Annotated in this window: 54 protein-coding genes and 1 tRNA gene (2 of these 55 running past the window's edge); 25 read left to right on the top strand and 30 right to left on the bottom strand. The window is 38.0% G+C overall.

Going from position 1 to position 57,671, the window contains the following annotated elements; translation table 11 throughout:
- Positions 1-210 carry the 3' portion of a TfoX/Sxy family protein gene (locus tag J2T03_RS07460; RefSeq protein WP_306844461.1) on the top strand. The gene continues 135 nt to the left of window position 1, outside the view, so only the last 210 of its 345 coding nucleotides appear in the window; the start codon falls outside the window, past its left edge; it ends in the stop codon at positions 208-210.
- 66 nt (positions 211-276) lie between these two features.
- Here the strand turns inward: J2T03_RS07460 and J2T03_RS07455 are convergent, their stop codons facing one another.
- From J2T03_RS07455 to J2T03_RS07435, 5 genes are all read right to left on the bottom strand, one after another.
- A complete protein-coding gene (locus tag J2T03_RS07455) occupies positions 277-1,335 on the bottom strand; it encodes a nucleotidyltransferase domain-containing protein (protein WP_307210364.1) in 1,059 nt (352 codons plus the stop codon).
- A gap of 60 nt (positions 1,336-1,395) precedes the next feature.
- Positions 1,396-2,151, bottom strand: coding sequence for a nucleotidyltransferase domain-containing protein (locus J2T03_RS07450; protein ID WP_307210361.1), 756 nt, complete (start codon positions 2,149-2,151; stop codon positions 1,396-1,398).
- A 162-nt stretch (positions 2,152-2,313) separates the two neighbouring features.
- Positions 2,314-2,451 carry a hypothetical protein gene (locus J2T03_RS07445; RefSeq protein WP_306844468.1) on the bottom strand — a complete coding sequence of 46 codons (138 nt, stop codon included), beginning with the start codon at positions 2,449-2,451 and terminating at the stop codon, positions 2,314-2,316.
- Between the two features lie 247 nt (positions 2,452-2,698).
- Positions 2,699-3,718, bottom strand: coding sequence for a helix-turn-helix transcriptional regulator (locus J2T03_RS07440; protein WP_307210359.1), 1,020 nt, complete (start codon positions 3,716-3,718; stop codon positions 2,699-2,701).
- A gap of 135 nt (positions 3,719-3,853) precedes the next feature.
- On the bottom strand, positions 3,854-4,186 hold the full coding sequence (locus J2T03_RS07435) for a HopJ type III effector protein (RefSeq protein WP_306844472.1): 333 nt from the start codon (positions 4,184-4,186) through the stop codon (positions 3,854-3,856).
- Between the two features lie 726 nt (positions 4,187-4,912).
- Between J2T03_RS07435 and J2T03_RS20490 the strand changes: the two genes are divergently transcribed.
- The 3 genes from J2T03_RS20490 to J2T03_RS07420 all read left to right on the top strand — a co-directional run bounded on the left by J2T03_RS20490 (position 4,913) and on the right by J2T03_RS07420 (position 7,819).
- Entirely contained in the window at positions 4,913-5,713 is an 801-nt protein-coding gene (locus J2T03_RS20490; protein ID WP_373426902.1) for an RtcB family protein, read from the top strand.
- A 71-nt stretch (positions 5,714-5,784) separates the two neighbouring features.
- Positions 5,785-5,882, top strand: a tRNA-OTHER gene (locus tag J2T03_RS07425).
- Between the two features lie 185 nt (positions 5,883-6,067).
- A complete protein-coding gene (locus tag J2T03_RS07420) occupies positions 6,068-7,819 on the top strand; it encodes a hypothetical protein (RefSeq protein WP_307210354.1) in 1,752 nt (583 codons plus the stop codon).
- Positions 7,820-7,911: 92 nt separating this feature from the next.
- Here J2T03_RS07420 and J2T03_RS07415 read toward each other — a convergent pair whose 3' ends face one another.
- Positions 7,912-9,096 (bottom strand): DUF1501 domain-containing protein, encoded by a 1,185-nt coding sequence (locus J2T03_RS07415; protein WP_306844476.1) that lies wholly within the window; start codon positions 9,094-9,096, stop codon positions 7,912-7,914.
- A 128-nt stretch (positions 9,097-9,224) separates the two neighbouring features.
- A complete protein-coding gene (locus J2T03_RS07410; protein WP_307210353.1) occupies positions 9,225-10,604 on the bottom strand; it encodes a DUF1800 domain-containing protein in 1,380 nt (459 codons plus the stop codon).
- A gap of 238 nt (positions 10,605-10,842) precedes the next feature.
- On the opposite strand from J2T03_RS07410, the gene J2T03_RS07405 reads away from it, so the two are divergent.
- The 6 genes from J2T03_RS07405 to J2T03_RS07380 all read left to right on the top strand — a co-directional run bounded on the left by J2T03_RS07405 (position 10,843) and on the right by J2T03_RS07380 (position 16,301).
- The gene (locus tag J2T03_RS07405; protein ID WP_306844480.1) at positions 10,843-11,406 is read left to right on the top strand and encodes a hypothetical protein; all 564 of its coding nucleotides are present in this window, start codon (positions 10,843-10,845) and stop codon (positions 11,404-11,406) included.
- 115 nt (positions 11,407-11,521) lie between these two features.
- Entirely contained in the window at positions 11,522-12,571 is a 1,050-nt protein-coding gene (locus J2T03_RS07400; RefSeq protein WP_306844481.1) for a glucokinase, read from the top strand.
- Positions 12,572-12,715: 144 nt separating this feature from the next.
- Positions 12,716-13,282, top strand: a complete 567-nt coding sequence (locus tag J2T03_RS07395; protein ID WP_306844483.1) for a YceI family protein — start codon at positions 12,716-12,718, stop codon at positions 13,280-13,282.
- A gap of 78 nt (positions 13,283-13,360) precedes the next feature.
- Positions 13,361-13,990 carry a YceI family protein gene (locus J2T03_RS07390; RefSeq protein ID WP_306844485.1) on the top strand — a complete coding sequence of 210 codons (630 nt, stop codon included), beginning with the start codon at positions 13,361-13,363 and terminating at the stop codon, positions 13,988-13,990.
- Between the two features lie 218 nt (positions 13,991-14,208).
- Positions 14,209-14,850, top strand: a complete 642-nt coding sequence (locus J2T03_RS07385; protein WP_306844487.1) for an alpha/beta hydrolase — start codon at positions 14,209-14,211, stop codon at positions 14,848-14,850.
- Between the two features lie 107 nt (positions 14,851-14,957).
- Positions 14,958-16,301, top strand: coding sequence for an ammonium transporter (locus J2T03_RS07380; RefSeq protein WP_307210351.1), 1,344 nt, complete (start codon positions 14,958-14,960; stop codon positions 16,299-16,301).
- A gap of 81 nt (positions 16,302-16,382) precedes the next feature.
- Here J2T03_RS07380 and J2T03_RS07375 read toward each other — a convergent pair whose 3' ends face one another.
- On the bottom strand, positions 16,383-17,006 hold the full coding sequence (locus J2T03_RS07375) for an FMN-dependent NADH-azoreductase (protein ID WP_306844491.1): 624 nt from the start codon (positions 17,004-17,006) through the stop codon (positions 16,383-16,385).
- Between the two features lie 60 nt (positions 17,007-17,066).
- Entirely contained in the window at positions 17,067-17,645 is a 579-nt protein-coding gene (locus J2T03_RS07370; RefSeq protein ID WP_307210349.1) for a Crp/Fnr family transcriptional regulator, read from the bottom strand.
- Positions 17,646-17,825: 180 nt separating this feature from the next.
- On the opposite strand from J2T03_RS07370, the gene J2T03_RS07365 reads away from it, so the two are divergent.
- Positions 17,826-19,244, top strand: a complete 1,419-nt coding sequence (locus tag J2T03_RS07365) for an L-serine ammonia-lyase (RefSeq protein WP_307210346.1) — start codon at positions 17,826-17,828, stop codon at positions 19,242-19,244.
- A 198-nt stretch (positions 19,245-19,442) separates the two neighbouring features.
- Here J2T03_RS07365 and J2T03_RS07360 read toward each other — a convergent pair whose 3' ends face one another.
- The 9 genes from J2T03_RS07360 to J2T03_RS07320 form a co-directional block, all read right to left on the bottom strand.
- Positions 19,443-20,285, bottom strand: a complete 843-nt coding sequence (locus J2T03_RS07360; protein WP_306844497.1) for a prephenate dehydrogenase — start codon at positions 20,283-20,285, stop codon at positions 19,443-19,445.
- A gap of 187 nt (positions 20,286-20,472) precedes the next feature.
- The gene (locus J2T03_RS07355) at positions 20,473-20,883 is read right to left on the bottom strand and encodes a hypothetical protein (RefSeq protein WP_307210342.1); all 411 of its coding nucleotides are present in this window, start codon (positions 20,881-20,883) and stop codon (positions 20,473-20,475) included.
- 96 nt (positions 20,884-20,979) lie between these two features.
- The gene (locus J2T03_RS07350) at positions 20,980-23,259 is read right to left on the bottom strand and encodes a cation:proton antiporter (protein ID WP_307210339.1); all 2,280 of its coding nucleotides are present in this window, start codon (positions 23,257-23,259) and stop codon (positions 20,980-20,982) included.
- 242 nt (positions 23,260-23,501) lie between these two features.
- Positions 23,502-24,212, bottom strand: coding sequence for a LytR/AlgR family response regulator transcription factor (locus tag J2T03_RS07345; RefSeq protein ID WP_306844502.1), 711 nt, complete (start codon positions 24,210-24,212; stop codon positions 23,502-23,504).
- Positions 24,187-24,960, bottom strand: a complete 774-nt coding sequence (locus J2T03_RS07340; RefSeq protein WP_306844503.1) for a histidine kinase — start codon at positions 24,958-24,960, stop codon at positions 24,187-24,189. The genes J2T03_RS07345 and J2T03_RS07340 overlap by 26 nt, the downstream gene beginning before the upstream one ends.
- 62 nt (positions 24,961-25,022) lie before the next feature.
- A complete protein-coding gene (locus J2T03_RS07335; RefSeq protein ID WP_307210337.1) occupies positions 25,023-25,394 on the bottom strand; it encodes a hypothetical protein in 372 nt (123 codons plus the stop codon).
- Positions 25,394-26,587, bottom strand: a complete 1,194-nt coding sequence (locus J2T03_RS07330; RefSeq protein ID WP_306844507.1) for an alanine dehydrogenase — start codon at positions 26,585-26,587, stop codon at positions 25,394-25,396. Before J2T03_RS07330 ends, J2T03_RS07335 begins: the two co-directional genes overlap by 1 nt.
- Positions 26,588-26,655: 68 nt before the next feature.
- A complete protein-coding gene (gene tsaE / locus J2T03_RS07325) occupies positions 26,656-27,063 on the bottom strand; it encodes a tRNA (adenosine(37)-N6)-threonylcarbamoyltransferase complex ATPase subunit type 1 TsaE (protein WP_306844509.1) in 408 nt (135 codons plus the stop codon).
- Positions 27,053-27,631 (bottom strand): hypothetical protein, encoded by a 579-nt coding sequence (locus J2T03_RS07320; protein WP_307210334.1) that lies wholly within the window; start codon positions 27,629-27,631, stop codon positions 27,053-27,055. The genes tsaE and J2T03_RS07320 overlap by 11 nt, the downstream gene beginning before the upstream one ends.
- Before the next feature lie 119 nt (positions 27,632-27,750).
- On the opposite strand from J2T03_RS07320, the gene dnaG reads away from it, so the two are divergent.
- The 3 genes from dnaG (at position 27,751) to J2T03_RS07305 (ending at position 32,144) form a co-directional block, all read left to right on the top strand.
- Positions 27,751-29,733 carry a DNA primase gene (gene dnaG, locus J2T03_RS07315; RefSeq protein WP_306844513.1) on the top strand — a complete coding sequence of 661 codons (1,983 nt, stop codon included), beginning with the start codon at positions 27,751-27,753 and terminating at the stop codon, positions 29,731-29,733.
- Positions 29,734-29,854: 121 nt separating this feature from the next.
- On the top strand, positions 29,855-30,541 hold the full coding sequence (clpP, locus tag J2T03_RS07310; RefSeq protein WP_047487818.1) for an ATP-dependent Clp endopeptidase proteolytic subunit ClpP: 687 nt from the start codon (positions 29,855-29,857) through the stop codon (positions 30,539-30,541).
- Positions 30,542-30,881: 340 nt separating this feature from the next.
- A complete protein-coding gene (locus J2T03_RS07305) occupies positions 30,882-32,144 on the top strand; it encodes an esterase-like activity of phytase family protein (protein ID WP_307210331.1) in 1,263 nt (420 codons plus the stop codon).
- 128 nt (positions 32,145-32,272) lie between these two features.
- Here the strand turns inward: J2T03_RS07305 and tpiA are convergent, their stop codons facing one another.
- From tpiA to J2T03_RS07275, 6 genes are all read right to left on the bottom strand, one after another.
- The gene (gene tpiA, locus J2T03_RS07300) at positions 32,273-33,034 is read right to left on the bottom strand and encodes a triose-phosphate isomerase (protein ID WP_111956156.1); all 762 of its coding nucleotides are present in this window, start codon (positions 33,032-33,034) and stop codon (positions 32,273-32,275) included.
- Positions 33,035-33,100: 66 nt separating this feature from the next.
- A complete protein-coding gene (locus J2T03_RS07295) occupies positions 33,101-35,227 on the bottom strand; it encodes a S9 family peptidase (RefSeq protein ID WP_306844520.1) in 2,127 nt (708 codons plus the stop codon).
- Positions 35,228-35,252: 25 nt separating this feature from the next.
- Positions 35,253-35,603: a TerB family tellurite resistance protein gene (locus J2T03_RS07290; RefSeq protein ID WP_116013407.1), complete on the bottom strand. Its 351-nt coding sequence runs from the start codon at positions 35,601-35,603 to the stop codon at positions 35,253-35,255.
- Positions 35,604-35,606: 3 nt separating this feature from the next.
- Positions 35,607-36,287 carry a DUF6058 family natural product biosynthesis protein gene (locus J2T03_RS07285; protein ID WP_307210324.1) on the bottom strand — a complete coding sequence of 227 codons (681 nt, stop codon included), beginning with the start codon at positions 36,285-36,287 and terminating at the stop codon, positions 35,607-35,609.
- A gap of 14 nt (positions 36,288-36,301) precedes the next feature.
- Complete coding sequence (locus J2T03_RS07280; protein WP_306844524.1) at positions 36,302-37,411, bottom strand: BT_3928 family protein; 1,110 nt, start codon at positions 37,409-37,411, stop codon at positions 36,302-36,304.
- 6 nt (positions 37,412-37,417) lie between these two features.
- Positions 37,418-37,981 (bottom strand): DUF1599 domain-containing protein, encoded by a 564-nt coding sequence (locus J2T03_RS07275; RefSeq protein ID WP_306844526.1) that lies wholly within the window; start codon positions 37,979-37,981, stop codon positions 37,418-37,420.
- 333 nt (positions 37,982-38,314) lie between these two features.
- On the opposite strand from J2T03_RS07275, the gene folP reads away from it, so the two are divergent.
- From folP to ilvA, 7 genes are all read left to right on the top strand, one after another.
- The gene (gene folP / locus J2T03_RS07270) at positions 38,315-39,199 is read left to right on the top strand and encodes a dihydropteroate synthase (RefSeq protein ID WP_444861414.1); all 885 of its coding nucleotides are present in this window, start codon (positions 38,315-38,317) and stop codon (positions 39,197-39,199) included.
- 337 nt (positions 39,200-39,536) lie between these two features.
- Positions 39,537-40,409, top strand: a complete 873-nt coding sequence (gene ilvE, locus J2T03_RS07265) for a branched-chain-amino-acid transaminase (protein WP_307210321.1) — start codon at positions 39,537-39,539, stop codon at positions 40,407-40,409.
- 204 nt (positions 40,410-40,613) lie between these two features.
- Positions 40,614-42,296: a dihydroxy-acid dehydratase gene (gene ilvD / locus J2T03_RS07260; RefSeq protein ID WP_306844530.1), complete on the top strand. Its 1,683-nt coding sequence runs from the start codon at positions 40,614-40,616 to the stop codon at positions 42,294-42,296.
- Positions 42,297-42,302: 6 nt separating this feature from the next.
- On the top strand, positions 42,303-44,030 hold the full coding sequence (ilvB, locus tag J2T03_RS07255) for a biosynthetic-type acetolactate synthase large subunit (RefSeq protein ID WP_307210319.1): 1,728 nt from the start codon (positions 42,303-42,305) through the stop codon (positions 44,028-44,030).
- Positions 44,031-44,048: 18 nt separating this feature from the next.
- Positions 44,049-44,330, top strand: coding sequence for an ACT domain-containing protein (locus tag J2T03_RS07250; protein ID WP_306844533.1), 282 nt, complete (start codon positions 44,049-44,051; stop codon positions 44,328-44,330).
- Positions 44,331-44,380: 50 nt separating this feature from the next.
- Positions 44,381-45,427, top strand: coding sequence for a ketol-acid reductoisomerase (gene ilvC / locus J2T03_RS07245; RefSeq protein ID WP_306844535.1), 1,047 nt, complete (start codon positions 44,381-44,383; stop codon positions 45,425-45,427).
- 12 nt (positions 45,428-45,439) lie between these two features.
- A complete protein-coding gene (ilvA, locus tag J2T03_RS07240; protein ID WP_306844537.1) occupies positions 45,440-46,696 on the top strand; it encodes a threonine ammonia-lyase IlvA in 1,257 nt (418 codons plus the stop codon).
- Between the two features lie 125 nt (positions 46,697-46,821).
- On the opposite strand, the gene J2T03_RS07235 is transcribed toward ilvA, so the two are convergent.
- The 4 genes from J2T03_RS07235 to alaS all read right to left on the bottom strand — a co-directional run bounded on the left by J2T03_RS07235 (position 46,822) and on the right by alaS (position 53,772).
- The gene (locus tag J2T03_RS07235) at positions 46,822-48,291 is read right to left on the bottom strand and encodes a M20/M25/M40 family metallo-hydrolase (RefSeq protein ID WP_307210317.1); all 1,470 of its coding nucleotides are present in this window, start codon (positions 48,289-48,291) and stop codon (positions 46,822-46,824) included.
- 9 nt (positions 48,292-48,300) lie between these two features.
- Complete coding sequence (locus tag J2T03_RS07230; protein ID WP_307210315.1) at positions 48,301-48,537, bottom strand: hypothetical protein; 237 nt, start codon at positions 48,535-48,537, stop codon at positions 48,301-48,303.
- Between the two features lie 64 nt (positions 48,538-48,601).
- Entirely contained in the window at positions 48,602-51,016 is a 2,415-nt protein-coding gene (locus J2T03_RS07225) for a hypothetical protein (protein ID WP_307210313.1), read from the bottom strand.
- A 152-nt stretch (positions 51,017-51,168) separates the two neighbouring features.
- The gene (gene alaS, locus J2T03_RS07220; protein WP_307210312.1) at positions 51,169-53,772 is read right to left on the bottom strand and encodes an alanine--tRNA ligase; all 2,604 of its coding nucleotides are present in this window, start codon (positions 53,770-53,772) and stop codon (positions 51,169-51,171) included.
- A gap of 290 nt (positions 53,773-54,062) precedes the next feature.
- Here alaS and J2T03_RS07215 point away from each other — a divergent pair, with 290 nt between their 5' ends.
- The 4 genes from J2T03_RS07215 to msrB are packed head-to-tail and all read left to right on the top strand — an operon-like array spanning position 54,063 to position 56,537.
- Positions 54,063-54,617, top strand: coding sequence for a sigma-70 family RNA polymerase sigma factor (locus tag J2T03_RS07215; RefSeq protein WP_306844546.1), 555 nt, complete (start codon positions 54,063-54,065; stop codon positions 54,615-54,617).
- 13 nt (positions 54,618-54,630) lie between these two features.
- Positions 54,631-54,903, top strand: coding sequence for a hypothetical protein (locus tag J2T03_RS07210; RefSeq protein WP_306844547.1), 273 nt, complete (start codon positions 54,631-54,633; stop codon positions 54,901-54,903).
- 58 nt (positions 54,904-54,961) lie between these two features.
- On the top strand, positions 54,962-55,435 hold the full coding sequence (locus J2T03_RS07205) for a DUF417 family protein (protein WP_307210310.1): 474 nt from the start codon (positions 54,962-54,964) through the stop codon (positions 55,433-55,435).
- A 10-nt stretch (positions 55,436-55,445) separates the two neighbouring features.
- Positions 55,446-56,537, top strand: a complete 1,092-nt coding sequence (gene msrB, locus J2T03_RS07200; RefSeq protein ID WP_307210309.1) for a peptide-methionine (R)-S-oxide reductase MsrB — start codon at positions 55,446-55,448, stop codon at positions 56,535-56,537.
- A 93-nt stretch (positions 56,538-56,630) separates the two neighbouring features.
- On the opposite strand, the gene J2T03_RS07195 is transcribed toward msrB, so the two are convergent.
- Together J2T03_RS07195 and J2T03_RS07190 are read right to left on the bottom strand one after the other, a co-directional pair.
- On the bottom strand, positions 56,631-57,227 hold the full coding sequence (locus J2T03_RS07195) for a hypothetical protein (protein WP_307210307.1): 597 nt from the start codon (positions 57,225-57,227) through the stop codon (positions 56,631-56,633).
- 48 nt (positions 57,228-57,275) lie between these two features.
- Positions 57,276-57,671, bottom strand: partial view of a hypothetical protein gene (locus J2T03_RS07190; RefSeq protein ID WP_307210306.1) — the 3' portion only. Its footprint extends 231 nt past the window's final position; only the last 396 of its 627 coding nucleotides appear in the window; its start codon lies off the right edge, out of view; its stop codon occupies positions 57,276-57,278.

Genomic DNA, 57,671 nt, shown 5'->3' with positions numbered 1-57,671 from the left:
CATAATAACCTGATGTGCCGTTATAATCCCGATCTGGAAGAAGAGGTCGCAGAAAGAACAGGGTTTCGTCCCATGATCATGAAAGGGAAACAGCTTAAAGGATATTGCTATGTGGAACCTGAGGGTTTTCAAAAGCATGATGATTTTGAGTACTGGGTAAAAATATGCCTGGATTACAATACAATAGCTAAAGCTTCCAGGAAAAAATAATCTTAATATTCCCAACATTTTAAAATTAACGATTAGGCCAAGTTTAATTGTTAAGAATACTAAGATTTAACTGTATAATTTTTCCCGAATATCTATTAAGATTTTCTCTGCTTTTTTTACCTCCGGATAATCGGGAAGAGTGGAAACCGCGTGATAGTGCTCTATAGACTCTATCAGATCTTCTGCCTTTTGCATAACTGCTTCATAGGACCACTTTCCGGCTTTGATATCAAGTAATTCCTCCCGGTTGTCTACGCGGATATTTAACGAATTTGTTTTGAATATATACTCGCAGGACTGTAATAATCGGATGGTATGCATCATGTTTTTACTGTCATAGTTCTGTCCGTGCTCCTGATTGACATTATATCGGTCTTCATTGCGTTCGGAAACCCATTTCCAGTATTCCTTATAGTCTTTGCAATACGTGGAATAGGCATCCAGATTACAGAAAAGATAGGCTGCTGGTTTTTCGTCCTTCGGAACGGATGATACAGAAACCTGGTTGGCTTCTTCATGCTGGATCATTCCTTTATACCCTAAAGTTTCGGATTCATCATAAAATAGGGCATACATTCCTTTAGTATTTCCGATATTAATCAGTCCGCATTTGTTCTGTATTTTTCTGCTTTCTGAAAGCCATTTCTTAAGAGGAACCGATCCCTGATCTTTAAGAATATAACAGAAATCCAAGACAGATTTTCTTTCTTTTTCTATAGGATTAAGGATCTTTTTATTCAGCCCTTTAGCCTTTTTGATCTGTGAAATAGCATATCCGGCAAAGGTATCTTTACATAATTTAGACAAAAAATCTTCTGGACGGAGAAGATCCATCAGCGGATGCTTTTGCAGAATGCAGTCTTCCGGACTTGTCAGCACTTCCAGAATATTTGGGTTGTTTTTCTGTAACAGTTCTACAAATCTTCCGATCTCATAATAGGTAATATCATTCGTTTCATTAGAAATCTGCGGGATATAATTCAGGCCGAAAAAATCTTCTTTCGGCAGATAATAAACGCCACGGATATCTGTATCGGAATTTTCAGTGGCCAGCCCGAAAGCGCGGCTTCCGGAGATGGCTTCAAGGAGGATGAGGTTTTTGGTTTTTAGAAATTCAATAGTCATGATTTTGTTTTTTTCTTTGAAGACATAAGTTTCTTCCTTTTCTTAAAGTTAAATATTGTATTACTTTCTAGGCCCTAATATCTCCCTAAAAACCTTCTCCATCTCACTCTTGTCCACATTTCCTCCTGCAAGACTTTTCGATCTTTCTTCATTTTCCAAAACGGTCTTTTCCAAAAAACCAAAAAGTTCCCAGTCATTCGGGTGATAGTAGGATTCTCCTTTCGTAGCTTTTAAAGCGATAAGATTTTCTATCTTTTTTCGGGTATAATCATCAACCAAAACTAACAACTCACTGAATAAAACGGGTGGAACCGTTCCTTTTTCTATGATCCATTTTCCGGTTAGTGCCGTTCGTAAGCAGTAAAAATAGCTTTTCAGTTTTACTTCATCACTTCTGCAGGCTTCCAGATACTTTTTGCTCATGCTCAGATAATGGTAAGAAACTGCTATCGGTGAAAAACAGGTATCTGCGAGGGGAGTGAACAGTTCCAAAAACTTATCGTTCTTTTTGTAAACGATAGGAGAATAGAACCAGCTCAGCAAAGCTGCATTCGACTTCAATAACAAATGAAATGTTTTCCGAAGGTCCCATCCCGAACCGTCCAGGTCGTCTTCTGTCATAAATTCTATCGTCTCGTCTTTATCCCAGGGAGAAAGATACCAGTCCTTTTCATGCCGGTAGATAAAGCGTATGTCATAATCGCTGTCCGGAGAAGCAAAACCCCATGCCCGGCTTCCGGATTCTACGGCCAAAAGGACTTCTACACTGCGTGTTTCCTCTATTTCTTTTATTTTCTCTAGTATTTTTGGTGTCATTGTATTCAATTTTAAGACAAAGTAAAAGCAGAAGTGCGCAGTGTTTTTGCGTAGATTTTTCGTTAAAGATATTATTTAAAGCTATTAAACGAAAAAAGAGGCTGTACATATTATAATGACAGCCTCTTTTCAATAAAATTAAATTCTAACTACTTCTACATTTTAAGCAGTAATCTGCTTTGTTTCTTTTCCTTTCTCCTCTTGTTTTTTATCCAATTTCTCAGATATTTTTTTTACGATGTATTCTATCGCAATAGGTGCTATAATGGCAATCAATGCTTTAAATATTCTTGATTTCATAGTAAGATTTTTTGATGAATAGATTACTACAATTTCTGAGCCATTTTAAAAATATTACTACTGGTCAGTGTTGTAGAAGATATCTTATAGTGATTTATACCTCTTCAAATCACCTTCCACGGAAAGAAAATTCTGATCTGCGGAATTTTAGTCATTATAAAATCTTGGATTTTAAGAGAAATTATAGGATCTTTTCATACAACAGATTATTTAAATAACAGGAATAAAGACTTTTGTGGAAGAAAAATCAGTTTTCATCCGGAACAATTAAATTCTCATAGTTTTTTAATCCTGCTTTAAACTTATCCTGCAGCCTCAATCTCAGTTTTTTAGGCTTATGAACAATCAGGCATTCTCCAAAACCCAGCAGCAGCCTTTCAAGTTCAAAATTGATTTGTACACAGATCTTAAATAATGCACCTTCTTCCGTTTCGCTTATGATTTCCTGACTCTTATGAAGCGGTTTTGTTTTTACATAAGGAGCATTTGAGGAATTTACAAAGAAAACAACATTTCTGGGAGCCATAGTTTCAGAAACCGTAACCCCTACAATATCTTTAAAATATTCATCGCCGTCCAGATCTTTGTCGATATACACAATATTTTCCTCCACATCAATCTTTTCCATTCGGTCCAGGGCTAAATTATACATTTTGCCTTTGTGCTGGCAGATCAGGAACCATCTGTTATTAAATTCCTTCAGAAGCTGAGGATGAACCACATAATTACTGGATTCCCTGGCGGTAAAACTGCGGTAAAGAATATTCAGGACTTTTTTGTTTGAAATGCTTTCATAAAGAACATCAATATGCTCAAGCCCTTTCAGCTGTTCATTCTTATCCAGATGAATAATGGATTTATGCCCAGTGGAATGGATGGAATCTTCCAGCTTCTGAATCACCCCGTTCATCTCTTTGAACATAGAGAAGTCTTTGAACTGCTTCAGGATCTGGACTGCATTATTCATTGCTTTCAGATCACTTTCATTCACGGAAATATTATGGATGCTGTATTCAGGATCGCTGTAGCGGTAGTATTTTTTTTCGTATACTTCAATCGGTGCTTCATACCCGAACTTCTCGCTCCGCATATTCTGAAGATCAAGCTGGACGGTGCGTCTGCTTACATAAGATTCTTTTCCTTCAAATTCAAACAAGGCATCAGAACACGCATCAATAAGATCTTCCAGGGTATATTTCCGGTATTTGTTCTTAAGGCATTTATCTAATGTTTTGTAGCGGATCAGTGCATTTTTATTGGATGACATGGCTTTCGGTTTTTTGGAGTGAGGAATGAGTGAATGGTGAAAGGTCAGTTTGCTTCGCAAATCAATTGTAATGCATCAATTCTCTTCAAATTAACCATTCACTTGCGAAGCAAAATTCACCATTGACTTATAAAATTATCTCCCTTTCAATGCTTCTCCTTCAAATGAAATGCCCTCCCATCCGTATTTCATAAAATTTCTGATGTTCTGATGATCTGTTCCTTCCGGATTTTTTAAGACATCTTCCCTGTAAAATTCTCCAAAAAGAGGAAGCGTCTGTTCTTTTGACAATCCCTGAAGTTTTGCAAAACTGAAAACCTTGCATGAACCGTTATTCTGTCCGGCTTCATTCACCGTATCTCCGTTCTTAAAAAACGTGGGTGTAAAATCATACTGGTCATCAATGTGTGCGATGACCTCTTTGAACTGAATAGTGTCAGGATTGTTTTTTAATTGTTCTGATAACATATTTTTTATTTTTAATGAGCAATGCGTAAAGTCCGTAAAAAAGCAAATAAACCTTTTTTGACAAAAATAATTAAAATAATTTTATCTACGCAGAATTATTGCGCACTTGTGTTATTACTTTGCACTATCAAAATGAAAAGACAAATGGAATTTAACGGAAATCACTTAATTGAATTAGGATATAGGCCGGCCAGATGGTTTAAAGATGCCATTACCCATATCAACGAAAACAATCTGGATGAAGTGCAGATCAGGGAATATCTGGATCAGTTTAAACAGCCAGATATTATTCCGCTCCACGATAAAGCTCAAGATTTTATCATCAATATCAGAGCTGAGCATGAAAGCGAAACCGATAACGTGGAAAAAGTAATCAATACGATGAAAGTCTTAATGAAAACACCTACGTTAACCGGTGGTGCATTGATGCCGGATGCCTGTCCTACAGGACCTGAAGGATTGATTCCGGTAGGTGGGGTGGTGGTTGCTAAAAATGCAATTCACCCGGGATTTCATAGCGCCGATATCTGCTGTTCTGTAATGCTGACAGATTTTGGAGATGCTGATCCTAAAGAAGTGCTGGATGCAGCCCATTCAGTGACACATTTCGGATACGGAGGAAGGCCGAGAGGTGAACAGATGCCGATGTCTCAGGAACTGATGGATGCGTTCAGAGAAAACTACTTCTTAAATGATGAAAAACTGATCAGCATTGCCCGTTCTCATATGGGAACCCAAGGAGACGGAAACCATTTCCTGTTTGTCGGAAAGTCCAAAAATACCGGAAATACCATGTTGGTTACCCATCACGGTTCAAGAGCGCCGGGTGCTGCTCTTTATGATAAAGGAATGAAGGTTGCCAACCGTTTCAGACAGGATATTTCTCCTGAAACCCTGAAAGAAAATGCTTGGATCCCTTTTGATACGGAAGAAGGAAAAGCATACTGGGAGGCTCTTCAATTAATCAGAACATGGACTAAGGAAAATCATACGAATATTCATGATGCAGTTTTAAATAAATTGGGAGCAGAAAAACAGGATAGATACTGGAACGAGCATAATTTCGTTTTCAAAGATGGTGATCTGTTTTATCATGCCAAAGGAGCCACTCCGTTAGATGATAAATTTATGCCGGATATCACAGGACCAAGACTGATTCCTCTGAATATGTCAGAACCCGTTTTGATTGTTCAGGGAAAAACCAATGAGAGAAATCTGGGTTTTGCCCCTCACGGAGCCGGAAGAAATTTCAGCAGAACACAGCATAAAAGATCACTGGCCCATAAAACGGTTGAAGAGATTTTCGATGAAGAGACCAAAGGGCTGGATATCCGTTTCTTCTCTAACGAAATTGATATTTCCGAACTGCCAAGTGCTTATAAAAGTGCTAGAAACGTAAGAGCACAGATTGAAGAATACGGGCTTTGCGAAGTTCTGGATGAGGTAATGCCTTACGGATGTATCATGGCGGGTGATGTGGGAAAAAATGCACCCTGGAAGAAAAAGAAGAAGTTTAGAAAAGCATAATGCAGAGGATAATCTGTAAAACCTTATAGGTCTTTAAAATCTATAAGGTTTATAAATTAATCAATAGTAATGGGGCAGTAGCTCAGATGGTAGAGCAGTGATCACTTTCCGCTATTGGCAGACAAAGTTCCTATGGTACGTGTCACAGGTTCGATTCCTGTCTGCTCCACAATATTGATGAAAATACTTATATTTGAATACCATTTGACGTGTTTTCATCAGTGAAAAAATAATAAGGCACACAGAGTTCCTATATTGGTAATTACTCTCCGCTTTTCAAAATAATAGGTAAAAGGAGTTCCTATATTGTTTCTTTAAAAACCATACTCCTCACTTATTTTTAATTTTTATAAAATGAAAACACTTCAATTATTTAATGCCGTACTGTCCAAAAAAACGGTAAGCGCACCTTTTATTTCTGAGGCAGGTTTTGTGATCGAAGCAGATGCTGTTTGGGCTAAAGACCAGATCATCAAATTTTATGCAAAGGAAAAATTAAACGGGAGTGACCTGAATAAGACCTTCCATAAATCCTGGCAGAAAATAAAAGAAAGTACGAGAATCGAGCTGCTTATTGAACAGCTTAAACACTATATTTCTACCTATGGAAGTAATTTTCAGGATGAGATCTATATTCCTGATGAAGTATTGAATGTTCCCAATGCAAAATTGGTTTTCAAAGTAGTTAAAGCCTATTCTGAAGAAGAAATGACAGAAAAATGTTTGTCACTGCTGAAATCAGGAATGGCTCTGAAGGATGAAACGATTAACGATCTTCTTGCCATCTTAACAAAAGATTTGAATTATACTTTTACAGGAACCGAAAATATCAGAAACAAAGAAGCTATCGTTAAAATAGCGGATCTGTACCAGGTTTATCCGGCTAATCCTGTAGAATTTTTCAGATATGTAATTTATAAAACTACAGATACCACACTTCTGATCAAAAATGAAGACTTAATTAAAGCTATTAAAGAAAGCAAATTTAATCCGTCTGATTTATTTGAAAAATATGGTCTGGAAAGGCTTGCACAGATTTTCAACAGATTCAAACCGTTGTTTTTAGCATATAAAAAAAGATCATCTAAAACTATCAATAAAATATCAAAACTGTCGAAAATTCATCATCAGCCATTGGTGGCTAACCCATTGAATGAAGCGACTCATACATTGCTGGAAAAAAACGATCTGCACTGGCTGGATAATGCCACTCCGTTTGCTTTGTTCAAAGCTTTGTCGGCCTGCTATTCAAGGATGTACGGACAGGATACGTTTGTGTATAGAATCAGGAACGGAAAATCCTGGGTGAAAACCGGAAAACAGGGAACTGTAAGTGAAAAGAACTATGATTTTATTTTGAATTATTTAAAATCAAGGTTTGATCTTTCCGGAAAGAAATTCTATTTTCCTGACCATGTAGAATTTGGATTGCCAACCTCTGAAAAAATGTTTGTAGGAAATATGCCTGCCGGGACTAGATTTTTAGGAGAAAAATTGGCTGTCGGGATCTACTGGGAAGATAACTGGGGTGCGTATGATCTTGACCTTTCAGCCCTGAATATTGGCGGAAAGACAGGATGGAATGCGGCCTATAACCAAGATAACGGAAATCTGATGTATTCTGGAGATATGACCTCTGCGCCCAACGGTGCTGTAGAATACCTCCATGCTGCCAAAGGCCTGAATGCCCCGACTCTGGTTATGAATAATGTGTATCTTGGAAGCTCCGACTGCGGATATAAAATTGTGATCGGAAAAGGAGATCATATTTCGAGAGCATATATGATGAACCCAGATCATCTTTTTGCAGAGGCAAAATGTAGTTCTGTCCAGAGGCAGACCGTTCTTGGAATGCTTCTTCCAAAAGGAGAAAAGCAGTGTTTTGTGCTTCTGAATTTTGGAGCCGGACATGCCCATGTTTCAGGAAGCTCAGAGATCTCAAAGATGGCTACGGATGCATTATATCAGCAATGGTATAAGCCTCTGTCGTTTAATGATCTTGTAGCAGAACTGGGAGCGGAAGTAGTTTCTGAAAAAGAAGAAGCTGATTTTGATTTCTCACTGGAAAGCCTTGAAAAAGATAGCTTTACAAAGATTTTTAAATAGGGTAGATTATGCATCTGCAAAATCTGTAAGAGACTTGTCCACTGCCATTTTGATGTACACAATCAGAATGGCAGTTTTTATTTTTAATTAAATCAAATAAAGTCATAGACTCCGTTTTTCCAACCCAATACTTTGGAAGAATCTGCTTTAAGCCAGTTTTTTAAAACCGTAGCATAAACTTTTCGGAAATCTTCCGTATAAATAAGATCCCCTTCATTCAGTTTCTGGAGATCAGGAAGTGCATTCAGAAGTCCCTTCTTTTTAAGCCCTCCGCTGATGAAGAACATCTGATTGGCTGTTCCATGATCTGTTCCGTTGCTGGCATTCTGAGCCACCCGGCGCCCGAATTCTGAGAAAGTCATTAATAAGACATCATTGAAAACTCCATTACTTTTCAGATCAGCCACAAAAGATTTCACTGCGTCATTGATGTCGCTGAACAGCTTTTTCTGCCTGTCATTTTGGTTAACATGGGTGTCAAAACTTCCCACCGAAAGATAATAAACCTGCGTGTTGATATCAGATTTGATCAGCGAAGCCACTGTTTTAAAATCCTTGCCCAGCTGTGAATTAGGATAGGTCTGGTCTGTTTTTTTTGATTTACTTTTTTCAAAGATATAATCAGCATTATTAATAGTGGAGCCAAGCGTCTGGTATAAATAGGAAACCGTTTCATCATCATGATGATGGTCATACAGAGATTTGAAATACTTCTCCTGGCTGGTCTGATAAAGTCTTTTGGGGTCTTTAAAGGCAAATGCCTTATTATTTTCGCCTTTCAGTGCCAGGCTCAGCATATCATCAACTTCCAGAGCCTGGGTGGGATGTTCGCAACGGTAGCATTCTTCATCCAGAAAACGACCCAGCCAGCCTGTTTCTAGAAATTCGTCACTACGGCTGGCAGAATGCCATATATCCATACTTCTGAAGTGTGATTTATCAGGGTCCGGGTACCCTACATTATTCATCACCGAAAGTTCACCGTTGTCGAAAAGCTCTTTGAAATAGGAGAGTGCCGGATTGATTCCTGTTTCATCGTTAAGCGGTAAGGAATCTGTGATAGCAATACTGTTTCTTTCTTTAAAATAAATATCGTTTTTTGTAGGAATGATCGTGTTTAGACCATCATTTCCACCTGTAAACTGCAATACTACGAGAATTTTATGATTAGGCACTAAGGCTTCATCCAGTGTCATTGCTTTCAGAAAATTGGGCATCATAAGCGATGCGGTAGCCAACGAACTTATTTTGAGGAATTCTCTTCTTTTGATTAGCATGATTTTTCTTTTTAGGTTAAAGGTTGCAGATGCCAGATAATAGGTTGCAGGTCGCAGGTTTCAGGACTGAATCTTGATTTTACAGAACCAAACGGCGGTTACTATTGTTGCCACCTATTATTCTACTCCTAACACAACTGGTACTCCGGGGTAGACATTAGATTAATGATATTCATTTTTATACTTTTATCCGAGAAATTCTTTACCGAATCCATATCGAGTGTTTTCGTATTCTGGATAAGATAATCTTCACAGTTTTTGTTGGCAAATACTTTTTCCAGCCTGTTCCAGTCTATGGTTATGTTGGGATTCTTAAATGATTTGTTCAAAGGGGTTTCACGGGATTTCATGCCCATATCAATATCATCATCCTGGCGCGGGCTGTATTCCAGAGGGCGTAATCCGGACCATATCTGTGGAATCTGCAGTCTCAGCATCAGGGTAGAGCTGTCTATCCATGATCTGCCGCTGGGCCATCCGGCTACGTTGGGTGGGTAAAGAAGCATTTGTCCTAGCAATTTCTGATAAACAATGAGATTTTCCGGATTCTGAATATTCATAGGAAGCATCCGCATTATTCCAGCCATCAGTTCTATCGGGGATTTTATTCTGTTTCCGATATTCTTTTGAGCGTAGAACCATGAGCTTGAGAAGATTTCGGTCATAAGTTTTTTGATATTATATCCGGAATTGTAAAAGTTATTGCTTAATTGATCTACAATATGACTGTCTACATTTTCATTAACGAAGAACTTATATATTTTTGTGGTAATAAACTTGGCTGTGGCTTTCTGTTCAAGGATAATATTTAAAATGTCAGTTCCTGTGAAATTTCCAGTTTTTCCAAGGAATGTTTTAGTTCCTTCATCGTGCAGGTTTTTTCTCTCCTTAAAGTTGCCTTCCTTATCATAACCCCAGCCTGTAAAAGCTCTTGCTCCTTCCCGGATATCTTTTTCAGTATAATTTCCCCTTCCCATCGTAAATAGTTCCATTACCTCACGGGCGAAATTTTCATTTGGATGGCCCTTTTTGTTCTGCTGATTATTGAGGAAATTCAACATTGCAGGCGATTGGCTCACTTCGAAGAGAAGATCTTTAAAATTGCCCAGTGCATTCTTCCTGATCGTATTGAGGAGCTGTTTGTTGAATTTTGAGTTATTGATTCTGGATGCAAAATGACCATGCCAGAAGAATGACATCTTCTCTTTCATCTGTTCCTTGCTGTTTATCATTTTGTCCAGGAAATTCAGGTTCAGTTCATTATTTTGCAGCCTGATGATTTGCTGCATTTCTTTTCTTTTTTCTGCCGGAGTTTTATTATTCATCATATCCTCCTGAATGAAAGTGTCGGATGTATGATAATTAATTTCTGTAAAGCTCTCTTCTTGAAATAAATCATCAGCCAGCATCTTTATACTTTTGTTTTTCAGATCACTGATTTGGTTGATCCCGGTTCCGAAACCGGCACGCCAGAGAAGGTGTTTATTGCGTAATAATGAATCGGCCATGATGAGAGAATTTACTTTTTTGATAGAATAGAAAGAAAAAGGTTAAAATAGTAACGGTTAAGAATTCTTAATATTATTTTTTTTGGGATTTAATTTAAACAATCATTTGAATTTTAATATAAATTAACATATTGATAATCATTATATTGTAATGAAATTGAGTGTTAAAATCCAAAAAAAAGCCTCCCTTGGCATGATTTTTACAGCTTATTGGAATAGTAAAATTAAAATTAGAGTTATGAAAATGTTAAAACAAGCAATAGTACTGGCTGGAATATTAACAGCAGGTATCACAAGCGCACAGAACTCACAGATGAACAATATGATCAAAGTGGGTGCGAATGTTGGTTTAGCAGTACCTGCGGATAATCTTTCAGCAGCAGCAGGTGTAGATGTATCTTATCAGAATTTGATCACTCCCGGATTTGGATTAGGTATTGCCACAGGATATACTCATTATTTCGGAAAGAGCAACAACGGTTATGATAACAATGATGTAGGGGTAATTCCTGTAGGAGCTTTAATAAGAGTATATCCTAAACAGACTGGTTTCTATTTTGGAACGGACTTAGGGTATGGTTTCCTTGTAGGAGATGACAAAGTGGCTTCCAACAGTTCGGCCGACAGACCAGACGGAGGATTCTACATCAAACCGGAAATTGGATATCACAACAGAGACTGGAATTTCTTCGTACAGTATCAGAAAGTTTTTGTAGGAGATAAAGGAGATATCGCCGGACAGGACTATAATGTAGGGAACATCGGAGTAGGATTCGGGTACAATATTCCATTAGGAAAGTAGTTAGATTTATATATAAACAATTATTAGCCAAAACCTTTTTATGAAAATGAAAAGGTTTTTTGGTTCGCTGCAGGATTTACGAAAACTATTATTATATTTGATAAAATTTGAGGTTATGATTTTGAATCCAAAATTTCCGCTTTATTTACCAGGAGTAGAGAACAGTAATAATGATAATGTTACTATCATTGGGGCAAGTCTCCGTGAAGATATAACTACCTTAGGCTATTTTGTTTCCAGTAACGGAGGCCTTGAGATAAAAATTCAGAATGAATATAATACCAAAGAGTACACTTCATTTTCTGACATATTAAGAAAATTCATACAGGACAATCAGCTGGACAATGTAAAACGTCTGGCAGTGGCTGTACCCGGACCTGTAATCAATGGTAAAAGTAGCCCTGCAAGATTAGGGTGGGACTTAGACATTGAAGAATATACCAGAGATTTCGGGTTTGAGAAAGGAGATATGCTGAATGACCTTGAAGCGTCAGCTTACGGAATGGGCCTTCTTGAGGACAGTGATCTTGATCCGATCTATACCAGCGGGCATCTCGAAAAAGGAAATGTAGCGATCCTGGCTCCCGGAAACGGATTGGGTGAAGCTGGATATTTCTTTGACGGAAAAAACCTGAGACCTTTCGCTACGGAAGGCGGACATTCGGAATTCTCCCCGAGAACGAATGTTGAAGTAGAATTCTATCAGTTCCTAAACAATATCTACGGTATTGTAAGCTGGGAGAATGTACTTTCCAAAACCGGTCTTTTCAATATCTACAGATTTCTGAGAGATGTAAAAAGACATCCGGAACCGGAATGGCTTGCAGAACGTCTTACTGGACCAAATTTTGTTGAAGAAATTTACAAGGCTGCAGTGGAAGAAGATGTACTGATTTGTAAAATTGCTTTGGATACCTTCCTGGAATTCCTTGCAAGAGAAGCAAACAACCTTGTACTGAAGCTTAAAGCTACCGGAGGGCTATTGATTTCGGGAGATATTCCGCAAGCGATCAGAGAATATATTGACAAAGGTAAATTCTATGATAAGTTCAAGATAAGCGACAAAATGGAGGCACTGCTGAAAAGCACACCTATCTATCTGATTAAGCAGAACCACACAGCATTAAAAGGAGCTGCACTGTACACCGCTTATTATCACAATTAACATACAAAACTCCGAAACTTTCGGAGTTTTTTTATGGATGATATTATTCATGAAAATAATTAATTTTATTGATATACATCAATGAAATCTATCGGATAAGTTGGCTACATTTGCATCATTAAACAAGTAAATAACTTTATTCAAATGAAAAAAATATTCTTATTAGCGGTTTTAGCTAGTGGTCTTACATTCGGACAGTCAAAAAAAGTGGTAGCATCTGATGTTCACTGGTGGGGATACAAAGTAGCAAAATCTGAGGCGAGTTCTCATGACGGTACTGTAAAAGTAAAATCAGGAGACATGGTTATGAAAGGAAATAACCTGGTAGGTGGAAGCTTTGTATTGGATATGACGTCTATCAACGCAACTGACCTTACGGGCGAATATCAGCAGAAATTAAACGGACACCTTAAGAACGGTGATTTCTTTGAAGTTGAAAAATTCCCTACTGCGTCTTTCAAAATCACTTCTGTAAAGAAAAACAGCGATAAGATCTACAATTCATTAGTAACAGGAAACCTTACCGTTAAAGGAAAAACCAATGCCGTTACTTTCCCTGCAAAGATTGCTTACAGTAAAGGAGTCGTGAGCCTGGTTTCTGATAAATTCTCTTTCGACAGACAGAAATTTGATGTTGCTTACAAGTCTACTATGCAGGATGTTTTTGTGAAAGATGACATCGAAATGCTTGTAAAGGTGACTGCTAAATAATTTAATCAAAAAAAGATTATTAAAAGTGTAGAAGTTCTACACTTTTTTTTATTTTTGTTGAATTGTAAATAAAAAAGAATGAAAAGATTACTATTGTTTGCTATGATGTGTGTGAGCATATCATTTGTTTCTGCACAGAAGAAATTTGATAAGGTTTCAAAAGTGACTTCATCAGAGATCAGGTGGTGGGGATATAAAGTTGTAAAAACTGAAGCTTCTTCGCATTCAGGGACGGTAAAGCTCAAAAGCGGGAAATTCAATTTTGATAAAACAGTCCTTGTAGACGGAGAGTTTATTATAGATATGAGAAGCATAATGGCGGGAGATGTTTCCGATGAAGATCAGATCAAGCTTACCAATGATCTGAAAAGTACCAATTTCTTTGAAGTTAAAAAATTCCCGATCGCGAAATTTCATTTGACTAAGATCATTCCTTTAGCAAACAGTGAGTATAATTCAACGGTTTACGGTGATGTTACCATCAAAGGGGTAAGAAAAACAATTACTTTCCCTGCCAATGTATACGTAACCCAGTTTACAGTAGTCGTAGAGTCTGCTAAGTTCTCTCTGAACAGAAGAGATTTTAAAGTATTCTACCAGTCTTCACTGAAAGATTATTTCATCAAGAATGAAATGGATATCCAGTTCAAAGTTTCTACGGAAAAACTGGATAATGACAACAGAGTTCCTGTAAAGAAAAAGAAATAAGTAAAATATAGTTTCAAATATTAAAATGGGCGGTTTTTATAAACTGCCCATTTTTTATACATGTATTTGAACTTTTTCAAATTTTAAAGGAACCAAACCACTGAAAAGCAAAGCTCGTCTTAATATTCTTAAAGTCTTCGATCTTCTTGCGGGTTAGAAAAAATGCAAAATTTAAATTCTATTCGCATCTTTTATCATGTTTTTCATAAATTAGTACTATGAAAATTTATATAATTAGCGGTCTCGGAGCCGATTTTAAAGTATTGGAAAGACTGGAATTTCCCGAGAACTGTGAGTTAATTTTTATAGACTGGCTCATTCCTGAAAAAAATGAGCCCTTTCATTCCTATGTCCAAAGAATGGCGGAAAAAGTAGATGATTCCGAACCATTCTGTCTGCTGGGGTATTCTTTTGGCGGTATTTTGGTACAGGAGATCAATAAGCTGAAGCCTGCCCAGAAAGTGGTCATCATGGGAAGCATAAAATCAGATAAAGAAAAATCTAAATTTATCAGGACCGGGGAGATCACAAAAATTCCAAGAATACTTCCTGTTGGCATGTTTAATGACAAAGCTGCCAATGTATATTCTGTAGTCAGAAAATTTTTTGATCCCAAAAATCCTAAGATCCTTCAATATTTTAGGGTCAGAGATCCTTATTACCTCAAATGGTCTGTAGAGAAAGTTTCCGAGTGGAAGTTCGAAGAAACTCCGGAGGTTATTCAGATATTGGGAGATAAAGACATCGTTTTTCCTATTAAATATTCAAAACCTGATTATGTGATCAAAGGAGGGACCCATCTTTTTCCAGCTACAAAATATAAAGAAGTGTCTCAAATTTTAAAAGAGGTTTTTATTTGAAATTGGATGTGTTTTAGCTTGGGCGTAATTTTTTAGGGGTTATTTTTTTAAAATATATGTTTTTATAAAATTTATATTTAATTTTGATAGGGTTAAATATAAATTTTATGAAAGTTGGTTTAAAATGGATCGTTTCATTCTCGATTATTACTCTTGTGGCATTCGGAGGATTATTTTGGAGTCCTAGCATTGATTTTCCCAACACTGGAGATTTTCTCAGTGAAGATAAGATCGTAGGAGCTGATGTTGCATGGATTCTTGCCGCAGCGGGACTTGTACTGCTGATGACCCCCGGACTGTCATTCTTTTATGGAGGAATGGTTGGCAAGAAAAATGTGATCTCCACCATGCTGCAGAGTTTCATTGCTCTGGGTGTTATTTCTATTTTATGGGTGGTTGTCGGGTTTTCCTTATCTTTTGGGGATTCATTAGGCTTTGAAATCAATGGCGTGCATTACGGAATCATCGGAAATCCTTTAAGTTATCCATTCTTCAGCCGTGTGGGAGTCTTACCTCACAAAATAATGGCTTCCACCATTCCTTTTGTCCTTTTTGCTCTTTTTCAGATGAAATTTGCCGTTATTACTCCTGCACTTATCACAGGCTCTTTCGCTGAGCGTGTACGTTTTATCTCTTATCTGCTATTCATGGTACTTTTCAGCATTTTTATCTATACGCCGCTTTGCCATATGGTATGGCATCCTGACGGACTTCTGAATAAATTTTTTGGAGTAAAAGACTTTGCAGGTGGAACTGTAGTTCATATGAGTGCTGGTTTTGCAGCTTTAGCTGGAGCTATGGTCCTTGGAAACAGGAAAAATCCACATCATGAGCCTTCCAATATTCCTTATGTCCTTTTAGGAACAGGAATGTTATGGTTCGGATGGTTTGGCTTTAATGCCGGATCTGCTCTGAGTGCAAATGCTTCTGCCGCAATGGCTTTTGGCACCACCACCATTGCTTCTGCTTCTGCTATGATGACCTGGATATTTTTTGACCGGATCAATGGGAGAAGCGTTTCTGCATTAGGAGCCTGCATTGGCGCTGTAGTAGGACTGGTGGCCATTACCCCAGGTTGTGGTTTTGTCAGTATTCCGGAAAGTCTTTTTATAGGATTTGCAGCCGCTATTGTATCTAATCTTATGGTAAACTGGAAAGCTTTGAAAAAAATAGATGATACCCTCGATGTCTTTGCCTGTCATGGAGTAGGGGGAATTATGGGAATGATCCTGACCGCTGTATTTGCCCATGGTGAAAATGCCAGCCTCCTTCATGGAGGTATTGAAGTTTTCGCCCATCATATGGCTGCTCTGGTGCTTGTTTCAGTTTTTACATTCTTTGGCTCACTGCTCTTGTATAAAATTACAGATTCCATAATTACCCTCAGGGTTTCCGAAGCAGCAGAATCCGTTGGGCTCGATATTTCCCAACATGAAGAAAGTTTCAAGTGATGATTGTTAAAGAAAAACAGGGCACGGGAAGTAAAGCCGAATGCCCTGTTTGCAAATATTCAGAAGGATTTTTTCCCGACCTCATTCAATGGATTGGATGGCGTTGAAAATTTTGTTTTTTGAATTTTCAAACACTTCACCCCCAAACTCTTCATTATCCAATGAAAAAATGGTAATATCCTTGACTCCCATGATGCCGAAAATGTGTTTCAGATAGGTGGTTTGAAAATTGATGTGTCCGTTTTTTTCATTTTCTCCATATCCTGTATCGCCCCTGGAAGATAATATAAATGCTTTTTTGTTTTCAAGCAAACCTACGTAGTCGCCATCAGGAGCCCCTGACCTGAATTTCCAGGTTTCATTAATCCGCATTACCTGGTCTATATAAGCTTTTAGCCCACTTGGAACAGTCCAGTTATACATTGGAGTTCCAATGACATAAATATCATGTTCTTTGAGCTCCTGTACCAGCTCATTGCTTAGCTGTAATGCCTTTTGGTTTTCTTCGGTCCTGTCTGACGGCTTTTTAAATGCTCCTGCAATCCAGGGTTCGTTAATATGGGGAATAGTTTCAATCCCCGCTTCTCTGTACGTAAATACAGCTGAGGGATATTTCGTTTTCCAGTTTTCAACAAAAAGTTGTGTCAGTTTTCGGCTGTACGACCTTTCATTTCTTACACTTGCATTAATAATCAGTACTTTCATTATGATGAATTTTATAACAACAAAGTTCCTGATTATTCATTCCTTAAAAATTGATCTAGTTCAAGAGGATTTATTTTTTTTCCGGATTCTGCTTATAAATTCGGCTGAGACTCCTAAATAGGATGCAATTAAATATTGAGGAACCCTGGAGACAATATCCGGATAGGTATCCAGAAAATCATAATATTTCTGCTCAGCTTTGTACATATTGTTAAAAACAATCCTCTTTTCAAGAGTTCCCAGATAGCCTTCTAAAATAATTCTGAAGTATCTTTCCAGGGAAGGAATTTCCTGCAGCATTTTTTGAAAAGACTGATGGCTGATCTGTAAGAGACTTGTGTTTTCTACAGCCTGTATATTGTAAATAGAAGCTTTTTGTTTTGAAAAGCTGGAGATATCGGTTGCCCACCAATGGTCAATAGCTAAAAAAAGAATCTCTTCATTTCCGTTTTCTGAATTAATACAAAAGGCTTTTAAAACACCTGAAACAATATAGCTGTCATAACGGCAGATTTCTCCGTTTCTTAAAAGAAATTCGCCTTTTTTCAATGTTTTTTCTGTCCAGAAATTTTTAAAAATGATAATTTCTTCCGGACTTAGTCTGACATGCTGTAAAATGTTCTTAATTAATGTTTCCATTCAAAACTATTAGGAGAGAATACTTAAAGGACAGGTTAGGAGAACACTGTGTCAGCTAATTTACAAAAATACTCATTTATAAGACATCTCATGATATGGGAAGCATAATTCTAGTCCCGGAATGCTTTTATTGGGATTTATCACGTATCTTTGTTTACAGAGGAAAATGAGCAATGATTTATGGAATCAATATCGGTTTTTGAGATTATTAAAGTAGGAATAGGCCCGTCCAGTTCGCACACGATGGGACCCTGGAATGCAGCTTCTGCATTTATCAGAATTATAAAAAGGGAAAGATCAATCGAGGAAGTGAAAGAAGTTTTCCTTGAATTTTTTGGCTCTTTAGCTAAAACCGGAATTGGGCACGGAACGGATATTGCCGGAATGCTTGGGCTGAATGGTGAAGATTTTAAAACCATCAATACTTCAAAAATTGATGAAAAAATAGAGAAAATCAAAAAAGACCAGATTATTAATCTGGGAGGAGAAAAAGAAATTCCTTTTGTTTACGGCTATCACCTGGTTTTAAATATGCAGAAATCCCTTGATTTTCATCCTAACGGAATGATTTTTAAGGCTATTTTTGAAGATGGAACCGAACTCGTTCAGGATTTTTATTCTGTAGGAGGAGGTTTTATTGCAAGCCAGGAAAAGAATTCTATAGAAAAACACTGTGTGCGAACCCTGTATCCCTGCCATCATGGTTCGGATATTGTAAAATACTGTGAAAAGTTAGGATTTAAAAGGTTTTCTGACCTGATCCTGATTAATGAGGAAAGCTGGAGATCCCAGGAAGAAACGAGACAGGAAGCACTGAATATCTGGAAGAATATTAAAGAATGTATCTACAAAGGAGTGAATAAAGAAGGCATCCTTCCCGGCGGCTTAAATGTGACCAGAAGGGCTGCAGGAATCAACAGAAAGCTTCTAGGAGACAAGATCTATAAAAATATCGATGAATGGTTTAAGCTGGTAGTTGATGCAGAAGAGAATTTCACCAATATCAATAAATGGATTGCGTGTTTTGCGCTGGCAGTGAACGAAGAAAACGCAAGTTTCGGAAGGATCATTACAGCGCCTACCAATGGTGCCAGTGGTGTTATTCCTGCAGTTTTGATGTATTCGCAGGCGTTTACCGAATTTATAAGCGAAGATGATATCGTAAGGTTTTTACTGGTAGCCGGAGAAATTGGAACCCTGTTCAAGAAAAATGCTACGATTTCGGCTGCAATGGGCGGATGCCAGGCTGAGATCGGAGTTTCATCAGCAATGGCAGCAGCAGGACTCACAGAGATCTTAGGCGGAAGTATTGGCCAGGTATTGATGGCGGCAGAAATAGCCATGGAACATCACCTGGGACTTACCTGTGACCCGATCAAAGGACTTGTACAGATCCCTTGCATTGAAAGAAATACAATGGGTGCCATGAAAGCGATCACAGCGGCTAATATTGCCCTGGAAAGTGACCCTGCAAAAGCAAAAGTAACACTGGATGAAGTAATTCAGACTATGTGGGAAACAGCTTTATCCATGAGTGACCGTTTTAAAGAAACCTCAGAAGGCGGACTTGCCATTGCGGTCAATGTTCCTGAATGTTAAAGAGAATGATACTGTTTTACATATAAAATCCTTAGAAAATAATCTAAGGATTTTTTTAATTATATTCTTATCGCAAAGGCAAACAAAGTAGATTTTCTGTGATATATAGTAAGGAAAACAAGGACATTTCGTTCAGGAAAGTAATACAATATGCTTCCTGTACATTACTTGCAATAAGTAAAAAGTAAAACGGCTTTGTTATCTTAAAATACCTCTGATCCTGTTGGCATTGCTGATCAGTTCCTCAAGATATTCATAATTTTCTTTTTCCAGTGCAGCCTTGAATTTTCGGAGCTGGGTGATGTGCTCATTCAGAACATCCAGAACATTTTCCTTGTTTTGTTTAAAGATAGGTACCCACATTTCAGGATGGGATTTTGCGAGACGTACAGTACTGGAAAAACCGGAACTGGCAAGCTGGAAAATGGTCTCCTCTTCACGTTCTTTTTCCAGAACGGTATTGGCCAGCGCATAAGAGGTAATATGTGAAATATGTGAAATATAAGCAGTATGAATATCATGAGCTTCCGCATTCATATAGATCAGGTGCATATCAAGATTTTCTGCCACTTTTTCCACCAGTTGAAGCGCATCAGGCGCAGATTCTTCTTTATTGCATATTACTCCTGCTTTTCCTGAAAAACTTTCGGAAACGGCAGATCCGGGGCCATTGTTTTCTGTACCCCACATCGGGTGAAATGCCACAAACCTGGAGCGTTTCGGATGATCTTTGACAGCATTTACAATTCCTGCTTTAGTTGATCCGGCATCCATAACAGTCTGTTTGTCCGATATAAGGTTCAAAACCTCCGGAAGCAGTTTTCTGGCCGCATCTACAGGAACAGCAATGATGATGAAGTCTGCATTTTTAACTCCATATTCGAGATCCGTACCAGCATCGATAATATTAAGGCTCAGTGCTTCCATAATATGCTGCTGATTATTGTCGATTCCGTAGATGAAATCTGCAATGCCTTTTTCCTTTAATTTTAAAGCCATTGAGCCTCCGATTAATCCCGTGCCAATAATACTTATTTTCATCTTTTAAATTTTTAAAAATAAAAAACCCCGTCCCAGGACGAGGTTTTTAAGTTATGTTCATAAGAATCCCTAGCCCTGATCTGAGTTAAAAATTCTATAATAATATGTTCCGTTATTGAAATTCACAAAGCGAAGGTATAAAATATTTTTGAAACTCAGAATATTTTGGCTTAAATTATTATCGATACTAATCTGCACTGTGTATAATTACTCTTTTAACATCCGTATTCTGCTGTTCCAGGCTTAAAGTGGTAACACCGCCCGCAAACACAAATTCAATTTCAGTTTTTTTAGAACTAACCGTATAGCTTATGGAAATCAGTCCGTCCTGATTGATTTCTTTTGTTATATTTTGTTTGGGAAGATCGGACAATAGCAGCTCTGCTTTTTCTACTTCGTTATCTTTTATTGTTCTCTGGTAAACTTCGTCAATATCGGCATTTTTAAAGATACATACCTGTTCGGTTTCATACTCAACTTGTTTTTCGGTGCATTCTTTCTGCGCTGGGATTTCCTTAAGTTGAGAAGCAGGTATATTTTCTGTAACGGCTGCTTTAGCATAAACACTGTCTTTTTTAGTGATTATAACTTCATTCATTGTTTTTTTTGACTCTTTTTTACAGCCTGCGAAGATTAAAAGGCCAAAACACACGAGACTTATTTTTTTCATGATGAGATTTAAATTTTTAATCTTTTATGGATTAGAAATAATTAAGGTTGAAGGAATATCAGACAGCCAAAGACTCTTACTGTCGATCAGATTTTTCCAGCTTTTGCTGCTGACTAGCATCAGATCCTGAGAAGCTAGGAATTCTTTTTCTATTTTTTTCTCGTTGTATAAAGTGATATGATTAGGGGCTACCTGTTCAATGCTTCTGATCAGTTCTTTTACCTCAATATTATTGCGAATCTGTCCGGCAGCATCCAGAATGATAATCTGGGAATTATTATTGATCAGCCTTTTGGCGTATTCAAGCAGGTAAAAATCACTGAGGTTGAACATAGGGATAAATACTTTATCTGCGGATTTAAAATCTTTTTCTACCAGAACTCCTACCGGAATATTGGTCTTATCGAGGATCTGAAGGGTAAAATCGTCAAAAGGAGAATTGTTGAAAATGTTTCCTTTGCCTTTTACCGTGTTCAGTAATTTTTCCGGGTTGATGATTTTTGTTGTGAATCCAAGCAGCCTTCCGAGTAAGCTTCCTTCATACATGGATTTTCCCAGCATAATCAGAAGAAGGTCATAATTTCCTTTATTTGAAATACCTGCAAGGTCGCTTTCAATATCTGTGGAAGCTTTAAAAAGGGTAGTGACCTCAAGCTTCAGTTCGTGAGACGTTTCAATAACATTTTTAAACTGTGCATCTTCATATTCATTGATATCATAAGCATGCATTTCATCTACAGGAGCAATATTCATGGCCGTGATGCTTTTGTTGCCGTTCATTTTGTTGGTAAAATCATGGGCAAGCTTCAGCAGCGTACTTCCGGATTCAGGCTTATCAAAGGAAAGCAGTACACGGTATTTTGAATCGTTATTATTGGAAGTATCTTCATCAGAACTTTTTTTAGATCTAAAAATAAAATTAATAAAGTCTAAAGCCGGTCCTGTCATAAAAGTGGTGAATAAAGCCATGATCACCAGCATGGCAAAGATCTCCGGGCTTAATACTCCCAGGTCATATCCAATGTTCAGGACAATAAGTTCCATTAATCCTCTGGTATTCATCAGAGCACCGATCGTTAAGCTTTCTTTCCAGTTGATGCCCACGAACCGCGCTGTGAGTGCACTTCCTATAAATTTCCCAATAACAGCTGTTAAAATGATAAATCCTGCAGTTATCCACAAATGGCTGTCATTCAGAAGCCCGATCTGAGTCCGGAGTCCTGTAAACACAAAAAACAGTGGAAGCAGAAGGACTAAGGCTACATCCTCTACCTTATCAATAAAAAGGGTACGGAATTTTGCATTTTCCGGCATGATAGCACCAGCCATAAAAGCTCCGAATAGGGCGTGAATACCAATTACTTCAGTTGCATAAGCAGAAAGGATAAGTGTCAGGAAGAAAATAGCGACCATTGGTTTGCTAATGGTGTTTTTGCCTGCCTGAAGGTCCCCGATCCTTTTTAGAAACGGTCTTACAATTTTGATCATTAAAAAGACATAAGCCACAGCCATAATGATCACATAGATAGAACTGGCGAAAGAGCCTGCCTTTACAATGGCAATAACAGCTGCAAGAATACACCATGCCGTAATATCATCTGCCGCTGCACAGGTAATAACGATTGTTCCCAGTTTGGTTTTCTGAAGATTTCTCTCCTGAACAATCCTGGCAAGTACAGGAAATGCAGTGATACTCATTGAAATTGCTATGAACAGGGCAAATGATGTAAACTGTATGCCTTCCGGTGCAAATTCCTGATACACAAAATAAGAAAGCCCGATACCCAGCGCAAAAGGGATGATGATACTGGCATGGCTAATAACCACTGCATCATGTGCTTTTTTTCTCAATACACTAAGATCAAGCTCCATCCCAACAATGTACATAAATAGGATAAGGCCTATCTGGCTCAAGAACTGTAAATTACCTAAAGATTCTTTCGGAAAAAGAAAAGCTGAAAATTCAGGGAAATACATACCCAGCAATGAAGGACCTAAAACAATTCCTGCGATCATTTCTCCAATTACCGTTGGTTGTTTAATTTTCATGCAGATCCACCCGAAAAGCCTTGCAACAAGGATAATAGTGACGATCTGCGCCAGAAGAAGTGCCAGCGGGTGATGAAGATTCGTTTTAAAAGATTCCTGAAAATTTTCCCAGGTAGAACCTGTGTTGGTTTTTGTGACTATATTCTCTTTGATCTCCAGCGTCTGTCCTTCTATAATAAACAAGTACATCAGGCAGGAAAAAAAAGCTATTGTTACGATGTAAAAAATTAAATTTCTGTATTTTCCCCAATTCATGATTCCTAATATTTTAATGCAAAGTTGATGAGAATATATTGATGTTAAAAACGGTTCTTTTTAAAATGTAATCAATGTTCTAAAAAATGTAATAAAATCTGTGGAAGAACAGCCGTGTCCGGATCTAATTTTTCCGGGTGCATATTTAATCAGAAACAAAAATAGCTGTATCACTAATGGAAAAGAAAAGAATGTAATGAAGCTTCTGTTTTTTTGGCTTGAAACCTTAAGGCCTGAAAGATCTATTTTCCGAAGAGTTCCATTAATGCCTGTTTATAAGCTTCTCCAATCTGAAGCTTAAGGAAATGGTCTCCATCAGGCTGGATCGTGGTAATAATTTCGCTGGTAGAGAATACTTTTATGGAAGACAGAGCGATAATTTCCTTTTTATTAACCTGTGCGAAATCTTTTGAGGGAAGCATCTCCAGAAGGTTTTTAAAATTAAGGTTTTTAAGAACAATCGTAGTTCCGTCATTCAGGATAATGTCTTTGTCGCGGCTGTCTATCTCCGATGTTTTAATATAAGCGATCTGCTCGGTAAAAATCATAGTCCGGCCGATATTGGTGTTCCATTCGATGATGTGTTTTTTATGAGGAATAGCTACCAGATCTTTTGCTTTTTCGAAGGCCTGGATCAGCCTTTCTTTTTTGATGGGTTTTCTGACGTAATCTACCACATTCAGGTCAAAAGCTTCTGCTGCATATTCTTTATAGGCGGTTGTGAAAATGATCTTTTTGGAACCGGAAATGAGCTCTGCTACCTGAAGTCCTGTCATTCCGGGCATTTCAATATCAAGGATGCAGAGATTGCAGTCGATTTCGTTTATTTCATTCAGGAAAACTTTAGGATCATTAAATGCTTTTACCACTTCTACGTTTTCAATCTGTTCACATAGAAGCTTTAAATAGCTAATCGCCAGCAATTCATCATCGAGAATAACGCATTTTATCATAGAATTCTCCTAAATTAATTTGTAATTCTGCTGTGAATATACCGTTTTTTGAACTTTTTTCCAGCTGATAGTTATTGCTGTAGATCATTTTAAGCCTCTGATCCAGAGATTGGCTTCCAAAACCACTGTTTTCTTTTTCAAGAATATTCTTTAGTGAGGCTTTGTTGCTTACTCTCATGGTAAAAATTCTGTTTTCAAGCTCCAGATAGATCGAGATAAAGGAATCCTGGGCTAGAAAGTCAGTATGTTTAAAGGCATTTTCGATAAGATCAACTGAAATCAGTGGGGCAAAGACTTTTTCTTCATATACCGCATCAGATTTGTTGATCTTTGATTTGATCCTGAAATCAAAAAGAGGATTGATCTTTATTTTATTGATCTCAATAAGGCTCAGCGCAAAATTTAACTCCTCCTTGGGGCTGACAAATTTATTACTGCTTTTGTACAGAATATAATCCAGAACATTGGCAAGTTTATCCAGAGACATATAGGTTTGGTAGGCATGCGACTGCACGGAATTAAGAATATTTTTAAACAGATGGGGATTCAGTTTTGTACCGATATGCTCCAGCTGAACTTCATTCAGTTTCTGTTCAATGATTTTATTGGTTTCAGAAAGGCGGATATTTTTCTGTTTAATTCTGCTGTTTTGGCTGAACAGATAAATACTGACCGTAAGCAGAAAGAAAATAGCAAAAACTCCAATAAATATCAGATAATCGTGGATCATGTAGTAATTGCCTTCCATAAAAATATTCAGTTTAATTTAACAAAAAGGACATTTAAATTCTTAATGTTTAAATAAATTTTTTACTTCAATTTTTTCAAAGAATTCAATGTTACCGTTTCCTCACACTTTTCAAAAGTAATCTCATAAGAAGGATTCTTCTCAGGATAGGTTAAAACATAGTCAGGACAAGGCTTTTTCTGTGCGTGGCTTTTGTCGAAATCTACTTTTCCTTTGGTAATGATGCTGTCTTTTATAAATTTTTCATCAATTTTATAAATACTCATTCCGTTTTTAACGTCTTCGGAATACTTGAATTCTTTAGACAGGGTTTCTGCAATTACACGGCTGTTGGGAAGATATCCGCTGCAGCTTGCCCCTTTTTTATTTAGAATAAAAAATACAAGAATCAGCCCTGGAATCAGGCCTATTAAAAAGAATTTAGCTTTTTTCATTAGAAAATTAAAAGATTGATATCGTGGTATGTAAGCCCGAAACGGTCGCAGATTACTTTTTTGGTATGTCTTCCTTTATACATGTACAAACTCTGCTTCATTTCATTTTTGCGGATCAGCATATTTTCGAAACCACCTTCTTCATCATAATTCAGAATATACGAGAGAAAGAAATTGGAGATCGCTTTTGTAGTCGTCCTTGGCATTCTGGACGTAAGGTTAGGGAGCCCACAGTGGATTACGCCGTGTTTGATAACATAAGGATCATCCATGGTCGTAAGCTCGGAAGTTTCGATCACTTTGCCGTTGTCTATCGTAATATCAATGATAACGCTGCCTTTTTTCATTTTCGCTACCATTTCTTCGGTAACGATGGGGGTCATATTCAATCTTGGAAGGGCACCGATGACAACGTCTGCACGCCTTAAAGCTTTGCTTAATTCTTTCGGATCAATAATGGAAGTCGGAACACGGCTGTCTACTAAAGTATGAAGTCTTCTCAACTTTGAAAGCGAATTGTCAAAAACCCTTACACTGGCTCCAAGCCCTATAGCTGCTTTTGTAGCAAATTCGCCTACGATGCCGGCTCCTAATATAACAACTTCTGCAGGTCTTACCCCTGTGATGCCCCCCAGCATTAAACCGTTTGACAAAGCAAGAAGTTCTGACGCGTACAAAATAGAAACTGTACCTGCAATTTCACCGATCAGTCTTACCAAAGCCAGCTGTTTATACTCATCTACGATAAATTCAAAAGCAATGGCATTGATTTTTCTCTCCGCAAGTTTTAAGAAATAATCTTTGTCTCTAAGATTGATCTGAAGTGCTGAAACCAGATAAGTATTAGGCTTCATATAGTTTATTTCTTCTTCTGTAGGAGGATTGACCTTTAAGATAAGATCCTGTCCGAAAGCTTCTTTAGGGTCATTGGTGATTTTTGCCCCGGACTCTGAATACTGAAGATCTGTAAAAAAAGAACCTTCCCCGGCACCTGCTTCTATAATAAGCTCATGGCCATGTTCTACCAATACCTGTACCGCATCCGGAGTAATGCATGTTCTCCTTTCGTTGAGACAGGTTTCCTTAGGAATTCCAATGCTGAACTGCTTTCCTTTCTTAATAACCTCCAACTTTTCTTCCTTCGGCATCAATTCTTCTTCAGTGAAAGGAGTAAAAATATTTGTAGTACTCATTCTTAAATTAAATTAGGTCTTACAGGTTGTTATTTTACTATGAATTAATAAGCAAAGATACATAATATTTACTCGAATGAAACTTCTCTTTGATCTCCGGTATTCACGATGCTCATTGTGTGGTAGTTAAGCCCGTAGAGCTCTTCTTCATATACTTCAGGCCATTCTATGATGCATAGAAAAGCATTATCCAGGTATTCCTCAATACCAATGTCGTACACTTCTTCAATGTTTTTTAAACGGTAAAGATCAAAATGATAAATCTTTCCTTCCGGTGTATTGTATTCGTTGACAATAGAATAAGTAGGAGAGTTGACTTCATCATTGCTTCCCAGTTTTTTAAGAAGAAACTGTGTGAATGTTGTTTTACCTGCGCCAAGGTTTCCTTTTAAAAGAAGGATATTATGCTTTAAATCAGGAATAATCTTATCGACAACTTCCTGCCAGTCTTCTATTGTATTGATTTTAAAATCCATTCCCATTATAGTTTAATGTGCTGTTTCTTGCTTCTTTGGTGAGTAAGCCGTTTTCTATATAAATATTTAGCTGATTTGATATTTGCAAAAGTTCCCGCGGATGATTAATCTGAAAGAAACATTTTTTTTCCAGATTATTTAAAAGTCTTATTTTAAGTGTATTATTACAGCCTTGCGAAAACATTCCGTCAAAAGCATTGCTGAAAATATAGCGGCCTTTATGATCATTTTGGACGATTTCAACATACTTTAAATCTTTGATAAGGAATATTTCCTGATCAATGGTTATTTTTTCTTTTTCAAAGATAAGTTTTCCTTTGATTTTACCTTTTAGTTCTTCCGGTAGCCATATACTTATTAAATATCCTAAAAAACCAGTTAGCATCGGAGCAAAAATACCCTGCCTTAGCCAACCAGGAATCTGTTTTTCAGGGATTTTTAAAATGTGCAATACAAAAAAAATACATATCAATGGAATGATCACTAATCCCCAAATGATCCTCGATCTTGTCCAGACAAAGTTTTCAGAAGGTTTATAGATATTAAATGTTTTGTAATCGCTGGTCATTGAAAGTATCAAGATTTCATCTAAATATAAAACATCAAAAATAAGGTTTTGACAGAAAATTATGGCTTTTTTGAAAATTTAAATTTAAGATTGAAAAACTAATTTCTTAATTTTACATCATGATTTCCAAACAGACCATAGATAAAATTTTCTCAACGATACGGGTAGAAGAAATAGTGGGAGAATACGTTCAGCTGAAAAGAGCAGGGTCTAATTTCAAAGGACTCAGTCCTTTTCATGAGGAAAAATCTCCAAGTTTCGTTGTTTCGCCAAGTAAGCAGATCTGGAAAGATTTCTCAACAGGAAAAGGAGGAACAGCCATCTCTTTCCTGATGGAGATCGAAAATTTCACTTATCCTGAGGCCCTTCGTCATGCCGCTAAGAAATATGGGATCGAGATTGAAGAAGATCAGCGGGAATTTTCTGAAGAAGCAAAACACGCACAGACAGAAAAAGATCAGCTGTATAAAATTCATGAAGTTGCCAATACTTATTATCAGGATATTCTTTGGGATTCGGAGGAAGGAAAAAGCATTGGTCTGGCTTACTTCAGAGAGCGTGAGCTTAAGGATGATATCATTAAAAAATTCCAACTGGGATATTCACCGGAAAAGAAAAATGCCTTTACAGTTTATGCTGAAGAAAAAGGCTATACAAAGGAAATCCTTGAAAAATCAGGACTATCCATATTCCCTGAAAATACACCTTCCGGGATCGACCGTTTCCGGGAAAGGGTTATTTTTCCGATTCACAGTTTTTCGGGAAGAGTTTTGGGTTTCGGAGCCAGAATTCTTAAGAATAATGTCAAGACAGCTAAATATCTGAATTCTCCGGAAACGGAAATTTACCATAAGTCCAATGTACTTTATGGATTAAACCAGAGTAAACAGGCTATTTCACGGAAAAATGTCTGCCTCCTTGTAGAAGGTTATATGGACGTGATCGCCCTTCATATGGCCGGAATCGAGAATGTAGTGGCGAGTTCCGGAACATCTCTGACAACAGAGCAAATTAAGCTTATCAAAAGACTTACAGAAAATGTAACCATTCTTTTTGACGGCGACAATGCCGGTATTAAAGCCAGCTTCAGAAGTATCGATATGCTTCTTACCGAAGGCATGAACATCCGTGTCCTGCTGTTTCCGGATGGTGATGACCCGGATTCCTTTTCCAGAAAACATCCGCAGGAATACGTTGAAAAATTCATCGAAAATGAAGCGAAGGATTTTATTGATTTTAAAGCTGAAATCCTTTTAAGAGAAGTCGGAAATGACCCGATTAAAAAAGCTGAAGCCATCAGAGATATTGTAAAATCTGTAGGTTTTGTTCAGAATGCTTTAAAAAGAGAAGTTTATCTTAAAGAGGTTTCCAATAAATTCGGACTTTCGGAGCAGAGTCTTTTCAACGAGCTTGATGTTCAGAAACAGATCACACAGAACCAGCATCAGCATGTTCAGCAACAGAAAGAAAAAGTTCAGCCAAAACTGGAGATTGTACCTTTGAATGAGGAAAAGGAAGATCCTTATCTGTACGATGTTCTGTTTATGGAAAGCAAGCTTGTGGATCATATGCTGATGTTCGGTGATATCGTTCTGAACAGGACCAATGAAAAAAATGAGGAATACCAGATTACGGTTATTGAAGAAATCCTGATGCATTTTGAAGAAGAGCAGTACAGCTTTTTAGTAAAAGGTAATGAAATTATCATTGATCAGGTAAAGGAAGGTATTCAGAAAGATGAGCTGAGAAGCGGGAACTTTTTCGTGACGTTCATGGATGAAGAGATCACCACCAAAGTAGTGGATGCTCTGATGCCTCCTGACGAATTGGAGAACTGGGGTTCCAGAAACATTTATCCTCCCAATTACGGCGACAAAATAGCAGAACAGGTGCAAGGTGACGTTTTGCTCCATAAATACAGGTATATTGATTATCTGATTAAAGAAACGGCACGACAACTGGATGAATACAGGGGCACCGACGAAACAAAATATTATGAACTGATTAAAAAGATCACCCTTCTGAAACAGGTTTCTATCAGATTGAGCAATATTATTGAATATTCACCGATCAAAGGAATCTACGTTGATAGGAAACGATAAATTTACAGACATAATATTATGATCAGATAGGAGTTCTGTGACAAAAAGTCCTATAAAATTTTAGGAATAAAAGTTGTAATTTAAACTTTGAAAAAAATATTTAATAATACATAATAGAAATATGGACATTAAAAAAGACTTCAGAGATTTCTCTGTAAAACATTTAGGAAACAGCGGTCTGGTTACCGATCAGTATATGGGAATGTACGGCCCAACAAACCTTACGCCGTATATCATGGAAGAAAGAAGATTAAACGTTGCACAGATGGACGTATTTTCGCGTCTGATGATGGATAGAATTATCTTCTTAGGAACCGGAATTGATGATCAGGTTGCCAACATCGTAACGGCACAGCTTTTATTCCTGGAAAGTGCAGATCCTTCGAAAGACATTCAGATCTACATCAACTCTCCCGGAGGAAGCGTTTATGCAGGTTTAGGAATCTATGACACGATGCAGATCATCAAGCCGGATGTAGCTACAATCTGTACAGGAATGGCAGCTTCAATGGGAGCGGTTTTACTTGTGGCAGGAGAAAAAGGAAAGCGTTCCGCGCTTAAGCATTCAAGAGTAATGATTCACCAGCCTTCAGGAGGTGCTCAAGGAGTAGCTTCAGATATGGAGATCAACTTGAGAGAAATGTTGAAATTGAAGCAGGAGCTTTACGAAATCATTGGTCACCATTCAGGGCAGACTTACGAATGGGTAGAGAAATCTTCTGACAGGGATTACTGGATGACTTCTGAGGAAGCAAAAGGTTATGGAATGGTAGACGAAGTTTTACAGAGATCTACAGAGAAAAAATAATTTCCTTTCTTAGGAAATTGAAAAACGCACCGAATCGGTGCGTTTTTTTGTTTACCGCAAAAGAGACAAAAGTTTTTAAACACTTTAGTTATTTATAAGTTTAAAAGCTTTGAAAAAGAAAATCATTTACATCTTATGAAAATCTTTAATATTGACAAAAATTCGTCGGATCACATTCCCCTTCAGTGGAGGGGTGGCAAAAATTCAGAGAATTTTTGACGGGGTGGTTAAAAACGATTAATAAAGTATACATCTAAAGATCTTATTGTTAAAATACAATTATTATTAAATTCAAGATCAGTTTACAATCAATGTATACTTTCGCGGCATAAAAGTAATTATGAAAAAACTGCTGTTATCGGCCATAGTATTTACGGCTTTCGCATCATGTAAAGATGATGACAAGATAAATAATCAGGATATCAATTATGCCAAACTTCCCCAGGAATTTCCTTTTTCCAAATTAGCAACGGTGAATGGTGTAGATGTCATTAACGGAGGGTTTGGTTCAGGTGCAGCAGCACATCCTACGAGAAAAGGAGAGTTTTATGTGATCACAGACCGTGGTCCCAATACAGACTATCTGAACGGGAAAAAATTTCTGGCCCCGAATTTTACCCCAACCATTATGCATTTTAAGATCAATGCAGAAGGAAATATTGAGCTTATTAAATATATTAAGCTGAAAACCCCTTCCGGCCAGCCGATTACAGGCTTACCAAATCCTGCAGGAATGGGAAGTACAGGAGAAACAGCTTATGATTCTTCAGGAAATGTTTTAGGAACAGATAATTACGGACTGGACAGCGAAAGTATCGTAGCATCAGCCGACGGAACATTCTGGGTCTCTGATGAATACGGGCCGCACATCGTTCACTATAATGCAGATGGGGTAGAGCTGGAAAGAATAAGCCCGATAGGCGTTAATACCGGACCAAGAAAACTGCCTGCAGTTCTGGCCAAAAGAAGAGCTAACAGAGGTATGGAAGGATTATGCATCACTCCGGACGGAAAGACACTGGTAGGAACGATACAGTCTACGATGTATGTGCCTACAAAAGCCCTGGCAACCAATACAACTTTAACAAGAATCGTCACTTTCGACATTGCGACAGGACAGACCAAACAGTATCTGTATAAGCAAAATGGTGGTGGTTCAGACTCGGTATGTGATATTACAGCTATCAGCAGCACAGAATTCCTGGTGATCGAAAGAGACGGGAACTACGGATCACAGGGCGGAACCAAAAAAGTATACAGGATTAATATAGCCGGAGCTTCAGATGTGAACGGAACCGATATTACAGCTGTTGACGGAATGAAGATCAACAATAAAACTTTAGAGCAGTCTACCTGGGATGAAATTACGAATGCGGGATTAAAGCCGGTTTCCAAGGTTTTAGCTGTAGATCTGGTGGCGAAATTAGGATATGAACATGATAAATTTGAAGGAATCGTTTATTTGGGAAATAATAAACTGGCCGTCTTCAATGATGATGATTTTGGAATTTTAGATGACGGAAACGGAAATCCGAAAGCTAAAATTCTACCTAAAACCGGAAAAGTAGACAAAGGAACAATGTATGTAGTCGATATTCAATAATTAGATTTTTTTAAGAATCGGCGGCATCGAAGATGCCGCCGATTCTGGCTCTATATGTTTTGAATTCAATAGAAATGGGCTAAGCCCATTTCATCAAAATTGTAAATTCCATTGGCTTTAGCCAAAACCTATGAATTAAATCCTTCAATAATTTTAGAAAAATCTTCCAGTTTCAAAGCTGCACCTCCGATCAGTCCACCGTCGATATCAGGCTGAGAGAATATTTCCTTCGCATTATCAGGCTTCACAGAACCTCCGTAAAGGATAGAAACCTCGTCAGCTACTTCCTGTCCGTATTTTGCAGCGATGATGCTTCTGATATGTGCGTGGATCTCCTGAGCCTGCTCCGGAGAAGCTGTTTCACCCGTTCCGATAGCCCAAACCGGCTCGTAAGCGATAACCACTTTTTTGATCTCTTCAGCAGAAAGTGTGAAAAGAGCAACTTCAGTCTGGTTCTTCACCACTTCGAAATGCTGTCCTGCTTTTCTTTGCTCAAGGGTTTCCCCATTACAGTAAACAGGGATCAGGCCTTTATCAAGCGCTAATTTGATTTTTCTGTTGCAGTGAGAATCTGTTTCACCATGGTATTGTCTTCTTTCAGAGTGTCCGATCAGTGAACCAGTCACATCGATAGATTCCAACATGTCTGCGGAAAGTTCACCTGTATAGGCACCGCTTTCATGCTCACTCATATCCTGAGAAAATACACCGATTTCATCTTTTTCGAAAATATCTTTCGCCATCATTAAATATAAAGAAGGCGGTGCTATCCATACTTCGCAATTGGTCGTGTTATTATTTTTATAGCTTAGCAATTGAATCATTAACTGTTGTGCGTCAATGACATTTTTATTCATTTTCCAGTTTCCTGCAACTATTTTTCTTCTCATAGTCTTATTAAAATGTTATTTGTTGATATTATATTGCAGATTCATCAAGTAACAATCTGCCTGATATTATTTAGTAATTCCCTCTAATTTAAACATAAAAGCATACACCAGAGCAATATCCTTCAGGTAATCAAATCTTCCCGAAGCACCACCGTGGCCGTAATCCATGTCAGTTTTTAATAATAATACATTTTTATCAGTTTTCATATCCCTAAGTTTGGATACCCATTTTGCAGGCTCAAAATACTGCACCTGGGAATCATGTAGTCCTGTGGTTACCAGAATGTTAGGATAATTTTTCTTTTCGATATTTTCATATGGAGAATAAGATTTCATATAGAAATAAGCTTCCTTATTATTCGGATTTCCCCATTCGTCATATTCATTGGTGGTCAATGGAATACTTTCATCAAGCATGGTATTGACAACATCTACAAACGGAACCTGCGAAATCACGCCATTCCATAAGTTGGGGTTCATATTCACTACTGCACCCATCAAAAGGCCTCCGGCACTTCCTCCCTGTGCATAGAGGTGTTTTGGTGAAGTGTATTTTTCTTTAACAAGATATTCTCCCGCATCGATGAAATCAGTAAAGGTATTCTTCTTTTTCATCATTTTTCCGTCTTCATACCATTGTCTTCCCATCTCCTGACCGCCACGGATATGTGCGATCGCAAAAGCAAAACCTCTGTTCAGAAGACTTAGTCTTGTACTGCTGAATGCTGCATCCATCGAGCTTCCGTAAGACCCATATGCATAAAGAAGCAACGGACTGTTTCCATCCTTTTTGAACCCTTTCTTATAAACAACGGAAATTGGAATCTTTGTACCATCTTTTGCCGTTGCGAAAAGCCTTTCAGTGGTATATGCATCTTTAGCATAACCGCCAAGAACTTCCTGCTGTTTTAACAATATTCTTTTCCCTGTCTTCAAATCCTGCTCAAACTGAGAAACAGGTGTGATCATTGAAGTATATCCAAAACGGAAATTATCTGTATTGTATTCAGGATTTTCCAGTGAAGAAATGGTGTAAGCCGGTTCATCAAACTTTAAAGCTTCCTTTTTACCTGTCTTTCTGTCATAAATTACAAGCTGTGTAAGTCCGTTCTGTCTTTCACTGAAAATCAGATAATTTTTAAATGCACTCACAGACTGCATAAGAACATCGCTTCTGTGCGGAATAAAATCTTTCCAGTTCTCAACGCCTGTTTTATTCAAAGGAGTTTCCACTATTTTAAAATTAAGGGCATCCTTGTTCGTTCTGATCAGGAATTTGTCTTCTAAAGGTGTAATTGTATACAAAACATTCTTCATTCTTGGCTGAAAAACCTTAAATGTTCCATTCGGATCATTGGCATCCAGATATCTTGTTTCTGAAGAAGTGGTAGCACCGGAATAAATCAGAAGAAATTTATGATTTTTAGATTTGTAGACAGAGATATAATTGGAGTGGTCTTTTTCCTCATAAACCGTTACATCTTTAGCCGGATCTGTTCCCAGCGTATGTCTCTTGATTTTTTCAGATAGAAGAGTAACCGGGTTTTTCTCTGTATAGAAAATGGTTTTATTGTCATTGCCCCATTCTGCAGAGCCTTCTGTGTTTTTAATACCAAGATCAGTTGTTTTTCCGGTCTTTAGATCTTTTAAAAATAAAGTATACTGTCTTCTGGAAACATCATCCACACCATAAACCAGCTTTGTATTATCCGGGCTTATGCTGAAGCCTGAGGTGGCATAATAAGCGTGTCCTTCGGCCATTTTATCTATATCCAGAAGAATTTCTTCCGATGCAGTAAGACTGCCTTTTTTCCTGCAGTATTTGAAATATTGCTTTCCGGCTTCCGTACGGGTATAATAATAATATCCGTTTTCAAAAACAGGTACAGATTCATCTTTTTCCTTGATTCGGGCTTTCATTTCCTGGAACAGATTTTCCCTGAAAGGTTCTGTATCTTTCATCATGCCTTCCCAATAGGTATTTTCGGCCTTCAGATAATCAACGACTTTTGTAGAATCTTTTCCTTTTTTGAAATAATCGATCATCCAGTAATAGGGATCGTTTACTTTATCACCGTGAATTTCCCGGATATGTTCCTGCTTTTCGGCCAAAGGAGCTTTAAGAGCAGGAAATTTTTGAGATTGTATCGTAGATGCACTCATAATTAATATTCCCAGATAAAATTTTTTCATAGTATATTTTGCTTCTTGGTGGGGGCTATGCTAAATTCCAAAGGTTTTTCAAAAGCTTATAGAAGGTATGTTCTTCGTCTGTTACTTTATTGTCCGCTTTGATGAGTGTTTTAGCAAATTCAGCGAATTTTATACGCTCTTCTTCTGTAGAATCATCATGGAAACATCTTGCATGGAATTCAAAATGGTCTTTCCATTCTTCAGGTTTTAGAAGAGCCAGGGTTTCCAGTTCATTGTCAAGATTCATTCTGAACGGAAATTCATCTGCCATATATTGCTGAACCAGCATTCCTTCTTCAGGAGCAAATTCTCCGTCTACAGAAGAAAGGATCATTAATAAGTGATAGCCGGCGATTGATTTATTTGACTTTTGCATGTTTTAATATTTTTTTACTAGATAGTCTAAGTTATTTTCTTCTAAAATTTTATCGAGATATTTACCTCTGCTGCTTGATTTTCTTTGATAAGGAGCAAATTTCTGCGTTACTTCGTTGAATTCTTCACTCAGTTTTATCAGTTCGTCCGATTCTTCTGCGGTAAGTTCTTTATCAGAAAACTGTGTGTTGAAATGAATCAGTTTTTTTACTGCAATTTCCTTTTTTACAATTTCCTCTTCCGTAGAATGTAATGTGCAAATTCCATATATTCCGTTACAATAGGCAGCCCATTCACTTTCAAATATTTCATTTAGCTTTTCCTGTTCCGGAAAAGAGGTATTGAATATGCGGTCATAAGCAACGCCTTTATGAGGATGGTTGATCAGATGCCGGATGAAGTTTTCTTTAAATTCTTCTTTGTATAGATGAATATCTTTCAATTCTTTATTCTTGTTGACCAGTGAAATACAGTTTTTACTGAAATACTTTTCTGTAATTTCACGTTCAAATTCATCATTAAGAGGCGAGGTAATTCTGATACTTCGGGAAATAGTATAAGAAGGCTGTGGAACTAATTGATTCTGAATGAGTTCAGCCAGTTCATCCTTACTGATATCTGTTATATTACACAATTCATTTTCTGTAATATAATTTTCATTTATATAATCGAAATTTTGTTCCATAACTTTTGAAATAATTAGTTGATATAATCCTTTGCAGGCTGCTTGTCTATGATTTTTCCATTCTCAAGAATCAATACGAACGGATTGCTTCTCGCTATGGTTTTGATGGCTGTTGCGTCCATCATTGCATTTTTAATGGTTTTAAAAGTATTTGGATAGGTAGAAATACCGTAGATTACAGCTCCTTTTTGAGTATTCACTTTAGCTTCCACTTTCTGAAGCAGATCAGCTGGAACATCTTTCGGATGATAAGAGAAAACCAAAACTGCTTTTGGAGCGTTGATAATCTCATTGGTAATCTCCATTCCGGTTGGGTCTTCAATCTTAAATTTCACAATTTCAGATTTATAGCCTTCTTTGGTCAAGACCGATTCATTTTTTCCTTCCTCAATTTTCCATGGAGAGCCTTCTGCCCAGTATTTTGTTTCTTTAATGTAATCGTCCTGATTAACCTTTAAAACTTCTCCTGTCTTCTGATTTTTAAGAGAATAGAAAGTTTTGTATTCCGAAGGGTTTTTATTAATCTTTTCCTTCTCAGCTTTTATATTCGTTCCGATTTTATAATCACGGAAATCAATCAGAGGTTCATGCATAATGCCCTGAGCCATAAAGTAGATCATGATCACAGAAAAAAGTCCTAAAACAGCATATTTGAACTTACCCGGAGATTCTTTCGTACTGCTGTCATACGGATCTTTTTTACTGAATTCTTTTCTATACAGAATAAAAAGAATAATAAGACCAGCAAGAAGCACAATATCTTTAATAAAGCTCTGCCAAGGGGTAAATTTTATTGCATCTCCAAAACATCCGCAATCCGTAACCACATTGAAATAAGCAGAATAAAAAGTAAGGAACCCAAAAAAGATACAAAGGGCAATTAACGCTGAAAGAGTAAATTTAAGCTTCAGTTTCAGCAGCAGCATAAATCCTAGGAAAAGCTCCAGTACGACCACAATGACTGAGAACAGAAGCGCAAATTTTTCCAGAAATGGCATATTAAAAACCGGTGGTGCAAAATATTCTTCCATCTTGAAAGAAAATCCTACCAGATCCACAGCCTTTACAAAACCTGAAAGAATGAAGATAACAGCAATAATAAAGCGTAATAAACCTTTGATCATATTAAATTATTTTTGGGTTTCGGAAATATTTTCTTTTTCAGAGAACTTGATCAGGCAGAAAACAGCATAGTTCAGCATATCAAAATAGTTTGCATCCAGCCCTTCAGAAGCGATGGTTTTCCCTTGATTGTCTTCAATCTGTTTCGTTCTCAATACTTTCTGATAAATAAGATCAGTAATAGAAGAAATTCTCATGTCCCTCCATGCTTCACCGTAATCATGGTTTTTTCTTTCCATTAAAGCCTGAGCATCATTAGAATATTTATCATAAAGGCTTAAAACTTCTTCCTTATTTTCATTAAAATCATTGGAAAGTCCCTTTTCAAGCTGGATAAGGCCAATGATAGAGTAATTAACGATCGCAATGAATTCATCCTCCTCGCTTTCATCCACCATTTTTTTATCCGTCATCTGCAGCGTACGGATCCTGTTCACTTTGATGTAAATCTGGTCTGTAATAGAACTGGGTCTTAAAACCCTCCATGCTGCTCCGTAATCTTGTAATTTTTTACTAAAAAGATCACGACATTGACTGATAACTTTTCCGAACTGTACTGATGTTTTTGACATAAATTCTCTTAATCTCCCAAATATACGAATTCGGTTTTAGGTAACAGGAATCAGAAATTGATTTTTGTCAGAGTTTGGCATTCTGGGTTGGAGAGTTTTAGACTTGCGGAGTGAGATGGTTTGAGGGAAGGAGATTTCGCTGCTGTTGTCATCTTAAGTTCAATATCAATTTTTGTTGCCTATCTAAATGATTCCTTATTAACTGATAACTACCCGGCAACTGTTACTTAGCAACCACCAAACAAACAAAAACTCAACTCCTCACATTCGACAATAAGTCTTAATTTTGTAAAATATAAATCAATTATCAATTATCAATTATCAATCATAAAAATGCTCTCTAACCCCCAAACCTTCAAATCCTCTGACCCTCAAATTTTTCCATTCAATTCCATCAATTGCAACGGAAGACTGGTAGAGCTCAACAAGCCGAAGATCATGGGTATCCTTAACCTTACTCCGGATTCATTTTCAGATGGTGGGAAGTTTAACAACGAGAAATCAGCGCTGGAGCATGCAGAAAAACTCTTGAAAGACGGAGCAGAAATTATAGACATTGGACCTCAATCCACACGTCCGAATGCTGAATTTCTGAGTAGCAGGGAGGAAATAAAGAGAATCGGGAACACAATTTCCCAGATCAAAAAACAATTTCCGGAAGCACTGATATCACTGGATACGTTCTATGCTGAAACCGTAAAATTCGGATTTAATGAAGGGATTGACATGATCAATGATATTTCCGGCGGACAGTATGATGATAAAATGTTTGATGCTGCGGGTGAAACAAAACTTCCGTACATTTTGATGCATGTGAACCCCTCTTACGAAACCATGCATGACAAATTGAAATTTGAGGACATTACATTGGAAGTCAACCGTTATTTTTCTAAAAAGACCAATGAGCTTCTTGAAAAAGGTGTGAAAGACATCATTCTTGATCCCGGTTTTGGTTTCGGAAAAACAGGGGAAGATCAGATGAAAATGATCGGTGAAACTGAGTATTTAGGTTTTGAAAGATTTCCTTTACTGATAGGCATTTCCAGAAAGTCATTTATCTATAAACCACTCGGGAAATCTCCCCTGGATATCAATGAAGAAACGCAGAAACTTCATATGAAAGTTCTGGAGCAGGGAGCTAAAATTCTGAGGGTCCATGATGTGCCTCAAACTTTAGAAACCATCCGTCAATTTTACGAAAAAAATAAAAAGTGTTAAAAAAACTTGCTCAGTATTTAAAAATTAATACATTTGCAGTATGAATTTTACAAATCAGAAAAATATTATTGTCATTTCTAGCATTATTGTTGTGATTAACAACAATAAAGAAGCGGCATTGTAAAATATTTTATTTAAATTATATAAGCCGTTTCATATTGAAACGGCTTTTTTTATTTCAGAAATTATGTATCAGTTATTAGCAGTAATTATTATCGTCATTATTATTCCCTTGCGTTGGTGAGAAGGATAGAGTATGACTGTACATATTTGAGCCCTCTCACATCGTGAGAGGGCTTTTTTTATACCCATTTGTTAATTTTTTAAACCCTATACAATGTATTACAACGACAAGACTATCGTGTATTTTGATGGAAATTTCCTTAAGGCCGGAGAAGCAGGAATGGATCTTTACGGACAGTCACTCCATTATGGCTACTCTGTTTTTGAAGGCATAAAATCTTACAATACCGATTACGGAACCAAGATTTTTAAAGCAGAAGAACATTATGAAAGACTGAAAAGATCAGCAGAACTGATGTACATCCCATTTGATTATTCAGTCAATGAATTGACAGATCTTACTTATGAGCTTTTGGAACGCAATGGATTCAGTGATGCATATATCCGCCCATTGATTACCTGCTCTCCCAATATGTCTCTTTCAAAAGGAAAAAAATCCTATCTCTCTCTGCTTGCCTGGGAATGGAGCAATGGTTATCTCGCAGACAAAATGAAAATCATGACCTCCGGTTTTCAACGCCCAAATCCTAATGCTTTTAAAATAGAAGCCAAAGTAGGCGGACATTATGTGAATTCTATTCTTGCCTGTCAGGATGCAAAAGATAAAGGCTATGACGAAGCCCTGTTACTCGATGAATACGGAAATGTCGCCGAAAGTTCAGGAGCCAATATATTCTACGAGAAGGATGGGGTATTATTTACTCCTGCAAAAGGGAGCATACTGCCGGGGATCACAAGGCAGACGGTTTTTGAATTATGCAGTGAGCTTAATATTCCCGTTAAAGAAACCTTCTTTAAACCTGAGGAAATGAGAGGAGCTGATGCTGCTTTTTTCTGTGGTACGGCAGCTGAAATTGTAGCGTTGGATTCTTTGGATGATGTTCCTTTCACCAAAAACTGGAAAGACACAGAAAGCGACAAGGTACAGCAGGCCTATCAGAAACTGATAAGAGTTCTGTCATTGTAAATTTTAAGAACTTAAACAATTGATAATCAGATTTATATATCTATTTTTCAAACAGTTGAATATTGTAGTTTTCATAAAAGTGAAAATGAAAAAGATATTACAAGCTGTAGTTTTGGATCAAAATTAAGCAAAAGCTTCATTGATGAATTCCAAAAAAATGAAACTATTGATACCCATAAAGATGTTAAGAACAGCAAAGATAATATGTTAAATAAATATTCAAAAACATTCACACAAAACAGCGAACAGCCCGCTGCAAAAGCAATGCTTTACGGGATAGGCTTTACAGAAGAAGATATGCACAAGGCCCAGATCGGAATTGCCAGTATGGGATATGACGGAAATACCTGCAATATGCATCTCAATGATCTTGCAAAAGTTGTAAAAAAGGGAACCTGGAATCACGGCCTTGCAGGATTGATATTCAATACCATAGGCGTGAGCGATGGAATGAGCAACGGAACAGACGGTATGCGGTATTCCCTGGTGAGCCGCGATGTAATTGCAGACAGTATCGAGGCTATCTGCGGTGCACAGTATTATGACGGAATCATTGCATTACCGGGATGTGACAAGAATATGCCGGGAACCATTATCGCCATGGGAAGACTGGACAGACCGTCCATCATGGTCTATGGAGGAACAATAGCTCCGGGATGCTATAAGGAAGAGCCCCTTAATATCGTTTCGGCCTTTGAAGCTCTGGGAAAAAAAATTGCCGGAGAAATTTCAGAAGAAGACTACAATGGGGTTATCAAAAATTCCTGCCCCGGAGCAGGAGCATGCGGAGGAATGTACACGGCCAATACCATGTCTTCAGCCATAGAAGCACTAGGAATGAGTCTTCCGTATTCATCTTCCAATCCCGCACTGAGTCCGGAAAAGCAGAATGAATGTCTGGAAGCAGGAAAGTATATTAAAATATTACTGGAGAAAGATATCAAACCTTCAGATATCATGACCCGTAAGGCTTTTGAAAATGCACTTCGTCTGATCATCATTCTTGGAGGCAGCACCAATGCCGTTCTGCATTTTATTGCGATGGCTAAAAGTGTTGGTATTTCTGTTACTCAGGATGACTTCCAGAAAATGAGCGATTGTACACCGGTACTGGCTGATCTTAAACCAAGCGGAAAATACCTAATGCAGGACCTTCATAACCATGGAGGAACACCTGCCGTCATGAAATATTTATTGGAAGAAGGTTTATTGCACGGAGACTGTTTAACGGTTACCGGAAAGACCATCGCTGAAAATCTTGAAAATGTTCCCAGTCTCGATTTTACAAAACAAAAGATCATCAGACCACTGGAAAACCCAATAAAGCAAACCGGGCATTTAAGAATACTGTATGGAAACCTCGCTGAAAAAGGGAGTGTGGCCAAGATCACCGGAAAAGAAGGTGAGAAATTTTCAGGAAAAGCAAGAGTATTTGATGGAGAAAAAGATCTCATCAAAGGAATTGAAAACGGAAGAGTACAACATGGAGATGTTATTGTTATCCGTCATGAAGGTCCCAAGGGAGCACCGGGAATGCCGGAAATGCTGAAACCTACCAGCGCTCTGATCGGAGCAGGATTAGGTGGAAGTGTAGCTCTGATTACTGATGGAAGATTCAGTGGCGGAACCCATGGTTTCGTGGTGGGACACATCACTCCGGAAGCATATGAAGGTGGACTGATCGCTTTTGTAAAGGACAATGACCTTATTGAAATTGATGCTGTAAACAACACGATACAGCTCAAAGTTTCCGAGGAGGAAATTGAGCAGCGAAAGAAAGGATGGCAAAAACCTGAACTTAAAGTTAAAAAAGGATTGCTGTACAAATATGCACTCACCGTATCATCAGCCGCAGAAGGCTGTGTAACAGATGAAATCACTCAATAAAAGACAATGAAGAATCTAAATGTATCCACAGAAACAGAAATCAGCGGCAGCCGGATCATCCTTGAAGCATTTCTTCAGGAAGGGGTAAAAACCATATTCGGATACCCTGGCGGGGCTATTATCCCAATTTATGATGCCCTTTACGATTATAAAGATCAGCTGGAACATATTCTGGTCCGCCATGAGCAAGGAGCAGTCCATGCAGCGCAGGGCCTTGCCAGAGTATCCGGAGAAGTGGGAGTTGTATTGGCTACAAGCGGTCCCGGAGCTACTAATCTTGTGACAGGACTTGCTGATGCACTGCTTGATAATACGCCTATTGTATGCATTACGGGACAGGTTTTTGAACATCTTCTGGGAACCGACGCGTTTCAGGAAATCGATGTGATGAATGTCACCAGCCCCGTTACCAAATGGAATTATCAGGTAACCGATGCCGATGAACTGTCTGAAGTATTGGCCAAAGCATTTTACATTGCAAGATCTGGAAGACCAGGCCCGGTATTAATTGATGTCACGAAAAATGCCCAGCTACAAAAGGTTTTCAATAGAGGCTACACACCTTGTGATTCTCTCAGAAGTTACAGACCGGATCCAGCTCCCAATATGGACAGTATTGAAAAAGCTTCCTTCCTGATCAATAATGCAGAAAGACCATTCATCATTGCCGGGCAGGGAATTATGCTGGGAAAAGCAGAAGCAGAATTTTTAAAGTTTGCTGAGAAATCAGGAATTCCGGTGGCATGGACTGTACTGGGAATGAGTGCCATTCCAACAGATCATCCGCAGGCTGTAGGAATGGTGGGCATGCATGGAAACTATGGACCGAATATCCTTACCAATGAATGCGATGTTCTGATTGCAGTGGGAATGCGGTTTGATGACCGTGTAACCGGGAGACTGGATCAATATGCCAAACAGGCAAGGATTATCCATCTGGATATTGACAAAGCAGAGATCAATAAAAATGTAAAGGTTGAGGTTCCGATTCTTGGAAACTGCAAAGAAACCTTACCACTTCTTACACAGCTGATCAAAGAAAGAAAACATACAGACTGGCACCAAAAGTTTAAAGATTGTTATCAGATTGAATATGATAAACTGATAAACTACGAATTATATCCTTCCGAAGGAGAAATCACAATGGGAGAAGTCATCCATCAACTGAATGAAATGACTCGTGGAGAAGCTGTAATCGTAACAGATGTAGGACAACACCAGATGGCAGCCTGCAGATACTCATCGTTTAAGAATTCCAGAAGCAATATTACCAGCGGAGGGCTGGGAACTATGGGATTTTGCCTTCCTGCAGCAATAGGAGCTGCTTATGGAGAAGCAAACCGCCCGGTCATTGCGGTGATGGGAGATGGAGGAGCTCAAATGAATATCCAGGAATTGGGAACGGTGATGCAGTATCAACCCCATATCAAAATCTTAATTCTTAATAACTGTTATCTGGGAATGGTAAGACAGTGGCAGGAACTGTTCCATGAAGAAAGATATTCCTCGGTAGATATCCAGAGTCCGGATTTTGTGCAGGTAGCCAAAGGATATTATATTCCGGGAAGAAAGGTAAGCCAGAGAGAAGAACTGGAAGCTGGGCTTAATGAAATGCTTTACCATCAAGGAGCTTTTCTGTTGGAAGTCATGACCGGGAAGGAACATAATGTTTTCCCAATGATTCCTCAGGGGAAAAGTGTTTCAGAGATTGTACTGACCAAGAATAAGACATAATAATATAAATAGAAAGAAATGAAATCAGAAAACAGGGAATATACGATAACAGCTTACACAGAAGATTATCTGGGGCTTATTGGCAGGATCAATGCTATTTTTTCAAGGAGAAGGATCTCCATAGTGAATTTTAATGCAGGGCCTTCTGAGATTGAAAATGTGAAAAAATTTGTGATCATTATCAGGGAACCGGAAGAATCTGTACGGAAGATCACACAACAGATGGAAAAACAGGTCGATGTCCTGGAAGTTCATTATCATAAAAACCCATACCTGACTGTAGCAGCACATGCAAGCTGAATACAAATACAATCAAAAAATTATAATTAACAATATAAAAATTTAAAAAAATGGCAAAATTGAATTTTGGCGGAGTAGAAGAGAATGTAGTAACAAGAGAGGAGTTTCCATTACATAAGGCGCAGGAAGTATTAAAAGATGAGATTGTAGCCGTGATCGGCTATGGTGTACAAGGACCGGGGCAGGCACTTAACCAGAAAGACAACGGAATCAATGTCATTATTGGCCAGAGAAAAAACTCAAAATCCTGGGATAAGGCTGTAGCAGACGGATTTGTACCCGGAGAAACGCTGTTTGAAATAGAAGAAGCTCTGCAAAAAGGAACAATTATTTGCTATCTCCTGAGTGATGCAGCTCAGATTGAATACTGGCCTAAAGTAAAGCAACATCTTACACCCGGAAAAGCACTTTATTTCTCCCACGGTTTTGGAATCACCTTTAATGAACGTACAGGAATCGTTCCGCCGGCTGAGGTTGATGTATTTCTTGTTGCACCTAAAGGATCCGGAACCTCATTAAGAAGAATGTTCCTGCAGGATCGCGGGCTGAACAGCAGTTTTGCCGTATATCAGGATGCCACCGGAAAAGCAAGAGAAAGAGTGACTGCATTGGGAATAGCCATCGGAAGCGGCTATTTATTTGAAACAGACTTTAAAAAAGAAGTATTCAGCGACCTTGCAGGAGAAAGAGGAACATTGATGGGTGCCGTACAGGGAATATTTGCTGCTCAATATGATGTATTGAGAAAAAACGGACACAGTCCTTCCGAAGCATTTAACGAAACCGTTGAAGAATTAACCCAATCACTAATGCCTTTGGTTGCAGAAAACGGCATGGATTGGATGTATGCGAACTGCAGCACCACAGCACAAAGAGGAGCACTGGACTGGTGGAAGCGTTTCAGAGATGCCACTTCTCCGTTATTTGAAGAATTATATGAAAGTGTTTCCAAAGGAGATGAAGCCCAACGTTCTATCGACAGCAACAGCAAACACGATTACCGAGAGAAGCTGGAAGTTGAACTGACAGAGCTTAGAGAAAGCGAAATGTGGAGGGCAGGAAAAACCGTCCGCAGCCTCAGACCTGAGAACAATTAATCAAGAAAAATAATGGAAGAAACGTATCCTTCTGTTTTGGACAATGTCTATAAAGCAGCAAAAAGACTCAGAAATGTAGTGGTAAGAACACCTCTGGCAATTAATAATAACCTCTCCGATATTTATGAGGCGAAGATTAGCTTTAAAAGAGAAGATTTGCAGCGTGTGAGATCCTACAAAATCAGGGGAGCTTACAATAAAATGGTAGTGATGTCTCCTGAAAGTCTTGCAAAAGGTGTGGTTTGTGCCAGTGCGGGAAATCATGCTCAGGGAGTTGCTTTTGCATGCAGTACGATGGGGGTGAAAGGAACTATTTTCATGCCTTTGCCCACTCCGGGACAGAAGTTGGAGCAGGTGAGAATGTTCGGAGGTAATGATATAGATATTGTGCTTTACGGGGATACTTTCGATGAGGCTAAAGATGCCGCACTGAAGTTTTGTAAAGAGAATCAGGGAATATTCATTCATCCGTTTGATGATCAGGATATTATTGATGGGCAGGCTACAGCAGCACTGGAGATCCTTGAGCAGGCAGATGGGCCAATTGATTATCTTTTTCTTCCGGTTGGAGGTGGTGGTCTGGCTGCAGGTGTGTGTTCCGTATTCCGGGAACTGTCTCCACAGACGAAGATTATAGGAGTAGAACCTTCTGCTGCTGCAAGTATGAAAAAGGCGTTGGAGAATGGAGGCCCTGTTCACATTGAAAAGATCAGCCGTTTTGTGGATGGAGCTGCCGTACAGAGAGTAGGAGACCTTAATTTTGAGCTTTGTAAAGATGTGCTTTATGATATGGCTTTAGTGGATGAAGGAATGGTGTGCGAAACTATTCTTTCCCTCTACAATAAAGATGCTGTGGTAGTGGAGCCTGCTGGTGCTCTTTCTGTAGCTGCACTGGGAAAATATAAGGATCAGATCAAAGGGAAAAATGTGGTCTGTATCATCAGTGGAAGCAATAATGATATTACCCGTATGGAAGAGATCAAAGAAAAAGCACTTCTGCATGCAGGGTTAAAACATTATTTCCTGGTAAGATTTGCACAGCGCCCGGGAGCTCTTAAAACATTTGTAATGAATGTGTTGGGACCAAATGATGACATTACGTTCTTTGAATACACGCAAAAAAATTCAAAGGAGAAAGGAATTGCTGTCTTAGGAATTGGATTGAAGGATAGTGAAGATTTTACTCCGCTGCTCAATAACATGAAGAAGTATGACTTTTTTGTCAATTATCTGAACAATGATCCGTCTTTAATGAATCTGCTTATTTAATAATGATTAAGATATATGTAGTCATGTAAATTATCGTCGATGTTTTATAATGCCTGTCATCGCGGTTCGCAATGACAACACAAGAAGAAGGTTCGGCGGCCCATTCGGGCCGCCGAACCTATTATTTATCTCTCAAGCGTAAAATTAGCAATAACTTTCGGACGTTCAGCCTCATTGGCTACTTTCCAGGATGTTCTGTACATCCATTCCGTCATTTTATACAGCTTTTTGTAGTTGATGTTTTCAGACTCATCCTGAGGCGTGTGGTACTGGTCATGCAGTACACTGGTGAAAAATACAGAAGGTATCCCGATTTTTGCATACGGTAAATGATCACTTCTGAAGTAGAAATACTCGGCGTGATTCGGAGAATCCCAGTCTTTCAGGTATTTAAATTTTGTACTTTCATTGTTGGCATCCTCAGCCATTTTTACCAGTTCCTCAGAGTTTTTATGCGGGGCAATTCCTCCCAGAAGAGCAGCTTCATTATTATCATTTCTTCCGATCATATCACCGTTCAGAACGGCTACAATCTTTTCTTTTGGAACGACCGGATGAGCAGCGTGCCATCTGGAACCCAGCAATCCTCTTTCTTCAGCACCATGGAAAACAAACAGAATACTTCTTTTTCCGGGCTGTTTTTTATAAGCTCTGGCCATGGCAAGCATTGCAACGCATGTACTGGCATTATCGTCGGCACCATTGTAAATCGTGTCATTTTTTACAGGATGCCTGATCCCGTCATGATCCTGGTGACCGCTTAGCAAAACGTATTCTTCTTTAAGTTTAGGATCTGTACCTTCAATTTTTCCGATGATATTTACAGAAGGGTATTTGTAGGTTTCTGTGATCAAGTTCAGAGCGATTTTAGGATTGTTTTTTACCCAGCCTGAATTTTCTCTTTTGATCCATACAACAGGAATGTTATCCGTTATTTTTTCTCTCAGGCCTTCTACACCATAAGTTCCCCTTGTCATTTGAGGAAGAACTTCTACCCAGCTCTTCTCTGAAATATCATCGGTGATGAAAATCACTGCTTTTGCTCCCAGTTCCAGGGCTTTGCTGTAATATTTTGTTCTTACAAACCCAGGATATCTTCTTACAAAAAGAGTCATTTCCTTGTCGATATTTTTATCAGAAGCATTCACGGCAAGAACTTTTCCTTTGATATTTAGCTTGGAAAGTTCTTCAGGTTCTGCATTTCCTGCGTAGACAATCTCAGCATCAATCGCTGCATTTACGGGTTCTGCAACAAGGAAATCTTTCCAGAGTTTCAGGCTGCTGTTTCCGATTTTCAGACTGCTTTGAGGAATTACCTGATGCCTGTATATATCAAAAAACTGGAAAAATGTACCATTGTCGCCTGCAGGCTTCATTCCGGCTTCTTTGGCTTTATCGGCCAGCCACATCGAAACTTTTAATTCATCTAAAGTTCCTGCTTCACGTCCCAAGAACTGATCTGCAGCCAGCTCATACATATCTTTTCTTAAATCGGCTTCTTTGATGGCAGAGACCAAAGGCTTTTTATAATTCTGAGCATTCCCGAGGCTGAACAGGAGAATACTCAATATAGAGAATACATAGTTTTTATTCATCTAAAAATTTTAATTGAAGTTAGCCAATTTATCTGAGAACTGTTTTGAAAATTCCCTTCTATCTTCCTCCAGCTTTTCCTGTTCAGCAGGAAGGATATAATTAAAAAGGACTTTATCTTCATTGTCAAGAAATACAATTTCCTTTTCATTACCATCGATCATCTGTGAAAAAATCTCCCACATTGAGGTGTCTTTTAGTTTTAATAATTCAAAAAACTGTTCTGCTTTTATTTCTATTCGCTGCATGTTTCGTTTTATGTATTTATGATGTTGTTTAAACTTCTTTTTAGGTGAAATGGATATGTTCAGGCTAAAACTCCAATAGTTTCAGTTTGAATTGGATTGCAAAATTCTGCTTGAAATTGGGAGTGGTGTAGTATCCGACTCTGTAGAACAGACCTAAATTAAAATAGCTTGACAGGAAATTATTCCACTCGAGACCCACTTCCTGATACAGATGATCCAGTTTCCTGAATTTGAACTCATGATATTCCGGATGCTTCATATCTCCGATTGTTCCTCTTAATACAAAATCAAAGCTCGAAATATTCTGTCCGAAACTTTTGAAGTACAAAGGAAGTTTATGGGTGAAATAATAGGCAACGAATTTATCATTGTAATATTTTCCGCCCTCCAGTGTAGCAAAACCAAGGTAAGACGTAAGGTTAAAATTAAAATCCTTTCTCGGAGAGGCCAGCCCGTTCATCGTAAAATGCTTCCAGATAGGTGCTTCGCCCAGTACGATTCCTCCATAAAGTCTGAATCCTGTAGTTCCGAGCATCGTCTTGAAATTATGTACAAACAGGGCGTCAAAACGAGTGTAATTAAAATCCCCACCTAAAACTTTGTAGCTTTGCTCATAATTGAAATACAGCTCAGGATATTTCTGATCGATAATCGATTTTCCCTGAGGAGTCATAATATTTGTAGAATTCGGAGAATATTTTAAAGTAAATAAAGTATTGAAATTATCAAATTCACCACCTTTTCCTCTGAATTCGTAATCGAACTTGGCTTCTTCAATATTTCTTTTTGCAGCAAAAACCAAAGTCAGTCCGTTCGTAACATCATTCAGATAGGATAGGGAAGCCCCTCTGTAATGATAGTATTTATCATTGTTGATGTTGTTTCCATAATTCATCGTTCTCATCTTGAAGTTCCACAGCCTTCTGTAAAATTCTCCCGATGCTGTCACATCATTATAATATTCAACTCTGAAAAATGAATTTTTGTCCAGAGTCGTCTTCATATCAAGACCGATCCCGTATTTCCATTTATCATCTTTAAAACCGTAGGCGAAATAATAATCCGGTGAAAAATAAGGATTAAAAGTTTCGTTAAGCTTAGCTTTTAAGCCTAATCTGAAACCTTCATACAAGTTATAGTTTACAATTTCATCCACTGCAAAATCTACAATTCCCATCCGGATCTGTCCGTTGATAAGTCCCGTCAGGATTTTCGCTTTGCTGTCGATATTATACTTTTTGCCCAGACTGTCTATAGTAGTATATGTATTGCTTTCCCTTTCCGTGAGAGGATCGGTTCTGTACTGATCTAAAAGATGTCCGTCTGCATTTTTCACCGAAAATGTATAACCTTTAAAATCATTCCGGTTTTCCTCAATAGGCGATTTGAAGTCAAAATATGTGGAAGTAAGAAAAGCGTACGTTCCGAAACTGGTCCTGTCTTTCTTTTCAGGATGCTCTTCCGTTTTTTCTTTGTTTTCTTCTTCCATGGCCACCCTGCTCATTCTGAGTTTTACCTTTTCCTGTGCCAGGAACCATTTATTATTGTAGAAAATCCAGGTACTCGTAATGATTCCGTCACTTTTGTTCTTGCTAAAATTCTCGATCTTCTGGATGCCATAGGTCTCGGTGTCTATATAGATCGCACCATTGTATTTTCTCTTTTTATCCGTTTTTTTATAATTCACCTCACGGAAACGGATCACAAAAGTTTCTCTTCCGTTCACTTCAATGGTATCCGAAAGAAAAAACCGGTAAAGACCCCTGTTTTCCTGCTTGATTTGGTTGGGGATTTTATCCCTGTTGCTCTGCTGAATGGCTATCATTTCGTAGATCGGCTGCTTAAGACCGGAAATCCTGTTGTCCAGGATATTAATCTTTTCACCATATTGCTTGGAATATAAAAATTCCTGAGCTCTTTCCCACAGGAAGAGTTTGCTTTTTGAAAAAATCTGTTTGGCTGAGATATTATTTAATGAATCTTTTTCCCTCCTTTTCTTGAAAAACTGAGTGTCATTAAAAAACTGGTTAAACTGATTAATACTGTCCTGATCTATATCCAGGGATACTTTTTCGTAGGATTTAAAAGTATAGGAATCTAAACTTTTCGGTGAATTGTCTTTAAAGAGCCTGTTTACTTTCTTTAAGATCTCAATAGCCCGCGGATCACTTCGGTCTTCAATGATCACCTCTTCAATATCAGTTGTTTTTGAGACCTTTTTCAGTAAAGAAACTTCCATATCTGCTTCAACAGATACTATCTCTTTCTGATATTTTTCCGCCTGGATTTCGAGAGTACGGCAAGACGACTTAAATTCCAGGTTTCCCTGGACATCCGTAAAACCTAAGACCCTTCCTTCACAGGATATTTTGGCATTGGATACCGGTTTCTGGTCAGTTTCGTCAATGACCTTAATCTTTGATTGGGAAGAACCAAAGAAACAGATTATTAAAAAAAATAAAACTAAACCCCTTTTCATGTAAAACTAGGTAAAAGTAGTAATATTTCTTGTGTTGAGAAAGTTTTTATGATTTGTTAATACATTGATTTTATCTAAGTCATGCAGGAAAAATAGAGAAAAAAACTCCTGAAAATCTCAGGAGTTCTAATGTTTTACGATAGAGGATTATCCTAAATGTTCAAAGCTTTTTGGTAAGCATTTTCCAAACCGTCAAGATTTTTACCTCCTGCCGTTGCAAAGCCCGGATTTCCGCCGCCGCCGCCCTGGATTTCTTTCGCCAGGTCTTTTACAATAGCTCCGGCCTGATAATCTGCTGCCAGATCATCAGAAACTCCAACAGTGATCATCGGTTTTCCATCTGCATCAGAAAGAATAATTGTTACTGATGCTGGGATCTCTCTTTTCAACTGGAATACAATGTCTTTAACAGAGCCTGCATCCAGAGAGGTTTTCTTCACCAATAACTGTTTGTTTCCTTTCTGCTCGTATGCATTTTTCCATTCGCCGATTTCACCCTTTGCTTTTTCCTTTTTAAGGGCTTCCACTTCAGATTTTAAAGAGGTATTTTCCTCAATCAGTTTTTCAATAGATCTTACAACATCTTTAGACTTTAGTAATTGAGAAAGCTCATGAATCTGATTTTCCAGGTCTTTGAAGTATTCCTCAGATTTATCCCCTGAAATGGCCTCAATTCTTCTGATCCCTGCAGCTGCAGAACCTTCGGAAGTAATTTTGAAATGACCGATTTCGATTGTATTTTTTACGTGAGTTCCCCCGCAAAGTTCCTTAGAGCTTCCAAATTGGATCATTCTCACACTGTCACCATACTTTTCACCGAACAAAGCCATTGCTCCTTTGTCCAAGGCCTCCTGAATAGGAATGCTTCTGAACTCCTGCAAAGCAATGCTTTCTTTGATCTTGCGGTTTACTTTTTCTTCTACCAACGCCAATTCTTCCTCCGTCATTTTATTGAAGTGAGAGAAATCAAAACGGAGATAATCAGGACCAACGTAAGAACCTTTCTGTTCAACGTGTGTCCCTAAAACCTCTCTTAACGCCTCATGTAAAAGGTGGGTTACAGAGTGGTTCGCCTGGGAGTTTTTTCTGTCAGTGGCATTTACTTTAGCATAGAAAACAGCTCCTGCATCTTTCGGAATTCCGTTGATCAGAGAAATGATCAGTCCGTTTTCTTTTTTAGTTTCTAAAACCTCAAAGCTTTCAACAGCATTTTCCAGAACACCTTTATCTCCCACTTGGCCACCGCCTTCCGGGTAGAAAGGAGAGCTGCTTAGTACAACCTGGTAGAATTCTCCGTCTTTATTTTCTACTTTTCTGTATCTTGTAATATAGGTTTCAGATTCAATCTGATCGTACCCTACAAAGTTTTCATCTCTTTCTTCTAAAGTTACCCAATCATAAACTTTCTGAGCAGAATCAGCCTTGGAACGAAGCTTCTGCTTTTCCATTTCCGCTTTAAATCCTGCTTCATCAATGGTAAGACCTTTTTCCTCTGCGATAATTCTGGTTAAATCATCCGGGAAACCATAGGTGTCATATAATTCAAAAACTTCTTCGCTTGGTAATACTTTTAAGCCGTCTGCAATCGTCTGCTGGATCAGTTTTTCAACTCTGATGAGGCCGTTTTCAATAGTTTTTAAGAAAGAATCTTCCTCACTTTTGATCACTTCAGAAACCAGTTTCCCCTGCTTTTCAATTTCAGGGAAGAAAGGTCCCATTTGCCCTTGAAGTACGGCAACAAGCTTATAAAGGAAAGGTTCTTTCATGCCTAAGAATCTATAAGAATAAGAAATTCCTCTTCTTAAAATTCTTCTGATCACATAACCTGCCCCGCCGTTTGAAGGAAGCTGCCCGTCTGCAATTGCAAAAGCAACAGCTCTGATATGGTCTACCACAACACGGATCGCAATATCTTTTTCGTCTTCTAAAATTCCGGTATACTTTTTACCAGAAAGTTCTTCCACTTTAGCAATAAGTGGCGTGAAAACATCAGTGTCATAATTGGAAGATTTGCCCTGAAGTGCCATACAAAGACGCTCGAAGCCCATTCCGGTATCCACATGCTGTGCCGGAAGTTTTTCCAGAGATTTGTCCGCTTTTCTGTTGAATTCCATGAAAACAAGGTTCCACACTTCTACAACCTGTGGGTGATCATTGTTTACCAGGTCAAGTCCTGAAACTTTAGCCTTTTCTTCAGGAGTTCTCAGGTCAACATGGATTTCTGAACACGGCCCGCACGGTCCGCTTTCTCCCATTTCCCAGAAGTTATCTTTCTTGTTTCCATTGATAATCCTGTCTTCAGAAATGTGTGATTTCCAGAAATCGTAAGCATCCTGGTCTCTTTCAAGATTTTCAGAAGCATCTCCTTCGAAAATGGTTACGTATAAGTTTTCTTTTGGAATTCCGAATACTTCAGTCAGTAATTCCCAGGCAAAAGCAATAGCATCTTTTTTGAAATAATCACCAAAAGACCAGTTTCCCAACATTTCAAACATGGTATGGTGGTAGGTATCTCTTCCCACATCATCCAGATCATTATGCTTTCCGGAAACCCTCAGACATTTCTGTGTATCGGCAATTCTTGGGGCCGTAGGCGTTTTGTAGCCTAAGAAAAAATCTTTGAACTGCGTCATTCCTGAGTTGGAAAACATAAGGGTAGGGTCGTCTTTCAGTACAATAGGAGCTGAAGGAACGATAAGGTGGTCTTTACTTTTAAAATAATCTAAAAATTTTTGACGTATCTCTTGTGATGTCATAGTATTGCTTTGCTTTTAAAACTATCAAATTTTTGATAAGATGCAAATTTAATGTTTTTAAGCGATTTGTAAATAATTTTATACTATGTTTTGAATGGGGTAGAGTGCGAAGTGTTTATATGTTGTTATTGCTTTACTTGCAGTTTGCAATGATGACTATAATAAAACTTTGTATATTATCATTTAACTTTTTATATTCGTTTTAATATTAAAAAGACCGGGTAATTTTTATGATTTCAATGATCTGCATAATCAATAAAATGAGTTTTTATGATATTAAAGAATAAAAAATGACGAAAAACGAAGTGCTAAAAAGCTGGGTAGAGCAGTATTCCGGGCCTCTTCTGAAAAGAGCAGCCTACCTGCTTTCGGATAAAGTGGAAGCAGAAGATCTTGTACAGGAGGTTTTTTTAGCTGCATTTTCGTCTTATGACTCTTTTGAAGGGAAAAGTCAGCCGCTAACCTGGCTGACAGCTATTCTGAACAGAAAGACTGCTGATTTTTACCGGAAAAAGTATAAATCGGATCCGGAGATCCGGCTGGATCACTTTTTTGATGAAACTGGTTCCTGGAAGAATGACGGTGTTTTGAATGACTGGAATGTTTCAGAAAAAGAAGCTGAACTTTTAGACAATAAAGACTTTAATAAAACTCTGGAAGACTGTATTGAGGATTTGCCCGTCAGATGGAAGATTCCGGTGAAAATGTATTATCTTCAGGAGAAAAAAGCACCGGCAGTGAGTCAGGAACTTGAAATTTCTGCGACTAATCTATGGAAGATTCTTCAGAGAAGCAGAATGCAGCTGAGAGAATGCCTTGAGGTCAACTGGTTTGCGAACTTATAACCCTATCATAAAAATGTTGAGAAAATTTATTCATATTCTGTTCCTGCCATGCAGTAAAGCCACAATGCTGATGGAAAAAAGGAATGCTAAAGCGATCTCCCGAAAGGAAGACTGGCAGCTTTCCCTGCACATGAAGATCTGTAAATGGTGCAGAGCTTATGAAGAAAAACTGAAAATTTTGGATGATATTTTAAAACGGAAACTGTCTCAAAAAGAGAATGTTGAAATTAATGACTCTGATATTCAGGGTTTTAAAAATAAAGTTTTAGAAAAATTAAATCTTTAGAAGAAATACTGTCAGGATTTTGAGATGCTTCCGACTATACTTTTGAAAATAATAAAGTATGATTCAAAATCTTAAAGACATGAACGGAACATCACAACTTAACGTAGAATCGCAGTCGTATAAAACAGGATACTATATTTCGCTTTTTGGGGCTGCGCTTATTTTACTCTGGATCGGAGTATTTAAATTCACTCCCACAGAGGCTGCTGCCATTAAACCTCTGGTAGAAAACCATTTCCTTACTTTTTTCGTGTATAAAATAGTAGGCATCCAGACGGTGTCAAATGCTATCGGAGCGATAGAAATTATCATTGCCTTATTATTGATATTTAGTGTGAAATTTGCATCTCTAAGAAAGTATGCCGGAATCGGGATGATCATGACATTTCTTGTAACATTGAGCTATCTGTTTACCACTCCCGGAGTCTGGAAAATAGTGGATGGCGTTCCTGTCACAGATTTTTTTATTCTTAAAGATGTAATGCTTTTAGGATTTGGATTAATGATATTTCAAAAAAATGAATACAAATAAAAAGATAAAAATGAAAAATATATTAATATTACTCGGAATGATTCTGGGAATAGGCGTATTTGCAATGAGTTGTGGAGATTCAAAAAAAATGAAATCCACTGAAACTAAAAAAGAAAATGAGACCAATATGGACAGTAAAAATGTAAAAGAAGTTTATTTTGCAGGCGGATGTTTCTGGGGAACAGAGCACTTTTTTCAACAGATTCGTGGTGTTGTGGGAACTGAAGTTGGCTATGCAAATGGGAATGTTAAAAACCCAACATATGAGCAGGTTGTAAGTCATACAACAGGTTTTGCTGAAACGGTAAAAGTGAAATATGATCCTGAACAGGTTGATCTTAGGCTGCTGATTAATTTATATTTTAAAACAATTGATCCTACAAGTTTAAACCAACAGGGGAATGACCGGGGAGATCAGTACAGAACAGGGATTTATTCTACTGATAAAAATACAGAGGCGATTGTAAAAGAAGAAGTTGCGAAATTGTCTAAGAATTTCAGCAAGCCGGTTGTAGTAGAAACAATTCCGTTGAAAAACTTCTACAAAGCGGAAGATTATCATCAGGATTATCTCGGCAAAAATCCGGGAGGTTACTGTCATATCGAGCCGGGTCTTTTTGAAATGGCTAAAAATGCCAACCCGCTTCCTAAAGCAAAATATCAGAAGCAGGATAAAAAAGTTTTGAAAGAAAAACTAACCTCGGAACAGTATAAGGTAACCCAGGAAAATGCAACGGAAAGACCTTTCCAGAACGAATACTGGGACGAAACGCGTGAAGGAATCTATGTAGATGTTACCACCGGAGAACCATTGTTTATTTCAACCGATAAGTTTGAATCCGGCTGCGGATGGCCAAGTTTTTCAAAACCGATTACCAAAAAACTGATCGATGAGAAAATGGATAAATCTGCCGGAATGGTAAGAGTGGAAGTAAGAAGTAAAACAGGAGACGCTCACCTTGGACACGTTTTTACAGACGGTCCTGCAGATAAGGGCGGCCTTAGATACTGTATCAACAGTGCTTCGCTGAAGTTTATTCCAAAAGCTGAGATGGAGAAAAAAGGCTACGGAGATTATCTCTCTCTGCTGGATAAAAAGTAATATGAAACGAGACCGCTGAAAGGCGGTCTTTTTTTAGATCAAAAGCAAATTCTCTTGCAGATTTCACGGAGAGTACAGATATTGAGCCTGTTTTTAATAATGAAGTTGAAATCTCTCTTTAATGCTAAGCATGGACATATTCACCAGAAATAAAAAACCGAAGAGGATATAAAATGACTGCTTTGGAAGCTGGCTAAGCTGTGATTCAAATGTTTGAAATCCCTTTAGCCATGGATTGCTGGGAGTATAATCATCAAACAGTCCGGTACCACATCGGGTAAATGATGATGAATCCAGTACCTGTATATTCGGATCGATATAATGATGGATAATAAAAATAAAAAATTGCCAGGTTTTTTCAACGTCTAGAGTATAGGTAAATTGTCCTGCTAACTCTAGGTCATTCAGTAATGCAACAAGATCATTATAGGTATTGCTGTCATTTAGGATGAATTCAATACGCGAATTTTTCTCATTCCTTTTCTGCAAATCCTTAATTTCAGCTACGTAAAGCTTTGTGTTTTCCTTTGCTGTATTGGGAGCTATTTTTATTTTTTTATAATTCCAGTTTCTATAGGGCTCAAAGCTTAAAAATGACCTTTTTTCTCCTTCTTTTGCAGGAAGCCTGATATCAATAACATTAAAATTCACTTCGTTGAACTTCCGGTTCCCATAGTACCAAAGTAACAATGGGGATTAATACAGCACTGATCAATCCGGGAAAGTAATAGATCTTTTTCATGCTAGTGTTTTTCTTTGAATCTGAAGGTTTTCTTTAATGCTGAACATGGAAATATTTATAAGAAATAAAAATCCAAAGAGCATATAAAATGCTTGGTTTGGGAGATTTTTTAAAATTTTTTCAGGATCAGAAAAATTGATATAATCTTTTCTTTCATAATGATCTCCTCCAATTGTTCCTCCGCAATAAGAATAGTTTTTATTAGGATCTTTGTGAAAATGGACAGCAAAAAAATGTCCTGTTTTCTCTACATCAATTGCATATGTTTCCTGTTGGGCAAGATGCATGGTATTGATAAGTGATATGAAATCCTGATAATTGTTATGATCGTCGATGATAAATTCTATTCCGGTTTCTCTTTCGTTCCTTGTTTGCAGCTTTTTTAGCTCAGA

Source organism: Chryseobacterium lathyri, assembly GCF_030812195.1.
GTDB lineage: Bacteria > Bacteroidota > Bacteroidia > Flavobacteriales > Weeksellaceae > Chryseobacterium > Chryseobacterium lathyri_A.
The sequence above is the reverse complement of the archived record's forward strand: the minus strand, read 5'-3'. Positions and strand labels throughout refer to the sequence as shown.

Coding starts and splice junctions, on each gene's coding strand:
- J2T03_RS07455 (WP_307210364.1), bottom strand. CDS start 1,335: ATGACTATTGAATTTCTAAAAACCAAAAACCTCATCCTCCTTGAAGCC.
- J2T03_RS07450 (WP_307210361.1), bottom strand. CDS start 2,151: ATGACACCAAAAATACTAGAGAAAATAAAAGAAATAGAGGAAACACGC.
- J2T03_RS07445 (WP_306844468.1), bottom strand. CDS start 2,451: ATGAAATCAAGAATATTTAAAGCATTGATTGCCATTATAGCACCTATT.
- J2T03_RS07440 (WP_307210359.1), bottom strand. CDS start 3,718: ATGTCATCCAATAAAAATGCACTGATCCGCTACAAAACATTAGATAAA.
- J2T03_RS07435 (WP_306844472.1), bottom strand. CDS start 4,186: ATGTTATCAGAACAATTAAAAAACAATCCTGACACTATTCAGTTCAAA.
- J2T03_RS20490 (WP_373426902.1), top strand. CDS start 4,913: ATGGGAACCCAAGGAGACGGAAACCATTTCCTGTTTGTCGGAAAGTCC.
- J2T03_RS07420 (WP_307210354.1), top strand. CDS start 6,068: ATGAAAACACTTCAATTATTTAATGCCGTACTGTCCAAAAAAACGGTA.
- J2T03_RS07415 (WP_306844476.1), bottom strand. CDS start 9,096: ATGCTAATCAAAAGAAGAGAATTCCTCAAAATAAGTTCGTTGGCTACC.
- J2T03_RS07410 (WP_307210353.1), bottom strand. CDS start 10,604: ATGGCCGATTCATTATTACGCAATAAACACCTTCTCTGGCGTGCCGGT.
- J2T03_RS07405 (WP_306844480.1), top strand. CDS start 10,843: ATGAAAATGTTAAAACAAGCAATAGTACTGGCTGGAATATTAACAGCA.
- J2T03_RS07400 (WP_306844481.1), top strand. CDS start 11,522: ATGATTTTGAATCCAAAATTTCCGCTTTATTTACCAGGAGTAGAGAAC.
- J2T03_RS07395 (WP_306844483.1), top strand. CDS start 12,716: ATGAAAAAAATATTCTTATTAGCGGTTTTAGCTAGTGGTCTTACATTC.
- J2T03_RS07390 (WP_306844485.1), top strand. CDS start 13,361: ATGAAAAGATTACTATTGTTTGCTATGATGTGTGTGAGCATATCATTT.
- J2T03_RS07385 (WP_306844487.1), top strand. CDS start 14,209: ATGAAAATTTATATAATTAGCGGTCTCGGAGCCGATTTTAAAGTATTG.
- J2T03_RS07380 (WP_307210351.1), top strand. CDS start 14,958: ATGAAAGTTGGTTTAAAATGGATCGTTTCATTCTCGATTATTACTCTT.
- J2T03_RS07375 (WP_306844491.1), bottom strand. CDS start 17,006: ATGAAAGTACTGATTATTAATGCAAGTGTAAGAAATGAAAGGTCGTAC.
- J2T03_RS07370 (WP_307210349.1), bottom strand. CDS start 17,645: ATGGAAACATTAATTAAGAACATTTTACAGCATGTCAGACTAAGTCCG.
- J2T03_RS07365 (WP_307210346.1), top strand. CDS start 17,826: ATGGAATCAATATCGGTTTTTGAGATTATTAAAGTAGGAATAGGCCCG.
- J2T03_RS07360 (WP_306844497.1), bottom strand. CDS start 20,285: ATGAAAATAAGTATTATTGGCACGGGATTAATCGGAGGCTCAATGGCT.
- J2T03_RS07355 (WP_307210342.1), bottom strand. CDS start 20,883: ATGAATGAAGTTATAATCACTAAAAAAGACAGTGTTTATGCTAAAGCA.
- J2T03_RS07350 (WP_307210339.1), bottom strand. CDS start 23,259: ATGAATTGGGGAAAATACAGAAATTTAATTTTTTACATCGTAACAATA.
- J2T03_RS07345 (WP_306844502.1), bottom strand. CDS start 24,212: ATGATAAAATGCGTTATTCTCGATGATGAATTGCTGGCGATTAGCTAT.
- J2T03_RS07340 (WP_306844503.1), bottom strand. CDS start 24,960: ATGGAAGGCAATTACTACATGATCCACGATTATCTGATATTTATTGGA.
- J2T03_RS07335 (WP_307210337.1), bottom strand. CDS start 25,394: ATGAAAAAAGCTAAATTCTTTTTAATAGGCCTGATTCCAGGGCTGATT.
- J2T03_RS07330 (WP_306844507.1), bottom strand. CDS start 26,587: ATGAGTACTACAAATATTTTTACTCCTTTCACTGAAGAAGAATTGATG.
- tsaE (WP_306844509.1), bottom strand. CDS start 27,063: ATGGATTTTAAAATCAATACAATAGAAGACTGGCAGGAAGTTGTCGAT.
- J2T03_RS07320 (WP_307210334.1), bottom strand. CDS start 27,631: ATGACCAGCGATTACAAAACATTTAATATCTATAAACCTTCTGAAAAC.
- dnaG (WP_306844513.1), top strand. CDS start 27,751: ATGATTTCCAAACAGACCATAGATAAAATTTTCTCAACGATACGGGTA.
- clpP (WP_047487818.1), top strand. CDS start 29,855: ATGGACATTAAAAAAGACTTCAGAGATTTCTCTGTAAAACATTTAGGA.
- J2T03_RS07305 (WP_307210331.1), top strand. CDS start 30,882: ATGAAAAAACTGCTGTTATCGGCCATAGTATTTACGGCTTTCGCATCA.
- tpiA (WP_111956156.1), bottom strand. CDS start 33,034: ATGAGAAGAAAAATAGTTGCAGGAAACTGGAAAATGAATAAAAATGTC.
- J2T03_RS07295 (WP_306844520.1), bottom strand. CDS start 35,227: ATGAAAAAATTTTATCTGGGAATATTAATTATGAGTGCATCTACGATA.
- J2T03_RS07290 (WP_116013407.1), bottom strand. CDS start 35,603: ATGCAAAAGTCAAATAAATCAATCGCCGGCTATCACTTATTAATGATC.
- J2T03_RS07285 (WP_307210324.1), bottom strand. CDS start 36,287: ATGGAACAAAATTTCGATTATATAAATGAAAATTATATTACAGAAAAT.
- J2T03_RS07280 (WP_306844524.1), bottom strand. CDS start 37,411: ATGATCAAAGGTTTATTACGCTTTATTATTGCTGTTATCTTCATTCTT.
- J2T03_RS07275 (WP_306844526.1), bottom strand. CDS start 37,981: ATGTCAAAAACATCAGTACAGTTCGGAAAAGTTATCAGTCAATGTCGT.
- folP (WP_444861414.1), top strand. CDS start 38,315: ATGCTCTCTAACCCCCAAACCTTCAAATCCTCTGACCCTCAAATTTTT.
- ilvE (WP_307210321.1), top strand. CDS start 39,537: ATGTATTACAACGACAAGACTATCGTGTATTTTGATGGAAATTTCCTT.
- ilvD (WP_306844530.1), top strand. CDS start 40,614: ATGTTAAATAAATATTCAAAAACATTCACACAAAACAGCGAACAGCCC.
- ilvB (WP_307210319.1), top strand. CDS start 42,303: ATGAAGAATCTAAATGTATCCACAGAAACAGAAATCAGCGGCAGCCGG.
- J2T03_RS07250 (WP_306844533.1), top strand. CDS start 44,049: ATGAAATCAGAAAACAGGGAATATACGATAACAGCTTACACAGAAGAT.
- ilvC (WP_306844535.1), top strand. CDS start 44,381: ATGGCAAAATTGAATTTTGGCGGAGTAGAAGAGAATGTAGTAACAAGA.
- ilvA (WP_306844537.1), top strand. CDS start 45,440: ATGGAAGAAACGTATCCTTCTGTTTTGGACAATGTCTATAAAGCAGCA.
- J2T03_RS07235 (WP_307210317.1), bottom strand. CDS start 48,291: ATGAATAAAAACTATGTATTCTCTATATTGAGTATTCTCCTGTTCAGC.
- J2T03_RS07230 (WP_307210315.1), bottom strand. CDS start 48,537: ATGCAGCGAATAGAAATAAAAGCAGAACAGTTTTTTGAATTATTAAAA.
- J2T03_RS07225 (WP_307210313.1), bottom strand. CDS start 51,016: ATGAAAAGGGGTTTAGTTTTATTTTTTTTAATAATCTGTTTCTTTGGT.
- alaS (WP_307210312.1), bottom strand. CDS start 53,772: ATGACATCACAAGAGATACGTCAAAAATTTTTAGATTATTTTAAAAGT.
- J2T03_RS07215 (WP_306844546.1), top strand. CDS start 54,063: ATGACGAAAAACGAAGTGCTAAAAAGCTGGGTAGAGCAGTATTCCGGG.
- J2T03_RS07210 (WP_306844547.1), top strand. CDS start 54,631: ATGTTGAGAAAATTTATTCATATTCTGTTCCTGCCATGCAGTAAAGCC.
- J2T03_RS07205 (WP_307210310.1), top strand. CDS start 54,962: ATGATTCAAAATCTTAAAGACATGAACGGAACATCACAACTTAACGTA.
- msrB (WP_307210309.1), top strand. CDS start 55,446: ATGAAAAATATATTAATATTACTCGGAATGATTCTGGGAATAGGCGTA.